The sequence below is a fragment of the Cupriavidus sp. GW821-FHT07C08 genome (assembly GCF_059419025.1).
The window spans coordinates 90,384-147,013 of sequence record NZ_JBWKQZ010000006.1; the positions used below are offsets into that span (position 1 = coordinate 90,384).

50 protein-coding genes (1 of these 50 only partly in view) are annotated in these 56,630 nt (G+C 68.5%); 12 read left to right on the forward strand and 38 right to left on the reverse strand.

The window, feature by feature from the left end; translation table 11 throughout:
- From AC07UK_RS10115 to AC07UK_RS10140, 6 genes are all read right to left on the reverse strand, one after another.
- Positions 1–1,670 (reverse strand): VCBS domain-containing protein (locus tag AC07UK_RS10115; protein WP_494693872.1); only part of this gene is annotated, 1,670 nt, incomplete at its 3' end.
- A 74-nt stretch (positions 1,671–1,744) separates the two neighbouring features.
- Positions 1,745–3,133, reverse strand: a complete 1,389-nt coding sequence (locus AC07UK_RS10120; RefSeq protein ID WP_436223938.1) for an HlyD family type I secretion periplasmic adaptor subunit — start codon at positions 3,131–3,133, stop codon at positions 1,745–1,747.
- On the reverse strand, positions 3,117–5,312 hold the full coding sequence (locus AC07UK_RS10125) for a type I secretion system permease/ATPase (protein ID WP_436223939.1): 2,196 nt from the start codon (positions 5,310–5,312) through the stop codon (positions 3,117–3,119). The genes AC07UK_RS10120 and AC07UK_RS10125 overlap by 17 nt, the downstream gene beginning before the upstream one ends.
- Positions 5,313–5,617: 305 nt before the next feature.
- Positions 5,618–5,824 carry a DUF6494 family protein gene (locus AC07UK_RS10130; RefSeq protein WP_010813946.1) on the reverse strand — a complete coding sequence of 69 codons (207 nt, stop codon included), beginning with the start codon at positions 5,822–5,824 and terminating at the stop codon, positions 5,618–5,620.
- 146 nt (positions 5,825–5,970) lie between these two features.
- On the reverse strand, positions 5,971–7,215 hold the full coding sequence (locus AC07UK_RS10135) for a CaiB/BaiF CoA transferase family protein (RefSeq protein WP_436223940.1): 1,245 nt from the start codon (positions 7,213–7,215) through the stop codon (positions 5,971–5,973).
- Complete coding sequence (locus tag AC07UK_RS10140; RefSeq protein WP_436223941.1) at positions 7,215–8,129, reverse strand: SDR family NAD(P)-dependent oxidoreductase; 915 nt, start codon at positions 8,127–8,129, stop codon at positions 7,215–7,217. The genes AC07UK_RS10135 and AC07UK_RS10140 overlap by 1 nt, the downstream gene beginning before the upstream one ends.
- 190 nt (positions 8,130–8,319) lie before the next feature.
- Between AC07UK_RS10140 and AC07UK_RS10145 the strand changes: the two genes are divergently transcribed.
- Positions 8,320–9,222 (forward strand): LysR family transcriptional regulator, encoded by a 903-nt coding sequence (locus AC07UK_RS10145; protein WP_010813949.1) that lies wholly within the window; start codon positions 8,320–8,322, stop codon positions 9,220–9,222.
- A gap of 21 nt (positions 9,223–9,243) precedes the next feature.
- Here AC07UK_RS10145 and AC07UK_RS10150 read toward each other — a convergent pair whose 3' ends face one another.
- Together AC07UK_RS10150 and AC07UK_RS10155 are read right to left on the reverse strand one after the other, a co-directional pair.
- On the reverse strand, positions 9,244–9,750 hold the full coding sequence (locus tag AC07UK_RS10150; RefSeq protein WP_436223942.1) for a DUF2628 domain-containing protein: 507 nt from the start codon (positions 9,748–9,750) through the stop codon (positions 9,244–9,246).
- A gap of 195 nt (positions 9,751–9,945) precedes the next feature.
- A complete protein-coding gene (locus tag AC07UK_RS10155) occupies positions 9,946–10,413 on the reverse strand; it encodes an MgtC/SapB family protein (protein ID WP_436223943.1) in 468 nt (155 codons plus the stop codon).
- Between the two features lie 499 nt (positions 10,414–10,912).
- Between AC07UK_RS10155 and AC07UK_RS10160 the strand changes: the two genes are divergently transcribed.
- The 5 genes from AC07UK_RS10160 to AC07UK_RS10180 all read left to right on the forward strand — a co-directional run bounded on the left by AC07UK_RS10160 (position 10,913) and on the right by AC07UK_RS10180 (position 16,487).
- Entirely contained in the window at positions 10,913–12,082 is a 1,170-nt protein-coding gene (locus AC07UK_RS10160; RefSeq protein ID WP_494685650.1) for an acyl-CoA dehydrogenase family protein, read from the forward strand.
- Between the two features lie 9 nt (positions 12,083–12,091).
- A complete protein-coding gene (locus tag AC07UK_RS10165) occupies positions 12,092–13,291 on the forward strand; it encodes a CaiB/BaiF CoA transferase family protein (RefSeq protein WP_436223945.1) in 1,200 nt (399 codons plus the stop codon).
- A gap of 75 nt (positions 13,292–13,366) precedes the next feature.
- Positions 13,367–14,749 carry an MmgE/PrpD family protein gene (locus AC07UK_RS10170; protein ID WP_436223946.1) on the forward strand — a complete coding sequence of 461 codons (1,383 nt, stop codon included), beginning with the start codon at positions 13,367–13,369 and terminating at the stop codon, positions 14,747–14,749.
- 10 nt (positions 14,750–14,759) lie between these two features.
- A complete protein-coding gene (locus AC07UK_RS10175) occupies positions 14,760–15,578 on the forward strand; it encodes an HpcH/HpaI aldolase/citrate lyase family protein (protein ID WP_436223947.1) in 819 nt (272 codons plus the stop codon).
- 42 nt (positions 15,579–15,620) lie between these two features.
- Complete coding sequence (locus AC07UK_RS10180; RefSeq protein WP_436223948.1) at positions 15,621–16,487, forward strand: HTD2 family dehydratase; 867 nt, start codon at positions 15,621–15,623, stop codon at positions 16,485–16,487.
- A gap of 1,493 nt (positions 16,488–17,980) precedes the next feature.
- Here AC07UK_RS10180 and AC07UK_RS10185 read toward each other — a convergent pair.
- Both AC07UK_RS10185 and AC07UK_RS10190 read right to left on the reverse strand, forming a co-directional pair.
- The gene (locus tag AC07UK_RS10185; protein WP_013952320.1) at positions 17,981–18,952 is read right to left on the reverse strand and encodes a Bug family tripartite tricarboxylate transporter substrate binding protein; all 972 of its coding nucleotides are present in this window, start codon (positions 18,950–18,952) and stop codon (positions 17,981–17,983) included.
- Positions 18,953–19,009: 57 nt separating this feature from the next.
- The gene (locus AC07UK_RS10190; protein ID WP_436223949.1) at positions 19,010–20,530 is read right to left on the reverse strand and encodes a class I adenylate-forming enzyme family protein; all 1,521 of its coding nucleotides are present in this window, start codon (positions 20,528–20,530) and stop codon (positions 19,010–19,012) included.
- 343 nt (positions 20,531–20,873) lie between these two features.
- Between AC07UK_RS10190 and AC07UK_RS10195 the strand changes: the two genes are divergently transcribed.
- The 3 genes from AC07UK_RS10195 to AC07UK_RS10205 all read left to right on the forward strand — a co-directional run bounded on the left by AC07UK_RS10195 (position 20,874) and on the right by AC07UK_RS10205 (position 24,886).
- Complete coding sequence (locus AC07UK_RS10195) at positions 20,874–22,067, forward strand: acyl-CoA dehydrogenase family protein (protein WP_114135390.1); 1,194 nt, start codon at positions 20,874–20,876, stop codon at positions 22,065–22,067.
- A 13-nt stretch (positions 22,068–22,080) separates the two neighbouring features.
- Positions 22,081–23,208, forward strand: a complete 1,128-nt coding sequence (locus AC07UK_RS10200; protein WP_436223950.1) for an acyl-CoA dehydrogenase family protein — start codon at positions 22,081–22,083, stop codon at positions 23,206–23,208.
- A 298-nt stretch (positions 23,209–23,506) separates the two neighbouring features.
- Entirely contained in the window at positions 23,507–24,886 is a 1,380-nt protein-coding gene (locus tag AC07UK_RS10205; protein ID WP_114135385.1) for a DUF1329 domain-containing protein, read from the forward strand.
- Between the two features lie 295 nt (positions 24,887–25,181).
- Here AC07UK_RS10205 and AC07UK_RS10210 read toward each other — a convergent pair whose 3' ends face one another.
- The 22 genes from AC07UK_RS10210 to AC07UK_RS10315 form a co-directional block, all read right to left on the reverse strand.
- The gene (locus AC07UK_RS10210; protein ID WP_436223951.1) at positions 25,182–25,973 is read right to left on the reverse strand and encodes an SDR family oxidoreductase; all 792 of its coding nucleotides are present in this window, start codon (positions 25,971–25,973) and stop codon (positions 25,182–25,184) included.
- A gap of 26 nt (positions 25,974–25,999) precedes the next feature.
- On the reverse strand, positions 26,000–27,100 hold the full coding sequence (locus tag AC07UK_RS10215; RefSeq protein WP_494685651.1) for a 3-ketosteroid-9-alpha-monooxygenase, oxygenase component: 1,101 nt from the start codon (positions 27,098–27,100) through the stop codon (positions 26,000–26,002).
- A 75-nt stretch (positions 27,101–27,175) separates the two neighbouring features.
- On the reverse strand, positions 27,176–28,369 hold the full coding sequence (locus AC07UK_RS10220) for an NADH:flavin oxidoreductase (RefSeq protein ID WP_436225327.1): 1,194 nt from the start codon (positions 28,367–28,369) through the stop codon (positions 27,176–27,178).
- A 71-nt stretch (positions 28,370–28,440) separates the two neighbouring features.
- A complete protein-coding gene (locus AC07UK_RS10225) occupies positions 28,441–30,882 on the reverse strand; it encodes an efflux RND transporter permease subunit (protein ID WP_494685652.1) in 2,442 nt (813 codons plus the stop codon).
- A gap of 38 nt (positions 30,883–30,920) precedes the next feature.
- The gene (locus tag AC07UK_RS10230; protein WP_436223954.1) at positions 30,921–31,886 is read right to left on the reverse strand and encodes a WD40/YVTN/BNR-like repeat-containing protein; all 966 of its coding nucleotides are present in this window, start codon (positions 31,884–31,886) and stop codon (positions 30,921–30,923) included.
- A 71-nt stretch (positions 31,887–31,957) separates the two neighbouring features.
- Positions 31,958–33,160, reverse strand: a complete 1,203-nt coding sequence (locus AC07UK_RS10235; RefSeq protein WP_436223955.1) for an acetyl-CoA C-acyltransferase — start codon at positions 33,158–33,160, stop codon at positions 31,958–31,960.
- Between the two features lie 13 nt (positions 33,161–33,173).
- On the reverse strand, positions 33,174–33,629 hold the full coding sequence (locus AC07UK_RS10240) for a MaoC family dehydratase (RefSeq protein WP_010813969.1): 456 nt from the start codon (positions 33,627–33,629) through the stop codon (positions 33,174–33,176).
- Positions 33,630–33,669: 40 nt separating this feature from the next.
- Positions 33,670–34,473, reverse strand: coding sequence for an SDR family oxidoreductase (locus AC07UK_RS10245; RefSeq protein WP_114135378.1), 804 nt, complete (start codon positions 34,471–34,473; stop codon positions 33,670–33,672).
- On the reverse strand, positions 34,470–35,672 hold the full coding sequence (locus AC07UK_RS10250; protein ID WP_436223956.1) for an acyl-CoA dehydrogenase family protein: 1,203 nt from the start codon (positions 35,670–35,672) through the stop codon (positions 34,470–34,472). The genes AC07UK_RS10245 and AC07UK_RS10250 overlap by 4 nt, the downstream gene beginning before the upstream one ends.
- Positions 35,669–36,832 (reverse strand): acyl-CoA dehydrogenase family protein, encoded by a 1,164-nt coding sequence (locus AC07UK_RS10255; protein ID WP_436223957.1) that lies wholly within the window; start codon positions 36,830–36,832, stop codon positions 35,669–35,671. Before AC07UK_RS10255 ends, AC07UK_RS10250 begins: the two co-directional genes overlap by 4 nt.
- 11 nt (positions 36,833–36,843) lie before the next feature.
- Positions 36,844–37,719: an SDR family oxidoreductase gene (locus AC07UK_RS10260; protein ID WP_436223958.1), complete on the reverse strand. Its 876-nt coding sequence runs from the start codon at positions 37,717–37,719 to the stop codon at positions 36,844–36,846.
- Positions 37,720–37,729: 10 nt separating this feature from the next.
- Complete coding sequence (locus AC07UK_RS10265) at positions 37,730–38,881, reverse strand: acetyl-CoA C-acetyltransferase (RefSeq protein WP_436223959.1); 1,152 nt, start codon at positions 38,879–38,881, stop codon at positions 37,730–37,732.
- Positions 38,882–38,901: 20 nt separating this feature from the next.
- Positions 38,902–39,969: an acyl-CoA dehydrogenase family protein gene (locus tag AC07UK_RS10270; RefSeq protein WP_436223960.1), complete on the reverse strand. Its 1,068-nt coding sequence runs from the start codon at positions 39,967–39,969 to the stop codon at positions 38,902–38,904.
- A 20-nt stretch (positions 39,970–39,989) separates the two neighbouring features.
- Entirely contained in the window at positions 39,990–41,156 is a 1,167-nt protein-coding gene (locus tag AC07UK_RS10275) for an acyl-CoA dehydrogenase family protein (RefSeq protein WP_035826634.1), read from the reverse strand.
- Positions 41,146–41,937 (reverse strand): enoyl-CoA hydratase family protein, encoded by a 792-nt coding sequence (locus AC07UK_RS10280; RefSeq protein ID WP_436223961.1) that lies wholly within the window; start codon positions 41,935–41,937, stop codon positions 41,146–41,148. The genes AC07UK_RS10275 and AC07UK_RS10280 overlap by 11 nt, the downstream gene beginning before the upstream one ends.
- Positions 41,938–41,956: 19 nt before the next feature.
- Entirely contained in the window at positions 41,957–43,039 is a 1,083-nt protein-coding gene (locus AC07UK_RS10285; protein WP_436223962.1) for an NAD(P)H-dependent flavin oxidoreductase, read from the reverse strand.
- Positions 43,036–43,926 (reverse strand): enoyl-CoA hydratase, encoded by an 891-nt coding sequence (locus AC07UK_RS10290; protein WP_436223963.1) that lies wholly within the window; start codon positions 43,924–43,926, stop codon positions 43,036–43,038. The genes AC07UK_RS10285 and AC07UK_RS10290 overlap by 4 nt, the downstream gene beginning before the upstream one ends.
- A gap of 7 nt (positions 43,927–43,933) precedes the next feature.
- Positions 43,934–44,734, reverse strand: a complete 801-nt coding sequence (locus tag AC07UK_RS10295) for a CoA-transferase subunit beta (RefSeq protein WP_436223964.1) — start codon at positions 44,732–44,734, stop codon at positions 43,934–43,936.
- Between the two features lie 22 nt (positions 44,735–44,756).
- A complete protein-coding gene (locus tag AC07UK_RS10300) occupies positions 44,757–45,647 on the reverse strand; it encodes a CoA transferase subunit A (protein ID WP_436223965.1) in 891 nt (296 codons plus the stop codon).
- 7 nt (positions 45,648–45,654) lie between these two features.
- Positions 45,655–46,551 (reverse strand): VOC family protein, encoded by an 897-nt coding sequence (locus tag AC07UK_RS10305; protein WP_494685653.1) that lies wholly within the window; start codon positions 46,549–46,551, stop codon positions 45,655–45,657.
- Between the two features lie 105 nt (positions 46,552–46,656).
- Complete coding sequence (locus AC07UK_RS10310) at positions 46,657–47,373, reverse strand: EthD domain-containing protein (RefSeq protein ID WP_436223967.1); 717 nt, start codon at positions 47,371–47,373, stop codon at positions 46,657–46,659.
- A 256-nt stretch (positions 47,374–47,629) separates the two neighbouring features.
- Entirely contained in the window at positions 47,630–48,817 is a 1,188-nt protein-coding gene (locus AC07UK_RS10315; protein WP_436223968.1) for a helix-turn-helix transcriptional regulator, read from the reverse strand.
- Between the two features lie 232 nt (positions 48,818–49,049).
- Between AC07UK_RS10315 and AC07UK_RS10320 the strand changes: the two genes are divergently transcribed.
- Together AC07UK_RS10320 and AC07UK_RS10325 are read left to right on the forward strand one after the other, a co-directional pair.
- Positions 49,050–49,880: an SDR family NAD(P)-dependent oxidoreductase gene (locus AC07UK_RS10320; RefSeq protein ID WP_436223969.1), complete on the forward strand. Its 831-nt coding sequence runs from the start codon at positions 49,050–49,052 to the stop codon at positions 49,878–49,880.
- A 43-nt stretch (positions 49,881–49,923) separates the two neighbouring features.
- The gene (locus AC07UK_RS10325; protein WP_436223970.1) at positions 49,924–50,823 is read left to right on the forward strand and encodes an NAD-dependent epimerase/dehydratase family protein; all 900 of its coding nucleotides are present in this window, start codon (positions 49,924–49,926) and stop codon (positions 50,821–50,823) included.
- A 54-nt stretch (positions 50,824–50,877) separates the two neighbouring features.
- On the opposite strand, the gene AC07UK_RS10330 is transcribed toward AC07UK_RS10325, so the two are convergent.
- The 3 genes from AC07UK_RS10330 to AC07UK_RS10340 are packed head-to-tail and all read right to left on the reverse strand — an operon-like array spanning position 50,878 to position 52,935.
- Positions 50,878–51,636, reverse strand: coding sequence for an SDR family oxidoreductase (locus tag AC07UK_RS10330; protein ID WP_436223971.1), 759 nt, complete (start codon positions 51,634–51,636; stop codon positions 50,878–50,880).
- A gap of 25 nt (positions 51,637–51,661) precedes the next feature.
- Positions 51,662–52,519 carry an SDR family NAD(P)-dependent oxidoreductase gene (locus AC07UK_RS10335; protein WP_436223972.1) on the reverse strand — a complete coding sequence of 286 codons (858 nt, stop codon included), beginning with the start codon at positions 52,517–52,519 and terminating at the stop codon, positions 51,662–51,664.
- On the reverse strand, positions 52,516–52,935 hold the full coding sequence (locus AC07UK_RS10340; RefSeq protein WP_058697823.1) for a nuclear transport factor 2 family protein: 420 nt from the start codon (positions 52,933–52,935) through the stop codon (positions 52,516–52,518). The genes AC07UK_RS10335 and AC07UK_RS10340 overlap by 4 nt, the downstream gene beginning before the upstream one ends.
- Before the next feature lie 208 nt (positions 52,936–53,143).
- Between AC07UK_RS10340 and AC07UK_RS10345 the strand changes: the two genes are divergently transcribed.
- On the forward strand, positions 53,144–54,010 hold the full coding sequence (locus tag AC07UK_RS10345) for an SDR family NAD(P)-dependent oxidoreductase (RefSeq protein ID WP_436223973.1): 867 nt from the start codon (positions 53,144–53,146) through the stop codon (positions 54,008–54,010).
- Between the two features lie 95 nt (positions 54,011–54,105).
- On the opposite strand, the gene AC07UK_RS10350 is transcribed toward AC07UK_RS10345, so the two are convergent.
- The 3 genes in view from AC07UK_RS10350 to AC07UK_RS10360 are tightly spaced (at most 1 nt apart) and all read right to left on the reverse strand, a layout consistent with a single transcriptional unit that may run on beyond the window.
- A complete protein-coding gene (locus AC07UK_RS10350; protein ID WP_436223974.1) occupies positions 54,106–54,570 on the reverse strand; it encodes a nuclear transport factor 2 family protein in 465 nt (154 codons plus the stop codon).
- Complete coding sequence (locus tag AC07UK_RS10355) at positions 54,570–56,210, reverse strand: FadD3 family acyl-CoA ligase (RefSeq protein ID WP_436223975.1); 1,641 nt, start codon at positions 56,208–56,210, stop codon at positions 54,570–54,572. Before AC07UK_RS10355 ends, AC07UK_RS10350 begins: the two co-directional genes overlap by 1 nt.
- Before the next feature lies 1 nt (position 56,211).
- Positions 56,212–56,630: the 3' portion of a 2Fe-2S iron-sulfur cluster-binding protein gene (locus AC07UK_RS10360; RefSeq protein ID WP_494685654.1), read on the reverse strand. 649 nt of this gene lie beyond the right edge of the window; only the last 419 of its 1,068 coding nucleotides appear in the window; the start codon falls outside the window, past its right edge — the gene reads right to left on this strand; the stop codon is at positions 56,212–56,214.

Consider the following 56,630-nt stretch of genomic DNA (forward strand, 5'->3'; position numbering starts at 1 on the left):
TCGACATCGGCAACCGTCAGCTTGCCGCCGGCGGATGCGTCGCCCGTTTCAGAATTGCCTGCGCCGCCGGCTTCGGTGACCGCCTTGTCCTCGTTGGCCGAGGACGTGATGGTGGCGTGATCGTTGGCACCGGTGATGTTGACCTTGATGATCTGCTGCGCGGTCTGGTCCGCCGAAGACACCGTCAGCGAATCGCTGACCTGCTGGCCAGCGAACAGGGCATCGGCCTTGGTGTTGTCGAGCGTATAGCTCCAGGCGCCGGTATTGCTGTCGAAGCTGAAGGTGCCGTACTGCCCGGCCAGGCTGTCCGGCGCCACCGCGGCGAAGTGCGCTTCCCCGGTATCGACATCGGCAACCGTCAGCTTGCCGCCGGCGGATGCGTCGCCCGTTTCAGAATTGCCTGCGCCGCCGGCTTCGGTCACCGCCTTGTCTTCGCTGTCCGAGGCCGTGATCGTGGCTCCATCGTTGGCACCGGTAATCCGGATGCTCAGCGATGATGCCGCGCCGGCCTGCCCGTCGGACACCTCATAGTTGAACGTGTCCTGGACTTGCTGGCCCTGCCGCAATGCCTGCACCTGGCCATTGCCGTTGTCCAACTCATAGCTGTAGCTGCCGTCGGCGTGGAGCGTCAGCGTGCCGTACTGGCCGGCATAGGTGCCGGGATTGGCCACGGCCAGCACGTTTCCCGCATCGACGTCGCTGTCGTTCGACAGCACATTGCCGGTGATCGGGTTCGGAGAGTTGTTCTCGCCGATCGCGTGGGTATCGGCCACTGCGGTTGGCGCATGGTTGTCGTAGCCAGCGAAGTCTGACTTGCTCAGTTCGTGCAGGCCGTTGAGCTTGATGACCATTTCCGCCGTGGCGGGATTGCCGTCGACATCCACGTAGACATAGGTATTGCCCCCCGATTGCTGGAACCAGGCTCCGTGGGCCGTGGGCTGGCGGCCACCCCATTCAAAGCCAGTGTCGCCCAGCACGGGCCGCAAGTCGAGGTGGTCCACGCCCCGCTGGAAGTCGGTGATCACGTCCATGCCGGCCGCGGTGGAGTCGGAGACAGCGTTATAGACAAAGACGTCAGCGCCGTAGCCGCCGCTGAGGGTGTCGCCGCCTCCCCCGCCGGCGATCTTGTCATTGCCGCCTTCACCGTAGATGGTGTCCTTGCCGTTGCCGCCGGCGATGATGTCGTCGCCGCCCAGGGCGGCATGGTTGCCGTTGTCCCCGTAGATCAGGTCGTCGCCGTTGCCGCCATAGATGCGGTCGTTACCCGGCCGGGCCGACTCATGGCCGGCACCGAGCAGGTAGTCGGCGTAGCTGTCGTAGCCGTCGCCATACAGCGTATCGCCGCCATTGTCGCCGGTGTAAAGCGCAGACGAGCCGTCGATGCTGCCGATCACGTCATCGCCGCTGCCGCCATAGACCGCGTCGGTGCCGTTGCCTCCCGACAAGTTGTCATTGCCGAGTCCGCCGAACACGCGGTCCTTGCCGTTGGCGCCCAGCAGCGTGTCGTCGCCGCTGCCGCCTTCGACGATATCGTCGCCGTTGCCGGCATCGACATAGTCGTTGCCATCGCCGGCGCTAACGTAGTCATTGCCATTGCCGCTCAGGATGGTGTCGGCGGACGTGGTGCCGCTGATGCTGTCGCTGCCGTTGCTACCTGTCAGGGTTGCCATGATTACTCTCCGTCCTGAATGCCGGCCTGCCGGCCATGCCTTGCTTGTTATCGTCGTGGGCAGTCCGCCCGTTCTTATCGTTCCCGGAACGCCAGTTCCCTGGTCTTGATGATGGGCTTGAGCAGGTAATGGAGCACCGTCTTCTGCCCGGTCAGCACATCGACCGTGGCCACCATGCCGGGCAGGATGGGTACCTGCACGGCACTGCCGCCTGGCCGGTTGTCGCGCGTGCGCACGCGCACCAGGTAGTAGCTTTCGGGGCGCTCGCCCGGGCGCTCCGGTGTCAGCGTATCGGCGCTGATATGCTCCACGGTGCCGGCAAAACCGCCATAGATCGAAAAGTCGTAGGCCGACAGCTTGACCACCGCCGGCTGGCCGGGCCGCAGGAAGGCAATGTCGGCAGGCCGCACGCGCGCCTCGACCAGCAGCGTGTCTTCCAGCGGGACGATCTCCAGCAGGTCCATGCCGGGCTGCACCACGCCGCCCACGGTATTGATCTTGATCTGCTTGATGACGCCGGCAAGCGGGGCGCGCACCAGGGTACGGTCGACGCGGTCCTGCAGCGCCGTGTTGGTGGCGCTCTGCGCGGCCTGTTCGGCCTTGGCCTGGTTGAGTTCCTTCATGGCCTCGGCGCGATAATGCGTGCCCAGTTCGTCGGCCTTCTGCTGGCTCTCGCGGTAGGCGGCCTCCAGGCGCGGCATGGCAAGCCGCGCGGCCTCGAGCTCGCCTTTCAGGTCATTGGCCTGGCGCTCCAGCCGCAGCAGGTCGACCTCGGACACCACGCCCTGCGCCATCATCGGGCGCATCATGGCCAGCTCTTGTGCCACCAGCCGATGGCTCTGCCGCAGTTGCTGCTCGCGCGAGCGCTTCTCGGTCAGCTCCTGCCGCCGCTGCTCGGACTGCTGGCGCAGCACGGCGAGATTGGCATCGAACGCGCGCTTGCGCGACTCGAACAGCGCGCGCTCCTCGGACACGAAGCGGCGGCCCTCGGCATCGGCCGGCGCGCTCGCCACGAACGCCGTGCCGTCGGCCTCGGCGCTCAGGCGCGCAATGCGTGCCACCAGCGCATCGTCCCTGGTGCGGCCTTCCTGGTAGGAAGCCGTGAAGCGGGTATCGTCGATGCGCATCAGCGGCTGGTCCTTGTTCACCACCTGCCCCGGTCGCACCATGATCTCGGCGATGATCCCGCCTTCGAGGTTCTGCACCACCTGCACCTGGCTCGACGGGATCACCTTGCCCTCGCCCACGGCCACCTCGTCCACCCGCGCCAGAGCGGCCCAGGCCAGCGCCACCAGCACGAAGACCAGGGCGGACCAGAGGATCCAGTGCGTGAAATAGCGCGGTTGCGCCAGCGCGGCCGCATCGCGCTCGCACATGAAGGCGGTGTCGTCGGCACGCGGCCTCAGCGCGGCGATCAGGCGCCGCACTGGCCCCATGCATTCCGGATCAGGCTGAAGCGACATGGAGCTTCCTCCCCGCGAGCGCGTTCAGGACTTCGGCCTTGGGGCCATCGGCGACGATACGGCCCTGGTCCATCACGATCAGGCGATCGACCAGGCTGAGCAGCGAGCCGCGATGCGTGACCAGGATCAGCGTGCGCCCGCCCAGCGCCGAGGCCAGGCGCGCCTTGAACTGCTCCTCGGTACGGTTGTCCATGGCGCTGCTGGGTTCGTCGAGCAGCAGCAGCGGCGGCTGCAGCAACTCGGCACGGGCAATGGCAATGGCCTGGCGCTGGCCGCCCGACAGGCCTTCGCCGCGCTCGCCCAGGCGCAGGTCATAGCCGTCCGGCAGGCGATCGACAAAGTCGCTCACGCCGCCCAGGCGCGCCGCGCGCAGCACCGCTTCGTCGTCGGCGTACGGGGCGCCCATCACGATGTTGTCGCGCAGCGTCCCGCTGAACAGCATCACGTCCTGCGGCACATAGCCGATGTCGCGCCGCAACGCGGCCGGGTCCAGCTGGCGCACCTCCGCGCCGTCGACCAGCACGGTGCCGGCATCCGGTGCGTACAGGCCAAGGATCAGCTTCTCGATGGTGGTCTTGCCTGAGCCGATGCGGCCGATCAGGCCAACCCGCTCGCCGCTGGCAATGCGGAACGAGACCCCATCCAGTGCCGCGATGTCGCGGCCCGGGTAGCGAAAGCTGACCTGCCGGAACTCGATCTCGCCGCGCAGCGGCGGGCGGTGCAGGAAATGCTTGCCGGGCGGGCGCTCGACGGGCAGCGCCATCATGCGGTCGATGCCGGCCAGCGCGGTGCGCGCCTGGTGATAGCGGGTGGTCAGCCCGGCCACTTGCGAGAGCGGCGCCAGCGCGCGGCCGGCAAGGATGGTGCAGGCAATCAGGCCGCCCGTGGTCAGCCGGTCGTCGGCGATCAGGTAGACGCCGATCACCACCACCACCAGCGTGGCGGCCTGCTGGGCAAACAGCGAAAGGTTGATCACGCAGGCGGAGAGCAGCCGCGCCCGCAGCCCCAGTTGCGCCATCTGCCCGACCACCTGCTCCCATTTGCGCTGGGCGGCACCTTCGGCACCGCTGGTCTTGATGGTCTCCAGCCCCACCAGGGTTTCGACCAGTGCGGCCTGGCGCTGGGCCGCGCAGGCGCTGCTGGCGCGTACCGCGCGCGACAGCGGCCCCTGCAGCAGCAGGCTGGTGCCGATCACCAGCGGCACCGCCAGCAGCGGCACCCAGGCCAGCGGGCCACCAACCCAGAACATGGCGGCAATGAAGACCGCGGCGAACGGAAGGTCGACCAGGGTCGTGATGGTGGCCGAGGTCAGGAACTCGCGCACCGACTCGAATTCATGCAGCTGGCTGCTCAGGCTGCCCACCGACGCCGGCCGCGCCTTCATCTCGATACCCAGCACCTTCTCGAACACCGTCGCTGAGACCGTGACATCGATGCGCCGGCCCGCCACGTCGACAAAATAGCCGCGCAGCGTGCGCATCACCAGCTCGAAGCCAAGCACCAGGCCCACACCGATGGCCAGCGCCCACAGCGTTTCCAGCGCATGATTCGGCACCACGCGGTCATAGACGTTCATGGTGAACAGCGGCATGACCAGCGCGAACAGGCTGAGCAGCAGCGAGGCAACCAGCACGTCGCCATAGAGCGGCCACGACTGGCGCATCACGCCCCAGAACCATCCGTGCGGCGACGCCGGCCCGGCATCGCCCGCCGCCTCGAAGCGGTGCGCGGGCCGGGCGAAGATGGCATGGCCGGTGTACCGGGCCAGCAGGTCTTCCTGGCGAACCGGCTGCTCGCCGTCGCCCCACTCCGGCTGCGAGACCAGCAGCATGCCCTCGTCGCCACGGCGCAGCAATACGCAGGCCTCGCCCTGGTCGAGCAGCAGGATGGCGGGCAGCACCAGGTCCGGGATGTCGTCCAGCGGGCGCTTGACCAGCCGGGCCGACATGCCCGCGCGTGCGGCCGCGCGTGGAAACAAGGCAGGGGTCAGGCGCTCCGCCTCCAGCGGCAGGCCCGCAATCAGGGCTTCGGCCGCGACTGGCCGCTGGAAGCGCCGGGCCAGCCAGAGCAGGCACGCCAGCAGCGGATCATCGGGGCGCGCGTGCCGACCTGCCGGATCCGGCAGGTTCCAGCCGGTGTCCTCGATGTTCCTTGCGGGCGTAGTGGCGGCGGCATGCATGGCAACGGCCCCCGCGCTTCAGAGCGGCCCGTGGCCCGCGCGGTGGCGTGCAACCCGCGCTTGCGCGTGTCGCGTTGCACGGCCTGCGCATACCGCGCCCCCTGCGCAATGCATGCGCTCGTTGCATCCAGCCATGGTATCCCCCCGGTCCCATTGGTTCGACGTTTCCGGGAAGAATATGTGAAGGGGCCCTGCGCGCCCATACTGCGGATGGATCAGATGGCGCAACAAAAGGACCGGGCGGGGTCATCCTTTTGGCGTTTCACGCAAGAAACAGAACCAAAACGAGCACCGCCATGACCGCCTTACTCAAGCTGGATTTCACCCTCGAAGCGCGCCTGGAGCTTGACACCCGCCAGTTCCAGCGTCACCGACACCGGCAAGTGCTCGTTGCCGGCGATGGTACCGTCGGCCATGGCCCTGGCTATCGCCTGTTCGATCTCGCGCTGTGAGCTGACGCCGACCACCTTCAGGAACTTGCGGATGCTGAGGTTGAAGGTCTCTTCGTTCATGGCTGTCTCCTGTGGGGAACCCGGGAATCACGGTTCGGGCCGCTACCCAGACAGCCTAGGCGATGGGGGGACTTTGTGCAGAGGCCTGGTGATCCGCCCGGAAGCAGGCGGTGCCCGGCAGTTGCCTGCCAGGCACCCGTCACCACTCAGACCACGCCTTGCTCGCGCAGCCTGGCGATGCGCTCGGCCGACAGGCCCAGCACCGATTCCAGCACCTGCCCGGTATGCTCGCCCAGCCGCGGCGGCGGGGCGTCGTATTGCACCGGGGTCGCGGACAGCCGCAGCGGGCTCTTGACGGTCGGGCACAGGCTGCCATCGTCGCGCACCAGGTCCACCTGCAGCTCGCGATGCCGCACCTGCGGGTCTTCCAGCACCTGGCCGTAGTCGTTGATCGGCCCGCACGGGATGCCCTGCGCTTCCAGCGCCTGCACCCAGTGCGCCGTCGGCCGCGTGCGCATATGCGCCTCAAGCAGCGGCACCAGCGTGTCGCGATGGATGATGCGGCCGGGGCCGGTGGCAAAGCGCTCGTCGGCAGCCAGGTCGGGACGCTCGACGCCGCGGCAGTACGCCTGCCACTGCCCGTCGTTGCCGGCCGCGACGATCATGTAGCCGTCGGCGGTGGCGAACACATGGTAGGGAACCATATTGGCGTGCGCGTTGCCGTAGCGCGGCATGGCCTTGCCGGTCACGCGCTGGGCGATGATCGGCGTGGCGCCGACCGCGACCACCGCATCGAGCAGCGCCATGTCGATATGCTGGCCCTCGCCGGTGCGTTCGGCATGGCGCAAGGCGGCCAGCACGGCCACGGTGGCATACATGCCGGTCAGCATGTCGACCACCGCCACGCCCACCTTCTGCGGCCCGCCGCCGGGCAGGTCGTCGCGCTCGCCGGTGACGCTCATCAGGCCGCCCAGGCCCTGGAAGATGAAGTCATAGCCGGGCTTGTGCGCGCTCGGCCCGGTCTGGCCGTAGCCCGTGATCGAGCAGTAGACGATGGACGGGTTGATCGCCTTGAGGCTGTCATAGTCCAGCCCGTAGCGCTTCAGGTCGCCGACCTTGTAGTTCTCCAGCACGATCTGCGACTTCGCCGCCAGTTGCCGCACGATCTCCTGCCCTTGCGGGCTGGCGATATCGAGCGTCACCGACTGCTTGCCGCGGTTGGCGCCGGCAAAGTAGGTGGCGTCGCGCGAAGGCTGCCCGTCCGCGCCGGGCAGCCAGGGCGGCCCCCACGAACGGGTATCGTCGCCCGCGCCGGGCCGCTCCACCTTGATGACTTCGGCGCCCAGGTCCGCCAGGTTCTGCGCGCACCAGGGACCGGCCAGGATGCGCGACAGGTCCAGCACCCGCACGCCGGCAAGCGCGCCGTGCGCCGGGGCCCGGCTGCCCGCCATCAGATCGGGTCCCAGCTGATCACGTCGGGCGAACGCTCCAGCTTGAAGAAGCTGTTGCGCATGGCCGGCATGGCGATCTCGCCCACGGTTTCAGGCGTCCAGCCATCGCTCATGTGCACCGAGCGCACCGGGCGCGGCTGGCTCATCAGGATGATCTCGTTGGCGCGCACCGCGAAGATCTGGCCGTTGACTTCGCTGGCGGCCGGGCTGGCAAGGTAGACCGCCACCGGCGCGATCTTGCCGGCTTCCATCTTCTGCAGCTTGGCCACGCGTGCCTTCTCTTCCGGCGTTTCGGCCGGGATCGAGCTGGTCATGCGGCTCCAGGCGAAGGGCGCGATGCAGTTCGAGCGCACGTTGAAGCGCTGCATGTCCAGCGCGATCGACTTGGACAGCGCGGCAATGCCCAGCTTGGCCGCCGAGTAGTTGGCCTGGCCCAGGTTGCCGATCAGGCCCGAGGTGGAGGTCATGTGCACGTAGGCGCCGCTCTCCTGGTCCTTGAAGTAGTTGGCCGCGGCGCGGCTGACGAAGAAGGTGCCGTGCAGGTGCACGTCGATCACCGAGCGCCATTCTTCTTCATTCATCTTGAAGAACATGCGGTCGCGCAGGTTGCCGGCGTTGTTGACCACGGCGTCGATACGGCCGAAGTTGTCCAGCGCGCATTGCACGATGGCATTGGCGCCGTTCCAGGTCGAGACGCTGTCGGTATTGGCCACGGCCTCGCCGCCGGCGGCGCGGATTTCCTCCACCACGCGCTGAGCGGGGCCAGCGTCGCCGCCCTCGCCGGTCATCGACACGCCGAGGTCATTGACCACCACCTTGGCGCCGGCGGCGGCCAGTGCCAGCGCGATGCCGCGCCCGATTCCACCACCTGCGCCCGTCACCAGGGCGACCTTGCCTGCCATCAAACCGCTCATTGCGCTGCTCCTCTGAATACTTTTTTGTGCGGTCACCGACCGCAAACCCGGCGAAACACCCCTGCGCCGCGGGCATCGCCCGCCGATGCGGTCAATCCGGATGTCCACGCCGCAGTGGATACGATAAATTGACGGCCGAGACTTTGGAATTCACGAATCACAAAACTGGCCTTTGGCCTGACGGAAGCCCATGCATTACGACCTGACCGACCTCCGCCTCTTCCTGAACGTCGGCGAGACGGAGAACCTGACCCGCGCGGCCGAACGCAGCTTCCTGTCGCTGCCCGCGGCCAGCACCCGGATCAAGCAGCTGGAAGAGGCGTTCCAGACACAATTGCTGATCCGCCAGGTCAAGGGCGTGCGCCTGACGCCGGCGGGCGATGCGCTGCTGCGCCACGCGCGCGAGGTCTTCCGCGAACTGGAATGCCTGCACGCCGACCTGCGGCCCTATGCCAAGGGCGTCAAGGGCCGCGTGCGGCTGCTGGCCAACACCACCGCCACCAACTCGTTCCTGGCCACCGGCGTATCGCGCTTCCTGAGCGAGAACCCGGACGTTGACATCGAACTGGAAGAGCACCTGTCGCAGGAAATCGTCTCGGCGATCAGCGCCGGCGCCGCCGACCTGGGCATCGTGGCCGGTGAAGTCGCCACCCAGGACCTGGACGCGATGCACCTGTGCAGCGATGAGCTGATCGTGATCGCACCGGTCAACCACCCGCTGCCCGCCTTCAAGCGGCTGCATTTCGCCGACCTGCTCGATACCTGCCGCTTTGTCGGCCTGAACCAGTTCAGCGCGATCCAGTCCTTCCTGGACCGCATCGCCGGCGGCATGGGCAAGCGCATCAGCCTGCGCATCCAGGTGGGCAGCTTCGATGCCGTATGCCGCATGGTCGAGGCCGGCGCGGGCATCGCCATCGTGCCCAACAGCTGCGCGCGCCGCTACGCCAGCCGCAAGGTGCTGCGCTTTATCCAGCTGGAAGACGAATGGGCCAAGCGCGAGCTGCGCCTGGTGCGCCGCCCGGGGCGCGAACTGCCCCAGTTTGCCGAAACGCTGATCCAGTACCTGGTCGACGCGGCGCGCGAGCCAGTGTAAGTCGGGTAAGTCGTCGGCCGTTCAGCCGGAGGCCAGCCCGCCGCCCTGCACCACCAGCCCCGCCAGCGGGCTCAGCGACACCGCCATCACCACCAGCAGCAGGGCCATGGCGAACACACCGGGCCAGCTGGTGCGGCCACTGCGCGCCAGCGAGTCGTACACCAGTTCCGGTGAAAAATGGTACTCGCGCAGGTGCCGGATGGTCGCCTCGGCATGCCAGCGGTAGATCTGGTTGCCATACATGCCCAGCAGCAGCGCCATGGCATACAGCATCGGCCGGACCGCCAGCGGCATCTTCAGCCCGAACAGCGCGTGCAGCACCGGCTCGGCGCAGACGATCAGCGCAAAGACCCCCACCTGCCAGTACATGCGCCGGTAGGCCATCCAGAACGGCCCCAACAGGCACGCCGCCCAGTTCCACGACATGCCGCCGCGCGTCTCGGCCAGGGACCAGCGCTGGCTGTAGTACGCATAGCGCGGCCCCACGAATGCGGCCAGCGCCGCGTCGTCACGAATCGATGATTTCATCGCTACCTCCCCCTGCTCTGCCACGGCTGCGCCTGTGGATCGCGGCGCAACCTGTGCCACAGCATAGGGCGCGCCGCGCGCGGGCTGCGTGCGCTTGCGCGCATTGAAGTGGGAAATGACGCAAATTGGCGGGCAAGCGTACAGACCGGCGCACGCCGGGCGGCACGGGTGCCGAATGCGCCGGGTGCAGGTGCACTATTTCCAGCGATGCAGGAGCTGCAGGATGACCAGCGTGAAGATGGTGGCGATCAGCGCAGTGGTATCGCGACCCAGGCCGGCAGCCACGCCGATGGCCGCGACCATCCAGATGCTGGCCGCGGTGGTCAGGCCCTCGATGTGGGCTTCGTCGCTGTGCTTCAGGATCGCGCCGGCGCCAAGGAAGCCGATGCCGGCAATCAGCCCCTGCAGCACGCGGCTGATGTCGCCCAGCGGCACCCCGGCCTGCAGCGGCACCAGCACGAACAGCGCCGAGCCCAGCGCCACCAGCATATGGGTGCGCAGCCCCGCTGCCTTGCCGGAGACCTCGCGCTGATAGCCGATCAGGCCGCCCAGCAGCATCGCCATGAACAGGCGCGTCAGGATGCGGGTGGCCTCGGCAGCGTCCGGCACATCGGCGAACTCGGCGCGCAAGACCCTGAAAATCTCAGACCAGACCCCGTCCATGGCTCGCCTCCGGGTGCTTTCGTGCAGACCTGAGCGTAGCACGGGATGGCCCGCCGGCAACCGGGCCGGCGGGCCGCAAGGCGCTGGCGCCACATCGCGCGGGCCGCCCGCCAGGTGCGCGCGGCTGCGTCCTACACCGCAAGCGGAAGCTCCCCGACAGTGCCGCCATGGCGGCGTTCGTATATTGGAATCACTGATTACCGTCATCAACAGGAGTTGCATCATGCCCTATCTACTCGCCTGGCTGCTTGGTGTCCCGGCCTTCATCCTCGTCCTGATCTGGCTGTTTATGCACTGATTCCCAGGCCCTGCCTGCCAGCCATCCCTTCGCAAGAGGCCGCTGCACCGGCCTCTTGCGCATCTGCAGGCGCCCGGCGGCGCATGCAGCTTCCGCCGCCCCCGCTTCCGGCCCACCTAAGCCGCTCTTTCGCAAATCCGAATTTCAGCGTGCCGGGGGCTCGGGAATAATGGCCCCATTCAATCTGAGCGGGGCTACCCCATGCGCGCACATCAGGATCCAGACCAGCTGTACCCCGAAATCCGCGAAGCGGTGCGCGACCTCTGCGCCGGTTTCGATTCGGCGTACTGGCAACGGGTGGAAGAGCAGAACGCCTTTCCTGAGACCTTTGTCCAGGCGCTGACCCAGGCAGGCTGGCTGTCGGCGCTGATCCCCGAAGCCTATGGCGGCTCGGGCCTGTCGTTGACCGCGGCCTCGGTCATCATGGAAGAAATCAACCGCAGCGGCGGCAATTCCGGCGCCTGCCACGGCCAGATGTACGTGATGGGCTGCCTGCTGCGCCACGGCTCCGAAGCGCAGAAACAGCGCTGGCTGCCGGGCATCGCCTCAGGCGAGCTGCGCATGCAGTCGATGGCCGTGACCGAACCCACCACCGGCACCGATACCACCAAGCTCAAGACCACCGCGGTGCGCCAGGGCGACAAGTACATCGTCAATGGCCAGAAGGTATGGATTTCGCGCGTGCAGCATTCGGACCTGATGCTGCTGCTGGCGCGCACCACGCCGCTGGACCAAATCAAGCGCAAGTCCGAAGGGCTGTCGGTGTTTGTGGTGGACCTGCGCGATGCCATCGGCAAAGGCCTGACGGTCAAGCCGATCCGCAACATGGTCAACCACGAGACCAACGAGCTGTTCTTCGACAACCTTGAAGTCCCCGCAGAAAACCTGATCGGCGAGGAAGGCAAGGGCCTGAAGTACATCCTTGACGGCCTCAACGCCGAGCGCATCCTGATCGCCGCCGAGTGCATCGGCGACGGCTACTGGTTTGTCGAGCGCGCCAGCAACTATGCGCGCGACCGCATCGTGTTCGACCGCCCGATCGGCCAGAACCAGGCCGTGCAGTTCCCGATCGCGCGCTCCTACATCAATGTCGAGGCCGCCAGCCTGATGCGCTACAAGGCCGCGCAATTGTTCGACGCCGGCAAGCCGTGCGGCAAGGAAGCCAATATCTCGAAGCTGCTGGCCGCCGATGCCTCGTGGGAAGCGGCCAACGTCTGCCTGCAGACGCACGGCGGCTTCGGCTTTGCCGCCGAGTACGACATCGAACGCAAGTTCCGCGAGACGCGCCTGTACCAGGTGGCGCCGATCTCGACCAACCTGATCCTGTCCTACGTGGCCGAGCATGTGCTCGAGCTGCCGCGTTCGTTCTAAGGGCCCTGCATGTCCCATTCCCCCAAAGGTATCCGCCCGCTCGACGGCATCCGCGTGGTCTCGCTCGAGCACGCCGTGGCCGCGCCCTTCGCCACGCGCCAGCTGGCCGACCTGGGCGCGCGCGTGATCAAGGTCGAGCGCCCCGGCGCGGGCGACTTTGCCCGCGGCTATGACGAGACCGTGCATGGCCAGGCCTCGCACTTCGTCTGGCTCAACCGCGGCAAGGAAAGCCTGACCCTGGACCTGAAGCAGGACGAGGCGCAGAAGGTCCTGCACCAGCTGCTGGCCGACGCCGACGTGCTGGTACAGAACCTGGCCCCCGGCGCCGCCGCGCGCATGGGCCTGGACTTCGACACCCTGCACGCCCGCTACGGCAAGCTGATCGTGTGCGATATCTCGGGCTATGGCGATGCCGGCCCCTATCGCGACAAGAAAGCCTATGACCTGCTGATCCAGGCCGCCGCCGGCCTGATCGGCATCACCGGCGGCCCCGACGAGCCCTCGCGCGCGGGCATCTCGATTGCCGACATCGCCGCCGGCATGTACGCCTATACCGGCATCCTGTCGGCGCTGCTGCAGCGCGGGCGCACCGGCGAGGGCGTGCGCGTGGAAGTCACCATGCTCGAAGCGCTGTCCGAATGGATGGGCTACGCGCTCTACTTCGGCCACTACGGCGGCACGCCGCCGGCGCGCTTCGGCGCCTCGCACCCGGCCATCGCCCCGTACGGCGTGCACCGCACCGGCGACGGCGGCAGCGTGATCTTCGGGCTGCAGAACGAGCGCGAATGGCGCGCCTTCTGCGAGAAGGTGCTGGAGCAGCCCGAGCTGCTGCAGGACGAGCGCTTCGCCACCAACTCCGGCCGCGTCAAGAACCGCCCCGCGATGACCGCAATCATCGAGCAACGCTTTGCCGCGATGACGGTATCGCAGGCGGAGGCACTGCTGGACGCCGCCCAGATCGCCAACGCACCGATGAACGATATCGAAGCCGTCTGGAACCACCCGCAACTGGCCGCCCGCAACCGCTGGCGCGAAGTCGCGGTGCCCGGCGGCACCATCGGCGCACTGCTGCCGCCGGCCAACCTGTCGGGCGTGGAGCCGGTGATGGGCGACGTGCCCGCGCTGGGCGCGCACAGCCGCCAGATCCTGGCCGAGCTAGGCTACGCCGACAGCGACATCGCCGCGCTGGCGGACCAGCAGACCATCTGAGCCAATGCCGGCGCCCGGGAAGACCGGGCGCCATTTTTCCTTTCCGCAAGCCCCTACTCAATCTCCGGAGCCGGCATGAGCCAACCCGCAGACACCACCTACCCGACCCGCCAGCTTTGCGACTTCCTGGCCGACCTCAAGCTGGCCGACGTGCCCGCGCCCGTGATCGAGCGCACCAAGGACCTGTTCCTGGACTGGATCGCCTCGGCCATCGCCGGCAAGGATGCCCCCGCCGTGCGCAAGCTGCAGGAGTTCGCCGCGGCCATGGGCCCGGCGCAAGGCGGCGCCGAAGTGCTGGTGGACCGCCGCCGCACCTCACCCTACTTTGCCGCGCTGATCAACGGCGCGTCCTCGCACGTGGTCGAGCAGGACGACGTGCACAACGGCTCGGTGCTGCACCCGGCCGCGGTGGTGTTCCCTGCCGTGGTGGCAGCCGCGCAGGCCGAGGGCAAGACCGGCGCCGAAGTGCTGCTGGCTTCGATCGCCGGCTATGAGGCCGGCATCCGCATCGGCGAATTCATGGGCCGTTCGCACTACCGCGTGTTCCACACCACCGGTACAGTGGGCACGCTGGCCGCCGCCGCGGCCGTGGCCAAGCTCTACGGCCTGGATGCCGAAGGCATCAACCAGGCACTGGGCTCGGCCGGCACGCAGGCCGCAGGCCTGTGGGAATTCCTGCGCGACGCCGCCGACTCCAAGCAGCTGCATACCGCCAAGGCCGCTGCCGATGGCCTGCAGTCGGCGTGGCTCGCGCGGGCCGGCTTCACCGGCGCGAAGCAGATCCTGGAAGGCGCGCAGGGCATGGCTGCCGGCATGTCGAGCGATGCCAACCCCGCCTGCCTGACCGACGGCCTGGGCACGCGCTGGGCCACCGCCGAGACCTCGTTCAAGTTCTTCGCCTCATGCCGCCACACGCACCCGGCCGCCGATGCGCTCAAGGCGCTGATGCAGCGCGAAGACATCAGCGCCGACCAGGTCGCCAGCGTCACCACGCACGTGCACCAGGGCGCAATCGACGTGCTCGGCCCGGTGGTCAACCCCACCACCATCCACCAGGCCAAGTTCTCGATGGGCACGGTGCTGGGGCTGGTGGCCGTGCACGGCCATGCGGGCCTGGGCGAGTTCGAGCAGCATGCGCTGCAGGATCCGAAGGTGACCGCCTTCCGCGGCAAGGTCGGCATGGAACTGGATGCCGAGATCAACGCCGCCTACCCGCGCCAGTGGATTGGCCGCGTCACCGTCAAGACCACCGACGGCCGCACGCTGGCAGCGCGCGTCGACGTGCCCAAGGGCGATCCCGACAACACCCTGTCGCGCCCGGAACTGGAAGCGAAAGCGCTGCAGCTGGGCGCGTTCCGCCACGGCGCGACCGAGGCCGAGATGCGTGCCATCATCCAGCGCGTTTGGACGCTGGAACAAGCCCCGAACGTCAACGACTGGCTGCCCGCCGCAGGCTGAGAACCAAGACATGTCCACTGCAGTCACCTACCTGTTCGTGCCGGGCGACCGGCCGGAGCGCTTCGACAAGGCCGCGGCCGCCGGCCCCGATGTGATGATCCTGGACCTCGAGGACGCGGTCCATCCGGACGCCAAGCCCGCCGCGCGCGAAGCCATCGCTGCCTGGCTGGCCGGCCAGCCGGCCGCCAACGCCTTTGTCCGCATCAACGACAGCGCCTCGCCATCGTTTGCCGCCGACCTGGCCTGGCTGCGCGCGCTGCCGCCGGGCACCGCGCTGGCCGGCCTGCTGGTGCCCAAGGCAGAAGATGCCGCCGCGCTGGCCACCATCGCGCAGGCCCTGCATGCGATCAACCCGCAGGGCGAGCTGGTCGCGATCATCGAAACCGCGCTGGGCCTGCATCAGATCGACGCCGTGGCCACCGGCGTCGCACGTCTTGCCTTCGGCTCGCTCGACTATGCGGTCGACCTGGGCTGCAGCCATACGCGCGACGCGCTCGCCTTTGCGCGCGCGCGCATCGTGCTGGCCTCACGCGTGGCCGGGCTGCCGCCGCCGGTAGACGGCGTGACCACCGCACTGAAAGATGAAGCCGTGCTGGCCAGCGACGTTGCCTATGCGCGCGAACTCGGCTTTGCGGGCAAGCTCTGCATCCACCCCGCCCAGCTGGGCGCGGTGCGCGCAGGCTTCTTGCCCAGCCCCGAGCAGCTCGACTGGGCCCGCCGCGTGCTGGAAGCTACCGCCAGCGGCAGCCATGCGGTGCAGGTCGATGGCAAGATGGTGGACCGGCCCGTGATCGAGCAGGCCCGCCGGCTGCTGGCACTGGCGCAATAACCCGCCGCCCGACAACCTTCACGCACTACAAGGCCTACTGTCATGACTGACGCCACTCCTGAACTCGAACGCCTGCGCGGCTGGATCGGCCGCAGCGAATCGCGCACCGAAACGCTGTCGCCGGAACCGGTGACCGGCCTCGCCGCCACCTTCGACCTCGACCCCGAGGCCGTTGCCGCCGGCCCGCTGCCGCCGCTGTGGCACTGGCTCTACTTCCTGCCGCGCGCGCCGCAGCGTGAACTCGGACGCGACGGCCATCCCACCCTGGGCGGCTTCATGCCGCCGGTACCGCTGCCGCGCCGCATGTGGGCCGGCAGCGAGCTGACCTTCAGCCATCCGCTGCATATCGGCGATACCGTCACGCGCACCTCCACCATCAAGGACGTGCAGTACAAGACCGGGCGCACCGGTGAACTGTGGTTTGTCGCCGTCGATCACGAGCTGACCGTCAACGGCAAGACCGCGGTCAACGAGCGCCACGATATCGTCTACCGCGCCATGCCCGACCCGTCCAAGCCGCAGCCGCCGCGCCCGCGGCTGGAGCAGACCGCGCAGTGGCAGCGCACGCTGCAGGCAGACCCGGTGATGCTGTTCCGCTACTCGGCACTGACTTTCAACGGCCACCGTATCCACTATGACCGCCAGTACACGCGCGAGGTCGAGGGCTATCCCGGCCTGGTGGTGCACGGGCCGATGCAGGCGATGCTGATGCTGGACCTGGTGGCACGCGAGCAACCGCAGGCGCGCGTGCGCCGCTTTGGCTTCCGCGGGCTGGCGCCGCTGTTCGACCAGGACACCATCATCGTCGGTGGCGCGGCCGATCCGGCGCAACCTGGGCGGCTGGTGCTGTGGACGGGGGATGATGCCGGCGGGCAGGCGATGCAGGGGTGGGCGGAAGTGGAAGGTTAAGAGCCTGAAGCCTTATCTGCTCCGCTGGTTTGCTCCCCTCTCCCGCTTGCGGGAGAGGGGGCACACAAACGGTCGGTCAAGTCCTGCGGTGCCCACAATTGACACCAGCGGGGCCTGCCATCTCAGTGAATCAGCGACCGACCGCGATTGGTTACCCGACCATCGCCTCCTCAATTCCCTCCGCGACCTCTTCTACCCTGTCGGCCAGCAATCCAAGAGAGGCCCGGCAGAGCCCTCGCAAGGCATCCAACGTAGCCGGCTGCAAGGCTACGCTCCCCTCTTCCTGTGCGTCACATTCGCTGTGCGTAACCAACGTCAGTACGCAGGCCGTGCCTCGCGCAACCGCATCGGCTTGATCCAAGAGATTCAATAGCAAGAGTTGCCGAGGAACAGGCAGCGCGTCCTCACGCGCTGCACGGCGGGTTTCGGGACTGAACCGCGGAAAGGGAATCATCGAGTCGGGGTGGGGTGAAGGCGTCGGGTTCGATGTTGGACTGGTGCATTGCTGACCTCCATAGTGTAGAAGACGAGGTAGCGTGGACCGGGCTCTCACTCCCGGCTCCTGCTGTATCAGGAGCCCATCCAGTCTAGAGAACCCTGCCGTTCACAATCAAGGCGCAGATTGTGAAGGATCGATACGCTAAGTTAAGCGTCAGTTGCCAATGTCCACAGAGCGGAGAACTCCACGCCTTGGCGAAGGCACGCATCACGGTTTACAGGCGATGCCTTGATGGCATTCAAGAAGGTACTTCGGCAGATTTGTGGTGGTGGCTCTTGGAGAGGCCCCGGTTTCGCCCCTAAAGGGGCGAGTCACTTTTGTCCGAGCGACAAAAGTAACCAAAAACGCGTCGCCTCGGCGGCTGGCCATCCATTCCACGGCGTGGGTGGTTCGGGCGGCGGTGATTTCCGTTCGATGTGGTTGCCCGTTCGACCCTGCTACGCACCCTGTCCGGTGCCTCCGTCCACGGACTATTGGACGAACCCGACTTTAGGCCATTGGCAGCCTGCTAACCACCGCGTCGGTGGGACGCCTTCGGCTGCGCTTCGCGCCGGCCCTAACGTGGTAGCGCCGACGACCGCGTTCTGGCTTGCGCTTTTGGTCCGGCATCATTGGCGACGGCGCGGTGCGAGCGCAGCGATGCACTCCGTGCCAGGGCACTTGACCTGCGATACTGAGTGCGCGCAGCGCAGCCGAAGGCGTCCCACCGATAACCTGATTAGCAGGTTGCCAATAGACTAAAGTCGGGTTCGTCCAATAGTCCGCGGACGCAGGCACCGGACAGGGAGCGTAGCTGGGTCGAACGGGCAACCACGCAAAACGGCAAGCACCACCGCTTGAACCACCAACGCCGTGCAATTTATGGCCAGCCGCCCAGGCGACGCGCTCTTTGGTTACTTTCTGTCGCTCGGACAGAAAGTAACCCGCCCAGCAGGGCGGAACAGGGCCGTCGACCTACGACAACATCGAACCAGCCCCCCAAGCCCCTCCCCCCTCAATCCGCCTGAATCTTCGCCGCCTTCACCACCCCACCCCACAACGCCAGCTCCCGCTGAATCCGATCCCCCAGCGCCTTCGGCGTGCTGATATTGACGTCATACCCCCCAGCCGTCATCCGTTGCCGGAAAGCAGCATCCTCCCCAACCGCCTTCTGCGCCTTGACCAGCTTGTCCACCACATCCGCCGGCAACTTCTGCGGCCCCACCAGCGCATACCAGCCAGTCAGGTCATAGTCCTTCTGCCCCGACTCGATCATGGTCGGCACGTTCGGCAGCGCCGGGTTGCGGGTCTTCGACGTAACCGCCAGCGCGCGCACCTTGCCGCCGTTGATATGCCCGATGGCCGTGCCAGTAATATCGAACATGAACGTGACCTTGCCGCTCATCACGTCAGCCATGGCCGGCGCATTGCCCTTGTACGGCACATGCAGCATCTTCACGTTGTTCATCTGAGCCAGCAGTTCCGCGGACAGATGGTTCGATGCCCCAATGCCGGCCGAGCCGAACGAAACCCCCTCAGGGTGCTTGCGCGCGTAGTCGACCAGCTCGCCCACGTTCTTCGCCGGGAAGTCCTTGTTCACCAGCAGCACGTTGGTGTAGTCGGTGATCAGGCCGATATAGGTAAAGTCCTTGACCGGATTGAAATTGACCGAGTGCTGGATCAGCGGCGTCATGGTCATGGTCGGGCTGGCGACGAAATAAAGCGTGTAGCCGTCCGGCGCCGCCTTGGCGGTCATGTCGGCGGCGATCGCGCCGCTGGCGCCCGCACGGTTGTCCACCACCACCGGCTGCTTGAGCGCGCGCCCGAGCTGCTCGGCGTAGATGCGCGCGGCGGTGTCGACCGGGCCGCCCGGCGCGTAGCCCACCAGCAGCTTGACCGGCCGCGACGGGTAGGCGTCGGCGGCCCACGCCGCGCCCTGCAGCAGCAGCGTGGCGGTCAGGGCTGCCAGTGTCGTCCATGTCTTCATTGTTGTCTCCTCCAGGTATGGCTGATATTGGCCGGGGCCAGCAGGCCCGGCGGGCGCTTAATCGAGCATGGCGCGCAGCGGCTGCTTGAGCAGCTTGCCGCTCGCCGTGGTCGGAATCACGTCGACGGTGCGGACCTCGGCGGGGCGCTTGTACGGGGCCAGGCTCTCGCGCAGGTAGGTGTCCAGAGCCTTGCGGTCAAGCTCGGCGCCGTCCTGCATTTCAATGAAGGCCACCACTTCCTCGTTGCCGTCGGCGGTGGTGCGTCCGACCACGGCCGACTGGCGCACGCCGGGGAAGGCATTGATCACCGACTCGACCTCGATCGGGTAGACGTTGAAGCCGGAGCGGATGATCAGGTCCTTGGAGCGGCCGGAGATAAACAGTGCGCCGTCGGCATCCAGGTAGCCCAGGTCGCCGGTGTTGAGCCAGCCGCCGGGCAGCAGCGCCTCGGCGGTCTGCTCGGGGTTGCGGTAGTAGCCCAGCATCACGCCCGGGCCGCGCACGCGGATCTGGCCGCGCTCGCCGGCGGGCAGCACCTTGCCTTCGGCATCGGTGATCTCGATCTCAACGCCTTCGACGATATAGCCGGCCGAGCAGTCGGCGCGCGGGGCTTCCATGCGCGTGATGAAGAGCGAGCCGGCGTATTCGGTGATGCCATAGCCATGGTGCAGCGCCTGGCCGAACAGGGTTTCGACCTCGCGCTTGAGCGTGGGGTCCAGCGGCGCGCCGCCGGTATAGAGGTAGCGCAGGCGCGGATAGGCGCCGGGCTTCGCGCCGACGGTGGGCGCCACCGCCATGATGCGCGTGAACATGGTCGGCACGCCCTGCAGGATGGTGACGCCGGGCGACGCCAGCGACTCGAACACTTCATTGGCGTCGAAGCGCGGGCGCAGGAACAGGCTGGCGCCGGCATACAGCGTGGCCATCAGCACCGTGGCAATGCCGAAGATATGCGACATCGGCAAGGCGCCGTAGGCCACGTCGGCCTGGCCCATGTCGCGCGAGGTGGCGGAGATGCGCGCAAACTGCGTCAGGCCCGCATGCGGCACCATCACGCCCTTGGGCGCGCCGGTGGTGCCGGAGGTATAGATCAGCGTGGCGACGCTGCGGGCCAGCCCGGCCGGCTCGCGCTGCGGCGGGGTTGCCGCGCGCACCACCCGCATGCCAGCGTCGAACACCGGGCAGCCGGTGGCCTGTGCGCCCAGCCGCTCGCCGTGCGCCGCGGCCACGTCGGAGACATGGCCGGTGAACAGCACCAGCTCCGGCTGCGCATGATCGCGGATATTGTCGATCTCGCGCGCGGACAGGCGCGCGTTGACCTGGATCGGCCAGGCGTGCAGCAGGCTGCTGGCGAACAGCGTGACCACCATCTCGTTGCAGTTCTCGCCGACCACCATCACGCGGTCGCCCTCGCCCACGCCCTGCGCCGCCAGCCAGTCGCGGGCGGCCTCGATGCGCCCCCACAGCTCGCCGTAGCTGATGACGGCGCCGTTCTCGTGCAGGCACGGCGCGTCGGGCGTCTGCGCGGCCCAGTAGCGGGGGATGTCGTGGATGTATTCGGGGCGGAAGGAAGACATGGTGCTGGTGGGTCTCTCGATGCAGGCTGAGTCGGATATGCGGCGGAATGCACCCAACCGCACATGAACAGACCGTGTCAGTTTGCGGCAAGCCCCGCGCACCCGCTATTTGGAATTGGCTAAGGCCGTGTTCGTCAACGCCACTGGCCAGCCGCGGTTCGCCCCCACCACCCGGCGCAGGTGGTTCCGCCTCCACGAAGGACGGCTTTATCATTGATGAAGCAAGGAATCGCGCCCGGCCCCTACAATCGGCCGGCACAGTGAGGGCCGCCGCTTTGACGCACCGCACAACCAGGCAGAGCAAGAAGCGCCGCGCGGCCCGCGTACCACAGGGGACATTCAGATGGATTTGCGTTTCACCGCCGAGGAACAGGCCTTCCGCGAGGAGGTCCGCGCATTCGCGCAGGCCAGCCTGCCGGAAGACATCCGCAACAAGGTACTCAACCACCAGCGCGTGGAAAAGGACGACTACATCCGCTGGCACCGCATCCTGCAGGCCCGCGGCTGGGGTGCGCCGACCTGGCCCAGGCAATGGGGCGGCACCGGCTGGACCGCGCTGCAGCGCCTGATCTTCGAGATCGAGACCTTCCGCGCCGGCGCGCCGCGCCTGCTGCCGTTCGGCCTGACCATGATCGGGCCGGTGCTGATGAAGTACGCCAGCCCCGAGATGCAGCAGCGCTTCCTGCCGCGCATCCCCAATATCGACGACTTCTGGTGCCAGGGCTACTCCGAGCCGGGCTCGGGCTCCGACCTGGCCTCGCTGAAGACGCGCGCGGTGCGCAAGGGCGACAAGTACATCGTCAACGGCCAGAAGACCTGGACCACCATGGCCCACTTCGCCGACTGGATCTTCTGCCTGGTGCGCACCGACCCGGAGGCCAAGGCCCAGGAAGGCATCTCGATGCTGCTGATCGACATGAAGTCGCCCGGCGTGACGGTGCGCCCGATCAAGACGCTCGACGGTGGCCATGACGTCAACGAGACATGGTTCGAAGACGTGGAAGTGCCGGTCGAGAACCTGGTCGGCGAAGAGAACCGCGCCTGGACCTATGCCAAGTACCTGCTCGGCCATGAGCGCACCGGCATTGCCGGCATCGGCCACTGCCACCGCGAGCTGCGCCTGCTCAAGCACTACGCCAGCCAGGCCACCGACGGCGCCGGCCGCCCGCTGATCGAAGACGTGCGCATGCGTGACAAGATCGCCCGCGTCGAGATGGACATCATGGCGCTGGAAATGCTGCTGCTGCGCGTCGCCACGCAGGCCGCCGGCACCCCCGGCCCCGAGGCCTCGATCGTCAAGATCCGCGGCTCCGAGGTGCAGCAGGACCTGGGCATGCTGATGATGGAAGTGGCCGGCCCGAACGCCTGGCCGTATTCGCCTGACTGGCTTGAGCCGGGCGCGACGCAGCCGGTGGCGGGCCCTGAGTGGGCCGCCCCTGCCGCCTCCACCTACTACGACATGCGCAAGACCTCGATCTACGGCGGCGCGACCGAAGTGCAGAAGAACATCATCTCCAAGATGATCCTGGGTTTCTGAAGGGATAGCTGACATGGACTTCACCTACAGCGAAGAGCAACAGATGCTGGCGGACAGCCTGCGTCGCTTCATCGATACCGAATACACCTTCGAGGCCCGCCGCAAGAGCGCGCGCGCAGGCGCAAGCCTGGATCGCGGGATGTGGAACAAGCTCGCTGAAATGGGCGTGCTGGGCCTGACCGTGCCGGCCGACTTCGGCGGCTTCGGCGAAGGGCCCGCCAGCCAACTGGTGGTGCAGCGCGAACTGGGCCGCGGCCTGGTGCTGGAGCCGGTCACGCCCAGCGGCGTGATGGCCGCGGCCATCCTGGCCGCCCACGGCAGCGCCGCGCAGAAGGAAGAATGGCTGCCCGCGATCGCCTCGGGCGAGCGCATCGTCACGCTGGCCTACCTGGAGCCGACCACCCGCTACCGCCCGGAATCGGCCCGCGCCAGCGCCGAGCGCAGCGGCGACGGCTACGTGCTCAACGGCATCAAGAGCGTGGTCTGGCACGGCGCCGCCGCCGACGCCTACCTGCTGACCGCGCGCGTGGCCGGCAGCAATGAGATTGCGTTGTTCCTGGTGCCGCGCGACAGCAAGGGCCTGGGCGTCACCGCCTATCCCACCATCGACGGCCTGCGCGCCGCCGACCTGTCGCTGCAGGACGTGACCGTGCCGGCCAGCGCGCTGGTGGGCGAGCCCGCCGACGGCCTGGCCGCGCTGGGCGTGGGCCTGGAGCACGGCGTTGCCGCGCTGTGCGCCGAGGGCGCCGGCGCCATGGAAAAGCTGATCGAGATCACCGCCGAATACCTGGGCACGCGCCAGCAGTTCGGCAAGCCGCTGGCCAGCTTCCAGGCACTGCAGCACCGCATGGCCGACATGCTGGTGCAGAAGGAACTGGCGCTGTCGATGGCCTACGTCGCAGTCCAGGCGCTGGACGAGGCCGATCCCGCCGCGCGCCGCCGCATGCTGTCCGCGGCCAAGGTGACGCTGGCCCGTGCCGGACGCTTCGTCGGCCAGCAGGCCGTGCAGCTGCATGGCGGCATGGGCATGACGGATGAGCTGTCCGTGGGCGACTACTTCAAGCGCCTGACCATGCTGGACCAGTTGCTGGGCGACAGCGACTACCACTTGCAGCGCTTCGGCGAAGTGATGGAAGCCTGACCCTGGCTGCGGCCGCTGGCCGCACGCTGGCGCGAGGCCGGGCACTTGCCCGGCCTCGCGCCGTTTCAGCTCCCGCTCCCCCTCCCCTTCCCATACCGCCCCGGTACGCTCCCGCAATCCTCGCGGGATGCTGGCACGCCACCCGGATTGTTTCCGCCCCCCTCCGCCACGCCGGAGGCTAGGGAAATCCACTAGTCCGTTCCAACGATTCCCCGCGGCCGCGCCATCACTACGCTGTCACCACAGGCACAGGCACAGCCAGCGCCGGCAATTCCTCTTTACAAGGAGCGAGACTTCAATGAAATCCAGCACAAGACAACTGATACGCGGTGGCCTGCTGCTCACCAGCATGGCCCTGGCGGCGGCATCGTGGGCGAAGGTCACCCCGGAGGAACTCAAGCAACTGGATGGCCCCCTCACGCCGATGGGCGCCGAGCGTGCCGCCAGCAAGGACGGCGAGGTCCCGGCGTGGTCCGGCAAGTGGCTGGGCACGCCGGCCCATGTCAAATACCAGCGCGGCGAACGCTACCCGGACCCGTATGCCGATGAGAAGCCGCTGTTCGTCATCACCGCGCAGAACATGGCGCAGTATGCCGAGCGGCTCAGCGACGGGCAGAAGGCGTTGTTCAAGAAGTACCCCGACAGCTTCAAGATGCCGGTCTACCCCAGCCATCGCGACTTCCGGTATGAGGACGCGGTCTACAAGGACATCCGCACCTACGCCGCCACCGTCAGCATGACGAGCGATGCCAACGGCCTGAAGGAAGCGGGACCCCAGGTTCCCTACCCGATTCCGAAAACCGCGATGGAGCTGTTGTGGAACCAGCGCTTCTCGTCGGCTATCGGCACCGAGAAAGCGCAGTTCGACCAGGCCGTGGTCTATCCGAACGGCTCGATTGCGTGGGGGCGCGTCTCATACAGCATCCTGTCGCCGCGCAACAACGGCAAGTTCGACCCGCACAACGCCATCAACGAGCGCTCCTTCTTCCGCACCGCCACTGACCTGCCGTTGCGTGACCGCGGCCAGGTGATCGTTGGCTACGCGGTCTGGGACCAGGAGGGTTCTGACACCAACCGCACGTGGATCTACAACCCGGGCACGCGGCGGGTGCGCCAGGCGCCGGAATTCGGCTTTGACCAGCCCCAGGGCCCCGGCGGCTTCCGCACCGTGGACGACGACCGGCTCTTCAACGGCTCGGGCGAGCGCTACAACTGGAAGATCGTCGGCAAGAAGGAGATCTTCGTCCCGTACCACAACTACAAGCTGCTGAGCACTTCCGTCAAGTACAAGGAGCTCCTCACGAATGGCCATGCCAATCCGGACGTCATGCGCTATGAACCGCATCGGGTATGGGTACTGGAAGCAACGCTCAAGTCCGGTTTCCGGCACCAGTATGCGAAGCGCGTGCTGTATCTCGACGAAGACAGCTGGCTCGCCCTGGCGGCCGACAACTACGATGGCCGCGGCCAGTTGTGGCGCACCAATCTCCAGGCCTCGGTGTACGCCTATGATGCACGCCGCTACTATCCGACCACGGTGTTCTACCATGACCTGATTTCGGGTGCCTACCTGGCCGACCGCCTGACCAACGAAGGCCCGATGGCAACGCTGAACAACAGTCCGGAATTCAACGAGGCGTTTTTCTCCCCGGACGCCGCGCGCGGATCGGGTACCTGATCCCATCGTGATATCCGGCCGGGCGCAGCCTTTGGCGCCCGGTCGCGCTCCCCGCCCTGAACTGACCCCCAAAAGTTGGAGACAACTTTTGGGGGTTTTTGCATGGCAAAGCCCAGCCGCTCCGATTGCAACCCGGGCTGCGCCGGTTGCTTCTACCTCGAGATGGAAGCCCTGATCCCGGCGAACGCGAGCGCCGGATGCAGGACGATGTCGTGGTCGCGTAAGTCCGGAACGCCATCGAATAAAAATGGGGCATCCGCCGCGAGCCGCGGTGGATGCCCCATTGACCAGGAGATCAGAAGTTCAGCGGACGCTGCGCGGCATCCAGGCCGCCGTCGATAAACACCACGTTGCCATGGATGTAGGCAGCCTGCGGCCCGCAAAGGAACGCGATCAGCGCGGCCACCTCTTCCGGCTGGGCGCGGCGCCCCAGCGGCGGCAGGAAATCGCGGATGGCATCGCCATAGCGCGGGTCCTTCAGGCCGGCCTGCAGCAGCGGCGTTTCCACCGCGCCCGGCGCGACCACGTTGAGGCGCACGCCGGCCTGGCCCCACGCGGCCGCACGTTGCCGCGCGGCCGCCGCCACCGCATGCTTGGAGCTGGCATAGGCGATATAGCCAGCCTGGTCCCGGGTGGCTTCCGCCGCCGCGGCGGCTGCCACCATCGCACGCACGCCGGGCTCGTCGCCGGCAAGGTAGGCATCCCGCAGCGGGCTGCCCTCCCAGGACTGGAGCGTGGCCGAACTGGACGACACCACCACGGCGCACGGATCCGAGCCCTGGCGCAGCGCCTCGAACAGGCCATCCAGCAGCGCCACCACGCCGAAGTAGTTGACCGATGCCACCAGCGTGGCGGGCTCGACATGCGGGCCCAGACCGGCGCAGCAGACCAGCTGGTCGATGCGGCCGCCCGACCGCGACAGTACGGCGTCAATCGCGGCAGCGCGGCCCTGCGGGCTGGACAGGTCGGCAAGGATGTCGGCATCGCGCCGGTCGATGCCGATGACCCGGCAGCCGTCCGCGAGCATGCGCTGGCGCACGGCCGCACCCATGCCGGATGCGGAACCGGTAATGACTACGGTTTTCATGGTGCGAGGTTCCGTGACGGTTGCCATCAGGCCTCGAACACATGCCGCAGCGCCGGCGGCTCGATGTTGCCCGGGTTCAGCTCGAACGTGCGCCGCGCCACGCTGGACGGCCGCACCTGTTCCACGTCCGTGTAGAACTGCTGGTACCAGTCACGCATCTGGTAGATCGGCCCGTCGCCTTCGCACAGCAGCGGGTTGTCGATGCGGATCTTGCTGTCCCAGATCGCCACGTCCTCGTAGAAGGCCTGTTTGGCCTGCTCCACATAGGCTTGCGCCATGGCACGGTTCTGTTCCTCGGACAGCCCCGGGATCTTCTTCACCAGCACGCCGTAGCGCAGCGCGAAGCTGTTGAGGTCGATCGGCACATGGCAGTTGAGCAGGATCGAGTGGATCTGCTGGTCGCCCATCTGTCCGATCATCTCGGTGATGTGGTACGCGGGCCCGAAGTACGTGGACAGCGCCGTCAGCTGCGCATCGCCCGAGAGCCGGGCACTGCGCCCAATCATCAGCTGCGTGGCCTTGTGGTCTTCGAACAAGTTGGCAAAATAGTCCACCGGCGCGCCATGAACCGTGCCGAAATGCGCCATGTCGGAGATATTGTCGACCAGCTCGCGGCAATTGGTGCGGATCAGCATCTCGTCGATGGCCCAGTCCGACCACTCCGCCGAGAAGCAGGCCTCGATGCGCGGAATCGCCACCTCGGGGGGTGCCGGGCGGCCTTCGGGATCGTGCCAGATGAAGAGCAGCCGGTTCTGCTCGCAGGTCTCCCACGCGCCGACGCGGGCCTTGGGCGGCACGCGCTTGCAGTAGGGGATGGACTTGCAGCCGCCGTCGCCGCCCCACTGCCAGCCGTGGAACGGGCAGACCAGATTGTCGCCCTGCACGGTGCCGGTGCTCAGGTCTGCGCCCATGTGCGGACAGTAACCGTCGATCACGCGAATCGCGCCGGTCGAGTCGGCAAACGCCGCCAGGCGCCGGCCGAAGATATTCAGCGTGTGCGGCACGCCGTCGCGGTAGCCATCGGCCAGGCCGAGGCAATGCCAGCCGCGCGCGTAGCGGGCCTCGGGCGGGCGTGATTCGATCTTGTAGCCGGTCTTGTAGCCAGTCTGGTTGCCGTCAGCGGTCATGGCGTCTGTCTCCTTGAATTCCCGTGGGACCTTCAAGATAAGAGCGTCTGGCCGGCGGCTCATCGTCCCATCGGACTACTGCAGCGCGGCAATTTTCGTCAGCGCCGGATCATTGCCCGGGCCGTGCACGCAACTGACGCCGGCCGGATCGTAGATCCGGGCCACGCAGCCATTGCAGCTGTCACAGGCCGAACGCGCCACCGCGCCGCTGCGCCAGTTGGCGACCAGCGCGGGATCGTGGATCAGCGCGCGCGCCAGCGCGACGCAGTCGAAGCCCTCTTCCATCAGCTGCGCGACATTGCCGATCGACTTGACGCCGCCGATATAGGCCAGCGGCATGCGCACCGCCCGCCGCACCACGCGCGACGCTTCCAGGAAGTACAGCTCGCGAAAGGCCAGCGCGCGCGGCGTGCGCTTTTCCAGCATGGTGATGCCGAAGCGCGCCACCGCGGTCGGTGCGGCGGCCTTCATCTGCGCCGTGGGCATGGGGCTGCCGAACAGCGCCCACGGGCTCTCGACGTTGCGCCCGCCGCTGAGGGTCAGCAGGTCGGCGCCTTCCGCCTCCAGCAGGCGCGCGGTCACGGCGGAATCCGCGGGTTCGTTGCCGCCCGGCACGTCATCGCTGACGCTCAGCTTGCAGCAGACCGCCAGCTCGGCGCCGACCGCGTCCTTCACCTGGCGCAGTACCGCGGCCGGAAAGCGGGTGCGGTTCTCCACGCTGCCGCCGAATGCATCGCGCCGCCGGTTGCTCAGCGGCGACAGGAACTGGTTGAGCAGGTAGCCGTGCCCCATGTGGATTTCCACCGCGTCGAAGCCGGCTTCGCGCGCCAGCCGCGCCGCCGCGGCAAACTGGCCGGCCACGCGTGTCATGTCCGCCTCGCGCATGGCACGCTGGAAATACACGCCGTGCAGCATGCCAAAGGCATTGAGTCCGGACGAAGCACTGCCCGGCGCGCGGCTGCCGCCGTGGCGCATGGTGGTGAACGAGCCCGCATGGGTGATCTGCAGGCAGGCCGCCGCGCCTTCTCGATGCACGGCATCGGTCAGCACGCGCAGCGGCGCAACCTGCTCCGGGCGCATGCTGAGCTGGTGCGAAAAAGTCAGGCCGTCGTCGGCCACCGCCGCATACGCCACCGTGGTCATGCCCACGCCGCCCGCGGCAAGCTCGCGGTGGTGCCTGACCAGGGCCTGGGTCGGCAGGCCATGCGGCGTCATGCCCTCGTTGGCGCCGGCCTTGATCAAGCGGTTGCGCAGTGTAAGCGGGCCGATGCGGACCGGCGTGAATGCCGCCGCCGCGTAAGCCTGGTGATCGTGCATGCTGTCTCTCCGGGTCATCGGCCTTACACCGCGTCGGATTTCAGGGCGTGCGCAGGCGGCACCGTCTCGCCGCGCGCGGCGCCACCGGCACCACCGGCGGCCACGCGCGCACGCTCCTCTTCCTCCACCCCCAGCCACGCAGCCAGCGCCGGCAGCAGTGACACCGCGCCGAACAGGTTCACCAGGAACATGAAGGCCAGCAGGATCCCCATGTCGGCCTGGAACTTGAGCGCGGCAAAGGCCCAGGTACCCACCCCGATGCACATCGTCAACGCCGTGAACAGCGCCGCCGAACCGCGCTGGCGCATGGCCTCGGCAAAGGCCTGCGGCAAGGCCTGTCCTTCCTCGCGGATCTGGTGCTGGATGCGCTCATACAGGTAGATGCCGTAGTCCACGCCAACGCCCACGCCCAGCGTGATGACCGGCAGCGTCGACACCTTCAGGCCGATGCCAAGCCGCGCCATCAGCGCATTGCACAGCACCGACACCAGCGTCAGCGGCACGATGATGCACAGCACCGCGCGCCACGAGCGGAACGTCAGCAGGCACAGCAGCGTGATCGCACCGAAGATCGACAGCAGCATGGTCACTTCGGCTTCTTCCACGGCCTCATTGGTGGCCGCCATCACGCCGATATTGCCCCCGCCCAGGCGGAACGCCACGTTGGGGGTCTTGTCGGCGGCGGTGAAGCGGCGGATCTCGCGGATGATGTGGGCGATGGTGGCGCCCTCATGGTTGGCGGTGTAGATCAGCACCTGGATGGCCTGGCAGTTCGAGGTGTTCATACCGTTGTCCGGGTCGAAGGCCTTGGCACCCTGGCTCAGGCCCTCGCTGCTGCGCGGCAGTGCCTCCCAGCGCGGGTTGCCCTCGTTGTAGGCGCCGATCACCACCTTGGCCAGCGATGACACGCTCACCACCGACTGCACGCCAGACACGCCGCGCATATGCATCTCGAAGCGTTCCACCGCACTCATCACCGGGTAGTGCAGGCAGCCGTCGTCGAAGCCGGTGGGTTCCACCACCACCGTCAGTGCATCCGAGCCGATGTTGTACTGGCTCACGATGCTGGCGCTATCGCGGTTGTAGCGCGAATCCGCGCGCAGTTCCGGAGCGCCGCTGCCGACATCGCCAATCTTGAGGCCGCGCGAATCGATGGCACCGGCCGCCAGCAGCGCCAGCGCAGCCACGAACACGCCCAGCGCCGGGCCCGGACGCGCCAGCGCGCCGAACTTCTGCCACAGCCCGCCGGTTCCGTGCGCGCGCCGGGCCTGCGCCGATGCCAGCGCCGACGGCTCCAGCCGCGTGTACGACAGCAGGATCGGCAGGAACACCTTGTTGGTCACGATCATCAGCAGCACGCCCAGGCAGGCGGTGATGCCAAGCTCGCGCACGATGTCGATCTCGATGCGCATGATGACCATGAACCCGAGCGCGTTGGTCAGCAGCGCGACCGTGCCGGGGATGAACAGCTTGCGGAAGGCCGCGCTGGCGCTGTCGAGCGCACCATGTCCCTGCACCACCTCCTGCTTCCAGGCATTGGTCATCTGCACCGCGTGCGAGACCCCGATCGAAAAGATCAGGAACGGCACCAGGATCGACATCGGATCGATGCCGTAGCCCAGCAGCGGCAGCAGGCCCAGCAGCCAGGCCACGGGCAGCAGCGCCACCACCAGCGACAGCAGCGTGATGCGCAGCGAGCGCGTGTACAGCCACAGCAGCAGCGCGGTCACGGCGAAGGCCAGCGCGAAGAAGCCCATCACGCCGGCGATGCCCTCTTCCACATCGCCTACCAGCTTGGCAAAGCCGACGATATTGACCTCGACGTCGGTGCCGCTGAATTCCCCGCGGATCTTCTCCAGCTGGCGCGCGACCGAACCGTAGTCGATGGTCTTGCCGGTGGCCGGATCGGTCTCGCGCAATTCCGCGCGGATCAGCGCGGACCTCAGGTCGTTGCTGACCAGGCGGCCGATCTGGCCGGAGCGCGCCACGTTGCGGCGCACCTTGTCGAGCTCGGCCGGCGTGCCGGAAAAGCGCCCCGGCACCACCACGTCGCCGCGGAAGCCCGCCTCCGTCACCTCGGTGTAGCGCACATTGGGCGTGAACAGCGAGAACACGCGCGAGCGGTCCACGCCGGGGATGAAGAACACGTCATCGGTAGCGCGGCGCAGCTTGTCCATGAAGGCCGCGTTGTAGATGTCGCCGTCGCCCTTCCAGCGCAGGCTCAGCAGCACCGTATTGGCACCGGAGAAGGTGCTCGCGTACTTGGTGAACACCTGCATGTACGGGTGCTGCAGCGGAATCATCTTGTTGAAGCCGGGATCGAGCCGCAGCCGCGTGGCCGAGACGCCCAGCGCCACGGTCACGGCCAGGCACAGCACCAGCAGCAGGCGGCGCCGGTGCATCAGCAGGCTGGCGCAGGCATCGACAAGGCGGCCCAGGCGGCCGGAGGAATGGGGGCGGGTCATGATCGTTCTCGCATTCGGTAAGCCAGGGTCAGGCGGGGTCAGCGGGGGTTGGCGGCGAGCGTGGCGCCGGCAAGGCCGCCATTGCCGCCCAGCGCCAGCTTGTCCTTGCCGGCAGGGGCCAGCGCGGCCAGGGTCTGCGGGCTGCCGGCGGGCAAGGCGGTGAAGTGGCGCCCGCCGTCGGCGGACATCACCAGCGTGCCACCCTGCCCGGCCAGCACGATGCGCCCATCGGGCAGCTCGACGCCGCCGAAGAACGAGGTCTTGAGGCCAGTGTCCGCGGCCTGCCAGGTGGCGCCGAAGTCCTCGCTGCGCAAGGCGTTGCCGCGCATGCCGAAGGCCAGCCAGGCGCCATCGCGCAGCGGCTGCACGCCGTACAGCGAACCCTCGTAGGGGGACTTCACCACCTCCCAGCGGCTGCCGCCGTCGGGCGAGCGCAGCACCAGGCCGGCTTCGCCGACCAGCATCAGGCGTCCCTGCGCATCGCCGGCAATGCCGTTGAGGTGGCGGTCTTGCATGGCCTTGTCTGCGGCCGCCTCCCAGTGCCTGCCCTGGTCACGCGAGACCAGGAAGCGGCCAAAGCTGCCGACCGCGAACCACGGGCCGCCCGCCTGCGCCCACGCGCCCAGCAGCGGATCGGACGAGCGCGCGTCGAAGGCCACCTGCTGCCAGTGGGCACCGCCGTCTTCGGTGCGCAGGATCCAGCCGCTGTGCCCGACCGCCATGCCGTGGCGGCTGTCGGCAAAGGCCACCTGGGTCAGCGCGGCGCCTTGCGGATGATCCACGACGGCCGTGCGCCAGTTGCGGCCCTGGTCGTCGCTGAACAGGATCTGGCCGCGCTCGCCCACTGCCACCAGGCGCTCGCCGGCGCGCGCGATGCCGTTGACCTGCAGGCCGTCCGGGCGCAGCGTCGTGGCCGCGAACGGCGGCAGCGGGCGCGGCGCGAAGGCCCATACCGCGGTGGCCAGCACGGCCAGCGACATGGCGACGCCGATCAGTCGTTTCATGATGTCTCCTCCTGTTGGAGTGATGGCAGTCGGCCTCGTTGCGGGCCGGTCCCTGCAGGGGCTGCTTGTGATTACAGAACGTCGAACAGCGCGGCGGCGCCCATGCCGCCACCGATGCACATGGTCACCACCGCCTGCTGCACGCCGCGGCGCCGGCCTTCAATCAGTGCATGCGCGGTCATGCGCGCACCCGACATGCCGAACGGATGGCCGATCGAAATCGCACCGCCGTTGACGTTCAGCCGCGCATCCGGGATGCCCAGCTTCTGCTGGCAGTACAGCACCTGGCAGGCAAAGGCCTCGTTCAGCTCCCACAGGCCCACGTCCGCCACCGTCATGCCATGGCGCGCGAGCAGCCTGGGCACCGCGAACACCGGGCCGATCCCCATCTCGTCCGGCGCGCAGCCCGCCACCGCCATGCCGCGGTAGCGGCCCAGCGGGCGCAGGCCGCGCCGGCGGGCCTCGTCGGCGCTCATCAGCAGCACCGCGGCGGCGCCGTCTGACAGTTGCGAAGCATTGCCGGCAGTGATGTGCTCGCCGGCGGCCACAGCCTGTCCGCCGCTCCAGACCGGCTTCAGCGCCTCCAGGCTGCTGGCCGTGGTATCGGGCCGGTTGCACTCGTCGTGCGCAAGCCGAACGGTCTCGTGGCCGGTCAGGGTGCCGGCCTTGTCGAACAGCGCGCGGCGCGTTTCCAGCGGCACGATCTCGTCGTCGAAGGCACCGCGCCGCTGTGCCTCGGCGGTGCGCTGCTGGCTGCGCCAGGCGTAGGCATCCTGCTCGGCGCGGCTGATGCCGTAGCGGCGTGCCACCACCTCGGCGGTCTCGATCATCGCCATATAGGCTGCCGGCTGCCGCGCCAGCACCGCTTCGGACTGGGCGCGGTAGCTGTTCTTGTGTTTGGTCTGCGTCAGCGAGATGGACTCCGCGCCGCCGGCGACGATGATGTCGGCCTCGCCGCACTGGATCGCACGGGCGCCCGCCGCGATCGTCATCAGCCCCGAGCCGCACATGCGGTCCATGGTCATGCCGGGCACGCTGTCCGGCAGCCCGGCCGCCACCGCGCACAGGCGGCCCAGGTTGTAGCCCTGGGTGCCCTGCTGCGCGGCCGCGCCGATCAGCACATCTTCCACCTCGGACGGATCCACGCCGGCGCGCTCCACCACCGCGCGCACCACGTGGCCGCCCAGCACCGGGGCCTCGGTGTCGTTGAAGGCACCGCGGAAGGCCTTGCCGATCGGTGTGCGCGCGACGGCGACAATGACTGCTTCTTTCATGCTGGATTCCTGTTCAGAAGTAATAGCGGCTGATGGTCTCGGCCACGCAGGCCGGCTTGTCCCCGCCTTCGATTTCCACGGTCATGCGCACCACCGACTGCACGCCGCCCTGCAGGGTCTCGGCCCGGACCAGTTCCCCCACCCCGCGCACGCGCGCGCCGACGCGCACCGGCGCCGGGAAGCGCACCTTGTCGCAGCCGTAGTTGACGCCCCACTTCATGCCTTCGACCGTGACCAGTTCCGGCAGGAACTGGTTGACCAGCGCCAGTGTCAGGTAGCCGTGCGCGATGCAGGCGCCGTAGGGGCCCTGCGCGGCGCGCTCAGGGTCCACGTGCAGCCACTGGTGGTCGCCGGTGGCATTGGCGAACTGGTTGACCTGTTCCTGGGTGATCTGGGTCCAGGCGCTCTCGCCGAGGCGCTGGCCGACGGCGGCGTGGATGTCTTCGGCAGAACGGAAGATTCTTGGCATGTCTGGTTCCTGCGTTGTTCCCGGTACCAACTGTTTCCCTTCAAGCCCGCTGGCTGCTCACGGGCAGCACCTCGCCCGTCATGTACGAGGCATAGTCGCTGGCCAGGAATACCATCACATTGGCCACCTCCCACACCTCGGCCGCGCGCCCGAAGGCTTCGCGCTCGCTGAGCTGGCGCAGCAGGTCGGCCGGCGCCGACTTCTTCAGGAAGTCGTGCAGCGCGATGCTGGGCGCCACCGCATTGATGCGCACGCCAAATTCGGCGGCCTCCATCGCGCTGCAGCGCGTCAGCGCCATCACCCCGGCCTTGGCCGCGGCGTAGTGCGACTGCTCCTTCTGCGCACGCCAGCCCAGCACCGAGGCGTTGTTGACGATGGCGCCGCGCCGGCGCGCCTGCATGTGCGGCAACATCGCGCGCGTCATGCGGAAGGTGCCCGTGAGGGAAATATCGATCACGCGCGACCACTCGGCATCGTCCATATCAACTAGGCGGCGCGAGCCGCCCAGGCCGGCGTTGTTGATCAGCACGTCGGTGCCGCCCAAAGCTTCTTCGGCGGCGGCCACAAGTGCGCGCACCTGCGCTTCATCCGACACATCGCAAAGCTGGCCATGAATCGCCTGCAGGCCGGTTTCCGCGCGCAGGCGCCCGACCGCTTCGTCCAGCCGCTTCTGGTGGACGTCGGAGATCATCAGCGCGCGGCAGCCCTCCTCCGCGCAGCGGCGCGCGGCGGCAAAGCCGATGCCGGCGCCCGCCGCGGCGGTGATGAGCACGCTCTTGCCGGCGAGCAGCTGATGGCCGGGCACATAGGCCGGGGCGCTGGGGATTTCGGTGTTCAGGGTCATGGCTGTCCTCGTGCTTCGCGCGGCATGCCGAGGCCGCGTTCGGCGATGATGTTGAGCTGGATTTCGTTGGTGCCGGCGTAGATGGTGTCGGCGCGCGAGAACAGCGCCATCTGCTGCAGCCGCGTGCGGCGCGTGTCGCCGGCGTCCAGTACATTGGCCAGCGGGCCCAGCACGTCCAGCGCCAGCTGGCCCAGGTCGCGGTGCCAGTTGGACCAGTAGTACTTGTAGATCAGCGCCTCGCGCTGCAGCGCGGTGCCGCCGTCCTGGCCTGCCTGCGCCGCGCCTGCCAGCATGCGCAGCGCATTGGCGCGCATCACGCGCAGGCCGGCCCAGGCGCGCGCAATGCGCTGGCGCACCAGCGCGTCGCGGCTGCTGCCGTTGTCGCGCGCGGCCTGCGCCACCCACTCCAGTTCATGCGTGAACTGCATCTGCTGGCCCAGCGTGGAGATGCCGCGCTCGAAGCCCAGCAGCGCCATGGCGATGCGCCAGCCATCGCCGGGCGTGCCCAGCACATCGGCGGCGGCGGCACGCGCGCCGTCGAAGAACACCTCGTTGAATTCGGCGCCGCCGCCCATCTGGCGGATCGGCCGGATCTCGATGCCGGGCTGGTCCAGCGGCAGCATCAGGAAGATCAGGCCCTTGCTGCCGCGCGAGCCGGGCTCGCAGCGCGCCAGCACGAAGATCCAGTCCGAATCGTGCGCGAGCGAGGTCCACACCTTCTGGCCGCTCACCAGCCAGTCGCCAGTGGCCGCATCGCGCTCCGCCCGCGTGCGCACATTGGCCAGGTCCGAGCCCGCGCCAGGCTCCGAATACCCCTGGCACCAGAACGTGGTGCCGTTCAGGATGCCGGGCAGCAGGCGCGCCTTCTGGTCGTCGGTGCCGAAGGCGACCAGGGTCGGGCCGATCAGCCCCTCGCCGATATGGCCCATGCGGCCCGGCCCCCCTGCCCGCGCGTATTCCTCATGGAAGATCACCTGCTGCATGACCGGCAGCTCGCGCCCGCCATGCGCGCGCGGCCAGCCCAGGCCGGTCCAGCCGCCTTCGGCCAGCCGGCGCTCCCATGCCTTGCGCAGTTCGGGATAGGCCTCTTCGTCGCCGGGGCCGCCGCGGTGCTTCAGGCAGGCGAACTCGCCGGCCAGGTTGGCGGCCATCCACTGCGCGACTTCGGCGCGGAATGCCGCCTCTTGATTCGCTGTCATGCTGTCCTCCAGGCGTGCGGGCCATTTGCTGCGAGATACGCCAGCGCCGCGCCGGCACCGCCCAGCCAGTGGCTGGCGGCCTGCGCGCGCTTGAAATAGAGCTGGGGGTCGTATTCCCAGGTGAAGCCGACACCGCCATGCAACTGGATGGCCTCCTGCGCGCAGAAGCGCAGGGCATCGTCGGCGGCCACGGACGCGGCGGCGATGTCGAGGCGGATGCCGGTGCCATCGGCCACCTCGCCCGTTTCCCACGCCTGCGCCGCGCCATACACCGCCGAGCGCGCCGCCTCGACCAGCACCATCATCTGCGCGCAGCGGTGCTTGACCGCCTGGAACGAGGCGATGGCGCGCCCGAACTGGATCCGTTCCGAGGCATAGGCCACGGTCAGGTCCAGGCATTGCTGGGCCGCGCCAAGCTGCTCCGCCGCCAGCATCAGCTTGCCGTGCCACCAGGCCTGGGCCAGGCCGAAGGCCGCCGCGTCCGCGCGCGCCAGGCAGGCACTGGCGGGCACGGGCAGCCCGTCCAGCCGCAGCGCGGCCAGCGGCCGCGTGCGGTCCAGCGTATCGAGCGGCGCCAGCATGAATCGCGCATCCTGTGCCAGTGCTGCTGGTTCCAGCAGGAACAGCGCAGGCACGCCGTCTTCGAGCCGGGCCGGCACCAGCAGCCAGTCGGCGCCGGCAGCATCGGCCACCTGGGCAGCGCTGCCGCGCAGCACGAAGCCATCCGCGCTTGCCTGCGCGCCGATGGCGACGCCGTCGTACTGCCAGCCGCCATCGTCCGGCAGCACCGCGGCGGCACGCAGCTCGCCACAGGCCAGCCGCTCCAGCCACTGCGCGCTGCCACGCGGGCCCAGGCTGGCCTGCAGCCAGGGCGCGGCCACGCACACGGCGGACCAGAACGGCGCGCAGGCCAGGCGCTGGCCCAGCTGTTCCTGCAGCAGCACCAGCCCGGGCGCGCCCAGGCCGGCGCCGCCCACGGCTTCGGGCAGTGCGATGCCGCACCAGCCGAGTTCGCCCGCGACCGCGTGCCACAGCGCTTCGTCATGCGCGGCACCCGCCTCGGTCACGCGCCGCACCGCCGCCGAATGGCTGTGCGCGGCGAGGTAGTCGCGCGCGCTGTCGCGGACCATCTGCTGTTCGACGCTCAGGGAGAAGTCCATGGCCGTCGCGCTCAGCTGCCGTAGACCGGCTGGGGCGGCTGCGCCTGCGCCAGCAGTTCCGCCACGGCTGCGCCCAGTTCGGCCGGCTGCCGGCGCGATCCCTTGTCGGTCCTGGGTCCGGTGCGCCAGCCGTCGGCCACCGAGACCATGCCGCCGGCCGCCTCGAACATGCGCCCGTTAACCTGCGCGGACGCGGCGCTGCCCAGCCACACCACCAGCGGCGCCACGTTGGCCGGGTCGTAGTAGTCGAAACCGTCTTCCGGCGCCCGCATCATGTCGGCGAACACGTCTTCGGTCATGCCGGTGCGCGCCGCCGGCGCCAGCGCATTGGCGGTGATGCCATAGCGGCCCAGCTCGGCGGCCTGCACCAGCGTGAGCGCGGCAATGCCGGCCTTGGCGGCGGCGTAGTTGGACTGCCCGACCGAACCCTGCAGGCCCGCGCCGGAGCTGGTGTTGATAATGCGCGCGTCGACGGCACGGCCGGCCTTGGCGGCATCGCGCCACCGCTTGGCCAGCAGGTTGGCCAGGCAAAAGTGGCCGCGCAGGTGCACGCGCATGACGTCGTCCCAGTCGGCCTCGGTCAGGCTGACAAACATGCGGTCGCGGCAGATGCCGGCGTTGTTGACCAGCACATGGACCTCGCCGAAGGCCTCGACCGCGGCATCGACGATGCGCTGCGCGGTGGCCAGCTGCGTGATGTCGTCGGCGCTGGCCAGCGCGCTGCCTCCGGCCGCGCGGATCTCCGCGCAGACGGCCTCGGCCGCCTCGCGCCGGATGTCGTTGACGACCACGTTGGCGCCCTCGGCGGCGAAGGCCAGCGCATAGGCGCGGCCCAGCCCGCCGCCGGCGCCGGTGATGATGACGGTGCGTGCGTCGCAGATTCCCATGGCGCTCTCCTTACAAGCGTTCGATGATGGTGACGTTGGCCAGGCCGCCGCCTTCACACATGGTCTGCAGGCCGTAGCGCCCGCCGGTTCGTTCCAGCTCGTGCAGCAGCGTGGTCATCAGGCGCGCGCCGGTGGCGCCCAGCGGGTGGCCCAGTGCGATGGCGCCGCCGTTGGGGTTGGTGCGCTCGGCCGCGTAGCCGGTCTCGGCCAGCCACGCCATCGCCACCGAGGCGAACGCTTCATTGATCTCGACCACGTCGATATCGGCAAGGCGCAGGCCGCTGCGCTCCAGTGCGCGTTTGGTCGCCGGGATCGGCGCGGTCAGCATCCACAGCGGGTCGTCTCCCAGCACGCTCATATGTGCGATGCGCGCACGCGGCTTGAGCTGGTAGCGCTTGAGCGCGTCTTCCGAGACGATCAGCAGCGCGGCGGCGGCATCGGCGGTCTGGCTGGACACGGCCGCAGTCAGCGAACTGCCGGGCATCAGCGGTTCCAGCGCGGCCATTCTGGCCAGCGTGGTATCGGGGCGCGGGGTCTCGTCATGCTTCACGCCTTCGCACGGCACGATCTCGCGCGCAAAGCGCCCGCCTTCGATGGCCGCAGCGGCGCGCTGATGGCTTGCCAACGCGTAGGCCTCCATCGCCTCGCGCGACAGCTTCCAGTGATCGGCTATGCGCTGCGCGGCATGGAACTGCGACACCGGCGCATCGCCAAAGCGTGCCTGCCAGCCCTTGCTGCCCGAGAACGGGTCGGCAAACCCCAGCGCCTGCCCGGCCAGCATGGCCGACGAGATCGGGATCTGCGTCATGGTCTGCACGCCGCCGGCAATCACCACGTCCTGCGTGCCGCTCATCACCGCCTGCGCGGCAAAGTGCACGGCCTGCTGCGAGGAGCCGCACTGGCGGTCCACGGTCACGCCCGGCACCGTCAGCGGCAGGCCGGCAGCCAGCCACGCGCTGCGGGCAATATTGCCGGCCAGCGGGCCGATGGTGTCGACGCAGCCGAACACCACGTCGTCATAGTCCTCGGCGGGAATGCCGTTGCGGCGCACCAGCTCGGCCAGCACGAAGCCGCCCAGGTCGGCGCCGTGCATGTGCGACAGTCCGCCCTTGCGGCGCCCGGTGGGCGTGCGCAGGGCATCAACGATATAGGCGTCTTTCATGGTCTTGGTTCTCTTTGGATTCAGGCGAAGGTGGCGCCGGCGCCGATGTCATGCGCGCCGTCAAGGATGTGCGCGCCCATGCGCGCCTTGTGGAAGGCACGGTCGCCCCAGCTTCCCGCCAGGGCCCAGGCCCGCTTGGTGAAGATCTGCAGGTCCAGCTCCCAGGTGTAGCCCATTGCGCCATGCACCTGGATGGCCTGGCGCGCCGCGCTCCACGCGCAGCGCGCGGCGGCCACGCGCGCGTGCGAGACATGCAGGCCCGCATCGGGAAGGCCGTGCGCCAGCGCGGCGGCGGCGCGCAGCAGCACCGGCCGGGCGAACTCGAGCTGGATCGCCACGTCGGCCAGCAGGTGCTTGACCGCCTGGTAGGCGCCGATGGCCTTGCCGAACTGCTTGCGCTGCGCGCTGTAGTCGATCGCCAGGTCCAGCATGCGCTGGGTCAGGCCCAGCTGCTGCGCGGCCACGCCAAGCGCGCCGCGGTTCAGCGCGCTGTCCCACAGTCCGCTGCCGGACGGGATCAGCCCGGTATCAGCGGCCGGCGTCCACGCCAGCTCGAACAAGCGGCGCGAAGGATCGAGCCCGGCGCGCGGCGTCAGCACGGCCTGGTCCGGCCGCAGCAGGTGCACGGCACCCTCGTGCGCGCACAGGATGGCGTCGGCCACATGGGCGTCAGCGACCAGCCGCTCTTGCGGATGCGCCACCGCCACGCGGGCATCGCCGGCGGCGATGCGCTCCAGCAGCGTGGCGCAGCGTTCGCGCGCCGAGGCGTTAGGCGCCGCCGCGAGCGCGTCACGCAGCAGCCCGGCCGCGACCAGCGCGGTGTCGAGCAAAGGCTCGGGCAGCGCAAAGTAGCCGCAGGCCTGCGCCAGCGGCGCCCATTCGACCTCGCCCAGCCCAAGTCCGCCCTGCTCCTGCGGCACCATCACCGCGGTCAGGCCCTGGTTGGCGAGCTGGCGCCACAGCGCGTCGGAGCGGCCGGACTCGGTGGCCCACAGCTCGCGCGTCAGTTCGGGCGTCATCTCGGTCATCAGGAAGCGCCGGATCGCCTCGGCAAACTGTTCCTGCTCTTCGGTCAATGCGAAATCCATGGTGTTTTCCCCGGGTGCCGTCATGCGCGCGGCATGCCGAGCAGGCGCTCGGCGACGATATTGCGCTGGATCTCGTTGGTGCCGGCATAGATCGGGCCGGCCTGCGAGAACAGGAAGCCGTCCAGCCAGTGGCCGAGCGAACCCGGCGGCTGGCCGTCCGGCGCGACCTCAGCGGACTGCCCCAGGATGGCGAGCGCGGTATCGTGCATATGGATGTCCAGCTCGGACCAGAACACCTTGTTCGTGCTCGACTCCGCGCCGATATGGCCGCCGCGCACCAGGCGGCTCGCGGTGGCGTAGGTGGACAGCGTGTAGGCCTCGGCGTCCATCCAGGCGCGCAGCACCGCCTCGCGCAGCGAGGGGTCGCGGTCCGCCGCTTCTCGGTTGGCCTGGTACAGCCTGACCAGCGCGCGCGCGGTTTCCTGGAAGCGCGCCGGCGAGCGCAGCATCAGGCCGCGCTCGAAGCCGGCGGTGGCCATGGCCACCTGCCAGCCGGCGCCTTCGGCGGCCAGGCGGTTTTCCACCGGCACGCGCACGTCGTCGAAGAAGATCTCGGCAAAGCCGGTCTGGCCGTTGAGCTGGCGGATCGGGCGCACGGTGATGCCGGGCGTGTCCAGCGGCATCAGGATGAAGGTCAGGCCATGGTGTCGGGTCGAGGCCGGGTCGGTGCGGAACAGGCCGAACAGCCAGTCCGCCCACACCGCCCGCGTCGACCAGATCTTCTGGCCGTTGATCACATAGTCATCGCCCTGCCGGATCGCGCTGCAGCGGATCGCGGCCATGTCCGAGCCTGCGTTCGGCTCGGACCAGCCCTGCGCCCAGACATGCTCGCCCGAGGCCATGCGCGGCAGGAAGCGCGCCTTCTGCGCCTCGGTGCCGAACTCCATCAGCGTGGGCCCGAGCAGGAAAATGCCGTTCTGGTTGACGCGCATCGGCGCGCCGGCGCGCCAGTACTCTTCCTCGAAGATCAGCCACTCGATCAGGTCGCAGCCGCGCCCCCCCAGTTCGGCCGGCCACGTGACCATGCTCCAGCGGCCCTGGTTGAGCGTGGCTTCCCAGGCGCGGTGCTGGGCGAAGCCCGCTTCGGTATCGAAGCTCGCCAGCGGCGTGCGCGGCACGTGCGCGGCCATCCAGTCGCGCACCTCGGCGCGGAAGGCGCGCTGGGCATCGGTGTACTCAAGCTGCATCGCGCTCCCCCGGTGCAAAGCGGGCCTCGCGGCCTTCGACGAAGGCGGCGCGCGCCTCGCCGGAATCGGCGCTCATATAGGCCTGCAGCGTGAAGCCCTGCTCCCAGCGGTACTTGTCCTCAAGGTTGCCGTCTTCCACGCCGTTGAGCGCTTCTTTGGCCAGCTGCAGCATGGCCGGGCTCTTGGCGGCGATCTGGCGGGCCAGCGTCATGGCGGCGTCGCGCAACTCGCTGCGCGGCACCACGCGCTCGACCGCGCCCAGCCGGTACGCCTCGGCAGCATCGATCATCTCGCCGGTGAAGTACATCGCCCTGACCTTCTGCACGCCGAACATGCGCTGCAGGTGGGCGCCGCCGCCCATGGCGCCGCGGTCGATCTCCGGCACGCCGAAGCGCGCGCAGTCGGCGGCCACGATGATGTCGGCCGCGCCGCAGATGCCGATGCCGCCGCCCAGCACGAAGCCGTGCACGGCCACGATCACCGGCTTGGGATTGCGGTGCACGGCGCGGAAGGTGGCGTAGTTGCCGGCGTTGACATCGACGATGCGCTGCGGGTGCGCGGCCAGTTCCTTGATGTCGACGCCCGCGCAGAAGCCGCGGCCTTCGCCGCGCAGCACGATCACGCGCACGGCAGGATCGGTGCCGAGTTGGTCGATCGCGGCGGCCAGCGCATGCCAGCCGGCGCTGTCGAGCGCATTGACGGGCGCATGGTCGATCACCAGTTCGGCGATGCCGTCGGCGGTGTCGATGCGGAACGGCCCGGTCTTTTTGTTCGTTTGCATGGTTTCCTCTGTCTGTGTGTCAGGCCGCTGCAGCCAGTCCGGCGCCAGCCAGCGCCGCAAGGCGCGCCTGCGCCTGCGCGGCCATGCCGGCCACGATCTGCTCGCAGGATTCGATGGCCCGGATCGCCGCGGCGGCCTGGCCGCTGGGCAGCACGCCTTCATCGGGGCATCCCTCCACCATGGCGCGCTGGATCAGCACCGGCGCGTTGGCGGCCATCAGGGTCTGGGCGGCGCTGTAGTCCTGCTCGCGCATCGCGCGCCAGGCGGTGGCCAGCATCTGCGCGCTGCGCATGCCGGTACGCGCCTGCCATTTGCGCGCGGCCGCCAGCGCCAGCCAGGTGCGCCGCAGCGGACCGGCCTTCTCCAGCGCCAGCAGCAGGTCGTTGTCGATCATTCGCTGCGGCAGGCCGTCAATGGCCAGCGATACGCGGATGCTGGCCGGGTCGCGCACCTTGACGTAGCGCTCCAGCGTTGGCGCCGGCACCGGCGATTCGGCCGACATCAGGAAGCGCGTGCCCATGGCCACGCCGGCCGCGCCGTAGGCCAGCGCCGCAGCCAGTCCGCGGCCGTCGAAGAAGCCGCCGGCGGCCACCACCGGCACGCTCACGCTGTCCAGCACCTGCGGCAGCAGCAGCGTCGTCGGCGTGCCGCCGGTATGGCCGCCGCCCTCGCCGCCCTGCACGGTGACCACGTCCGCGCCCAGTTCCACGGCCTTGGCCGCATGCTTGGCCGCGCCGACGGTCGGCATGCAGACCACGCCAGCCGCCTTGAGCTTGCCGATCATCTTCGCGTCGGGGCCGCGCCCGTAGCTGACGGCGCGCAGCCGGTGGCGGATCGCCATCTCGATCACTTCATCCGCGTTGGGCTGGAACATGTGGAAGTTGATGCCGAAGGGCCTGTCGCTGAGCGCCTTCACGCGCAGGATCTCGCGCTCGACCTCGCCGGGCGGAATGGTGGCGCCGGCCAGGAAGCCGAAGGCCCCGGCATTGCCGCTGGCCGCCACCAGCTTCGCATCCGCCACCCAGCCCATCGCTGTCTGCACGATGGGGTAGCGGCAGCCCAGCAGGTCGCACAGCACGGTGTGCAGGCTCGCGGTGCTCATGCCTTGTCCTCGCCGCCGGTGCGTTGCGAAGCGGCCATGGCGCGCGCGTCATAGCCGCCGAGCTTGTCGCCGCTGACCAGTTCGTTGTGCGCATGAGCGAAGTGGTGCCAGGCAAAGACGGCATCCATCGCGGTGCGCTTGCCCTGCAGGTCTTCCACATGGTTGACCGCCTGCTTGGTCAGCGTCAGGCCCAGCCGCGGCATCTGCGCGACCTTTGCGGCCATGCCGTAGACGGTATCTTCCAGCGCTTCGCGCGGCACCACGCGGTTGACCATGCCCATGCGCTCGGCGCGTTCGGCGCCCATGCGCTCGCCCAGGAACAGGAACTCCTTGGCGATGCGCGGATGCAGCTCGTAGGGATGCGCGAAATACTCGACGCCGGGAATGCCCATGCGCACCACCGGATCGGCAAAGAAGGCATCGTCCGACGCCACGATCAGGTCGCACACCCACGCCAGCATCAATCCGCCCGCAATGCAGGCGCCATGCACCATGGCGATGGTCGGCTTGGGCAGCTCGCGCCAGCGCCGGCACATGCCCAGGTAGACCTCCTGCTCGCGGGCATAGAGGAACTCGCCGCCCGGCTTGTTGACGTGGTCATACCAGAGCGAGGCACGCTCGAACGACTCGTTGATATCGCGTCCCGGCGTGCCGATGTCGTGCCCGGCCGAGAAATGCTTGCCGGCGCCGCGCAGCACGATCACCTTGACCGCATCGTCCGCGGCGGCGCGCCGGTAGGCCTCGTCCAGCGCGTAGGTCATCCTGGAGTTCTGCGCGTTGTGGAACTGCGGCCGGTTCATGGTCACGGTGGCAATGCCGTCCGCGACCTGGTAGAGCACCTCGGCATTGGGGCCAAGGCTGATGGCTTCGATAGCTGGCGTTGTCATGTCGGCCTCACACGCGTCCGGAAGGATTGCCGCGCACGATGGCCGCGCGCAGGTTGTGCGGATCAAGCTGGGCGATCAGTTGCAGCTCTTCCGGTGTCGGCGGCGCCGTCTCCGGCAGGGCCTCGCCGGGTGTATTCGCCAGCGCAAAGCCCGTGGCCGCCTGCACCTGGTCAAAGCTCGCGCCCGGGTGCAGCGAGCGCACGCGGATGGCATGGTCAGCCCCCCCGAAATCCATCGCGCACAGGTCGGTGACGATCACGCGCAGGTCAACGAAGCTGCGCATACCCTCCAGCTGGCGGGCCGGGTTGTAGCCGGCGCTGCAGACCATGTCGACTTCACCGGCGACGAACGCGCGCGTGCTGTGCGCCGGCACGAAGAAGGAATTGGCGTGGTGGATGCTGTTTCCGGGAAAGCCGCGCGCGCCCAGCAGCTGGGTCTTGGGCTGCGCATGGGTGCCGCCCAGGCAGGAGATATTGGCCTGGCCGAAGCGGTCGATCTGTGTCGGCATCACCAGCGCGTGGCGCCGCCCGCCCCACAGGCAGTCGAACACGCGCGAGTAGCCCATCCAGCCGCTGGCGCGCACCTTGTAGCCGGGCTCGCGCGGGCCCAGCGGCACCGGCGTTTCCACCAGGTAGGCCTCGCCGTCGGTCAGCAGCAGGCCCGGGTTGTGCGCAAGCCGCGCCAGGCCGGCGGCGATGCGCGGGCCGGTGCCGATGCCGGTGGCCAGCACCTCGCCGTCGTCGCGCCATTCGCGGGCGGCGGCGGCAATCATCAGCTCGGCGCGGGTGAATTCATAAGTGGCGCTCACGGTCGCTCCTTGGGTTGGCGGTTCAAAGTACCGGCAGCGGCAGGTCGTGCACGTGGCCAAGGCCGCCGATGCGCTCCAGGTAGGCCGCTTCGCTCGCGCCCACCACCTCGTCGCGGTAGGCACGGAAGCCGTCCTCGGCCTCGGCGCTGGCGCAGTACGCCTTCAGCGCGGGCAGGTCCCAGCCGTAGGCCGGCGCGCAAGAAGTGGGATGGGCGCCGCCGGGCACGTGCACCACGCCGCTTACCAGCGAGCGCTCGAAGGCGTTGTTGCGCGCGCGCGCCAGGTCTTCATCCTCCAGGCGCGGGTGCAACGTTTCGCAGCTCACATAGCAGCGGTGCGCGGCACGTGCGAACCATTCATCGAAGAACGGATCGGGCCCGTCGATGCGGGTGTTGCCGAGCACATCGCTGTCGTTCACGTGCAGCAGCGCGGCATCGAGCTCGATTGCCGGCATCGCCACCAGCACTTCGCCATCGGCATAGGGCGAACGCACCGTCTTCAGCTGGGGGTTCTGGTCCAGCACGTCGGTGCCCAGCGCGGCGCGCGTCGGCAGGAACGGCAGGCGCGCGGCCGCCGCGCGCAGGCCCAGTTGCAGCATGCCTTCGTCCAGCTCCGTCACTTCCAGCACGCCGCGCTCGCGCGCCTGGCGGAAGTAGGGCTCGAGCGGAATCACGTCGAGCGAGACGAAGCCGAACACCAGCCGGCGCACCTTGCCGGCCGCGCACAGCATGCCCACCTCGGGGCCGCCGTAGGCGACCACGGTCAGGTCCTTCAGCGGCGAGCGCAGGATCTCGCGCACCAGCGCCATCGGCTTGCGGCGCGGGCCCCAGCCGCCGATGCCGATGGTCATGCCATCGGCGAGCTGGCCGACCACGTCGGCCGCGCTCATGGTCTTGTCGATTGTCTTGGTCATGGTGTGTTTAGCGGTATCCGATGCTGAAGTCGTGTCCCCACAGGCTGACGCGCGTGGCCTCGTAGGCGGCGTGGTGGCTCCAGTCCACCTCCAGGCCGCCGTGGCCGAACTCGAGGTCGAAGCCGCCGGGGGTCTTCATGTAGAAGGAAGTCATGCGGTCATTGCAGTGCTGGCCCAGCGTGGCGGAGAGCTTCACGCCGTGCTGCTGCACGCGGTCCAGCGCGCGGCCCACCTCGGCCATGTCCGGGACCTCGGCCATCAAGTGGATGCAGCCGGCTTCCGACGGCATCTCGAAGATCGCCAGGCTGTGGTGGCGGGCGTTGCCGCAATGCAGGAAGTGGATGCGCTTTTCCGGTTCGGCCGGGTCGTTGGTAAAGCGCACGCGGAAGATGTCGGACAGGCCGAAACCCATCACCTCGCACAGGAAGGCATAGGTCTCGTCGAAGGCCGGCGCGGGCAGGACCGCATGGCCCGCCCCCATCGGGTCCGTGATGAAGCGCGGCACGCCCACCGGCGAGATAAAGCGCAGGAAGTCCGAGCGCATGCCCCAGGAGATCTCATGGCGGTTGCCCGAGGGATCGGCAAACCAGGCCATGGCCTGCACGCGGCGCTGTGCCAGTTCCGCGGCGCTGGCGTGCACGACCTCCACCTTGGCCTGGCGCAGCGTGTCGAGCGCATGGCGGTAGGCCGGCTCGTCGGCCAGCTCCCAGCCCGATGCCAGGTAGCAGTCGCGCGCGCCCGGCACCACCAGGTAGCGGTAGTCGCGCTCATCCATCTTTACGTACAGCGCACCGCCGGGGGCGCCGGAACAGGCCATGCCCAGCACCTGTTCGGCATAATGCCGCCATTGCCCCAGGTCGGTGGACTCGACCACGATGTAGCCAAGCGCACGGATATCCAACATGCCGGTCTCCTCAGGTTCGTTGCCACTGCTGGCTGATGGGACCATTCTTCCGTGCGCTGCAGCCCGGCACATCGTCCAGTGGGACTAGCCGGTCCGGCGCGGGCGTCAGGCCGCTGCCGGGCGCACGAGGTACTGGCTGGTGGGAATCACGTCGATCTTGTCGAAGTCGATGAAGCGCTGGCAGCTTTCCATCATGGCCTGCAGGTTGCGCTGGAACTTGTCTTCGTCGCCGGCCGCGTCGAAGAACGCCTGCGGGTCGGTCATCGCCGCATCGGGAAAGCCCTCTTCGACAATGGCGTCGTAGTGCGGCGCGGCGTAGGTGAGCGGCCGCACCACCAAGTTCTGCACGTAGAGGAAGTTGTCCTGGGTCTCGACCGCCACCGGCGTGTGGTGGCTGTGCCAGATGTCCAGCCAGGCCTGCGGCGTAAGCCGGGGCGGCCGGGTAAGGAAGGCAAGCTGCGCGAAGCCGGGCGTGCGTTCGCCCGGAGCGGCCGGGAAACGAGTATTGCGGATGGGCTGGGACTCCGTCACAAGGTAGCCGGCCATGCGGCCCACGGCGGGCTCGATCGCCTGGTCGAACGGCTGCCGCAGGCGGTCGATGGCGCTGTCCATCCAGACCGAGACCAGCCCATCCATCTGCGGGCGGGTATTCGCCTGGCGCAGGCCCGCGGCTGGCAACACCGCGTCATCCGCCACGTTCACCTGCAGTCCGCGAGCGCCCAGCGCCAATAGCTTGTCCGCAAGCGTCGTGCGCAGCCGGCGCGCGAACTCCCCCGGCTCGGTCTGAGAATCGCGCCAGACGATATAGATGACTTTTTCCATGCTCCACGCTCCCTGGTACAGGTGCCGGCCGGGGCCGGACAGGTTGATGCGTGCGCGGAACAGGACCGGGCGCGGACAGCACGCGTCGCTGCGTCCGTCTGAGGTGCCATCCGTGTGCCGCGCCCGCTTGTCGGATGCATGCTAGGGGCGCGGATGGCGGGTCTCATCCTCCATTCGGACTAGGAGGACCGATCATCGGGCCATAAGGGAGTTACGCGTGTGCTGGAACACGCGTGCGTGGATGACGCCCTGGCGCTCAGCCGAGCGTCACCACACTGCTCAGCAGCATGCGCACCAGCGTGGCCTGCCGCGTGACCCCGGTCTTGGAGAAGATCGCGCGCAGGTGGGCACGCGCCGTGTTCTTGCTGGTGCCCAGCGCCTCGGCGGCTTCGTCAAGCGTCATGCCGTCGGCAAGCACCAGCGCCAGCGCGGTTTCAGCGGGCGTGAGGTCGAACAGCTTGCGCACCACCTCGTGCGAGGCGCGCGACTTGCGCTCGGGATCGCGGATAAAGACCGCGCAGGCCGGGCGATGGCGGTGGTCTTCGGACCATTCGCTGAGCGGAATGGTGCGAATCAGCACGCCGAGCTTGCCGCGCCCCGAGGGGCGGGTGATCGACATGGCTTCGGCCAGCGCCGGCGCGCTGCCGTGGTGCCCCATCTGGGCGCGGCGCAGCAGGTACTGGAACTTGCGGCTTTCCTGTGCGTAGGCGATCTCGAAGTTGCCGCCATTGAGGCGGATGCCGTCGTTCTCCGCCAGGATCTCGTCGGCTTCCGCATTCTTCTTCAGGATTGCGCCGGCTGCGTCGAGGATGACCATGCCCACCAGCATCCGGTCGATCGCGCCCGCATAGAGGCTGCGCTCCGATTCGACCACATCCAGCCTGGAATGCAGCCGGACCGCGCGCCTCAGGTGCGGCAGGATGGTGGCGCACGCCGCCTTGTCCACCTCGGAGAAGTCCTGCGCGTCGTGCTGGCGGCAGACGCGCAGCCGGCACTCGACCCCGTCTTCGGTGCGGATGTCAGCGCCCAGCAGGTAACGCACGCCAAGCGGCTGCAGGAACTGCCGGTAGATCTCGCTGCGGCACCAGTTGCCGGCGCCCATTGCTTCGTCGACCGTCACGGCCCGGTCGGTGGGCAGGTTGATAAAGGGATCGATGGCGTAGTAGTAGGTGTTGTACGACGCCTCGGCCTCCAGCGAAGTGCCGTCCTGCGACGCATGCACCGCGATGCCACTGCGGTCGCTCGCGGGCGAGCGCAGGATAAAGCTCACATAGCTGGCACCAAGTTGCTTGCGCAGCATTTCCAGCGCGCGGCCCCAGGGCACGGGTTCCATCGGCCCTTCGTAGACCGCCGCCAGCAGCGCGCTAAATTGCGGCAGGCTCAGTCCGGACTGCGCAAACCAGGGCGACGCTACCCCTTGCGCCTCAACGGTCGCCATCAACATTGTCTGTCTCCTGTTTCCACACCCCATGCGTGGACTGACCGGTGCTCTGCGGCACCTGGGCAGCGCAGATTATAGGGAGGCTGCCTGCCGATGTCCGGCGCGCGGCGCTCGTGTTCGCACTGGTTTGCGCCATCTCAGTGTTTTCCCTGACCTGCAATCGGACGATGCCGGTCCCGCCTGCCGCCGATCAAATGGCCGCACACCACAGTGCAACCGAAGGAGAACGACTCAGATGGATTTCACCGACAAGACCGTGCTGGTCACCGGCGGCGGCGCCGGCATCGGGCTCGCCACCGCGCAAGCCTTCCTGGAACAGGGTGCGCGCGTGGCGCTGATCGAGATCGACGCACAGCGCGCCGGGCAAGCCCGGGAGTTGCTGAACAAGCCCGGCACGGAAGTGCTGGTGGTACAGGGCGATGCCACCGATGCCGGCACCGTGCGCGAACTGGCTGCGCATGTCGAACAGCGCTTCGGCGTGCTGGACGTACTGGTCAACAACGTCGGCGATTTCCTGCGCATCGCCAAGCCGTTCGAGCACTATGCCGACGACGAGATCACCAGCCTCTACGCCGCCAACCTGGGCCACGTCTTCACCGTCACGCGCGCCATGCTGCCGCTGCTGCGGCGCAGTGCCGCCGGCAGCATCGTCACGGTGTCGTCGATCGAGGGCTTCCGCGGCATTCCGTACTGCAGCGTCTACGGCGCCTTCAAGGCCGCCATCACCGGCTTCACGCAGAGCCTGGCGCTGGAGCTGGCCCCGGCGGGCATCCGCGTCAACCTGATCGCCCCCGAGACCACCGAAACGCCGCAGGTTCCGGTATCGCAGATGGTCGCGGCGGAACACCAGCACCATATCCCGCGCTGGATTCCGCTGGGCCGCTTCGGTACGCCGCGCGACATTGCCGACGGCATCCTGTTCCTGGCCAGCCCGCGCGCGGCCTGGATCACCGGCACGGCGCTGCATGTCAATGGCGGCGCCCTGGCCGCGGCCGGCTGGTATCGCGACCCCAAGGGCGCGTGGACCAACATGCCGGTCATCGGCGGCAACGGCATGAACCTCTGATGGCCGCGCACCGCGGCCACACCACCCCACCAAGGAGACAAGCATGAAGATACTGATCGTCGGCGGCACCGGCATGATCGGGGGCCACGCGGCCCTGCACCTGCGCAGCCGCGGGCACGAGGTCACCATCGCGGGGCGCAACCGCCCCGCGCCTGGCACGGCGCTGGGCGGGCTGGACTTCCTGCGCTGCGACTACATCGCCAACGACGTGCCGGCCGCGCAGCTCGGCGCCTTCGACGCGCTGGTCTTCGCTGCCGGCAACGATGTGCGTCACGTGCCGCCCGGCGGCGACGAAGCCGCGCACTGGGAGCGCGCCAACATCGAGGGCGTGCCGCGTTTCCTGCGCGCGGCGCGCGATGCCGGGATCCGGGTCGCCGTCCACGTCGGCAGCTTCTACCCGCAGGCGCAGCCGCAGCTGGCCGAGGACAACGCCTATATCCGCTCGCGCAAGCTGGCCGACGAAGCCGTGCGCGCGCTGGCCACCGATGCCTTCCGCGTGAGCAGCGTGAACGCGCCGTTCGTCGTGGGCACGGTGCCGGGCCTGATGGTCCCGATGTTCAAGGCCTATACCGACTACGCCCGCGGCAACTTTGCGCCGATGCCGGATTTCGCGCCGCCCGGCGGCGTCAATTTCATCTCGGCCACTTCGCTCTCGGAAGCGATCGAAGGCGCCCTGTTGCGCGGTGAAAACGGCAAGGCTTACCTGGTAGGGGACGAGAACCTGTCGTTCCAGGACTATTTCGGTGCCTTCTTCCGCGACGCGGGCCGCCCGGTGCCGCCTGTCATCGACCAGGAGCATCCGTTGCTGCCGGACTCGGCCATCTGCTTCGGCCGGGGCAACACCCTCTACTATGAGCCGGACGCGGCCGAGGCCGCCCTGCTCGGCTATCGCCGCCGCGACATCCTGCGCACGGTCGGCGAGATCGTGACGCAGTACAGCTAGCCGTACGCTGCGGCGGCCCGCGCAAGCAGGCCGCCGCAGCCGGCCTTACAGGCTTTATAGCCCCGAGATCAACTGCGCGTTATCGATGCGCAATTCGGCGCCATTGATAAAGCGCGACGCGTCCGAAGCCAGGAACAGGACCAGGTTGGCCACATCCTCCGGCTGGCACATGCGTGCCATCGGGTCCGTGCCGATACCGAGCGTGGCCGGATCCAGGTCCGGCACCAGCGCCTGCGTCATCGGCGTCCAGACGCCATCGGGATGGATCGAGTTGCAGCGGATCCGGTAGCCGCTTTGCTTGCAGTGCACGGCCACGCTGCGCGTCAGCGCGGTAACGGCGCCCTTGGCGCCGCTGTACGCGCACATCATCGGCAGCCCGCCCAGCGCCGCCACCGACGACATCACCACGATGGAGCCCCCGGCGGGGTTGCCCTTCATTGCCTGCACACCGAACCTGCAGCCCAGGAAATAGCCGTCGGCATTGACGCGCATGACCTGCCGCCAGCTGTCGAGCGAGGTTTCCTCGATTGACCCGAGCGGACAGATGGCCGCATTATTGACCAGCACGTCGAGCCGGCCGAAGCGGTCCTGTGTGGCGGCCATGGCTTTGCGCCAGTCCTCCTCGCTGGCAATATCGTGGCGCACGAACATGGCCGCATCCCCGATCTCGCGGGCCAGTGCCTGCCCGGCCTCCTGGTTGACATCGCTGATGACCACGCGCGCGCCTTCGGCCGCCAGCAGCAGCGCGTCGGCGCGTCCGACCCCGCTGGCCGCGCCGGTCACCAGCGCAACCTTGTCCCTGACTTGATGCATTGCTTCTCTCCTTGGGTTGCCGGCTTCAGCCGGCTTCGGGAATCCTGCCGGCCAGCACGGCCTGCAGCGCGGCTTCGCCATACACCGCAGCCACGGTTTCATCGAGGATGGGATTGCCGCGCAGCTCGCTGCCGCCGTCCACGGCGATGCTCTGTCCGGTCACCCAGCCCGATTCCGGTCCCGCCAGGTAGCGCACCGCGCTGGCAATGTCGTCCGGTTCGCCGGCGCGGCCCAGCGGCATCTGCGCGACGAACTTGTCGAGCATGGCCGGGTTGTCGAACATCGGCCCGGTCGCGCCGGAGCGGGTGAGCCCCGGCCGCACCGCATTGACGCGGATGCCGCATCCCGCCAGCTCCTCGGCCGCGGCGCGCACGAACGCTTCCAGCCCCGCCTTGGCGGCGCAGTATGCCGACAGCCAGCGGCAGGTCATACGCGCCGCGTTCGACGAGATACAGACGATCGCGCCGCCACGCGGTGCCATCAGCGGCGACGCGTGGCGCACCGCCAGGAATGCGCTGGCGATGTTCAGCTCCAGTTCCGCCATCAGCGAGGCGGCGTCATGCATCAGCAGCGGACGGAAACCGCCGCCGCCAACGGTCGCGACCACGATATCGAGGCGGCGCTCCAGCGCCCAGGCCTGCTGCAGCGCGGCCTGCACGTCATCCTCGCGGCAAGCGTCGCCGACGCTGATTGCCACCGTGGCGCCGGCCACCTGCGCGCACAGGCTGCGCCGTGCCGCTTCCAGCGCTTCGCGCCGCCGCCCCATGAGGACCACCGCCGCGCCGTCGCGCAGCAGCGCCAGCGCGCTGGCCGCGCCGATGCCGCCGGCGCCGCCGGTGACGAGGGCCGTCTTGCCTTCCAGTACACGAGTCGTCGTCATCATGCCCCCCGCAGCGGCAGGTCCTGCGTCCAGTCCACCACCAGCTCGCGCGCGGCAATGCGCCACTGGCCGTCGCGCCGCACGAAGCGGTCCTGGTAGCGGATGCCCCAGTCCAGCTTGCGCGGCACGCCGTCCTGCTCGTACAGGTGGTTGGCCACGCAATAGGTCTCGCCGGTCGCGGTATCGCCATCGACTTCGACCAGTTGCTGGTGCACGTGATGCTGCGTGGCGCTGTACTGGCCGAGCGATGCCATGCCGTCAGCAATCGCCTGCGCTCCGTCCATGCGGAAGCCCGGCCCGCTCAGCCATGCATCCGCCGTGAACAGCGCTGCCAGTTTCGGAAAATCGCGCCGGTCCACCGCCTGCGCATAGCGGCAGGTCAAGGCATGGATGGCTTCCTTGCACTCCAGTTCAGACATGGCCAGTCTCACTCCTTGTTGTGACCGCCAGCGCCGCGATATGCAGCGCAGGCAGTCGTTGGGATGGGGACTATCGTCGGCCTTGCCGCGCCGGGGGCCATCGTCCGCATGGAGTATCCGGACCGGGTACCGCGTAGTCCGAACGAAGGATGTAACGACGCCGCGCCCGCCCCAAGCTTCGATGACATCACTGACACAGGAGACACACATGAAGCAGGCGGAACAGGCCATCGTCGCCGTCGTCACGGGCGGCTCGCGCGGTGCCGGCAAGGGCATCGCGCTGGCGCTCGGCGCGGCAGGCGCTACGGTGTACGTGACCGGACGCACGGAGCAGGAAGGCAGCGCGCCGCTGCCCGGCACCATCCACGCCACGGCGCGCGAGATCGATGCGCTGGGCGGGCGCGGCATCGCGCTCGCGTGCGACCACCGCGACGATGCGCAGGTGGCACGCCTGTTCGGGCGTGTGCGCGAGGAATCCGGTCGGATCGACATCCTGGTCAACAATGCGACCTTCCTGCACGACGAGCTCATCATGCCGGGGCCGTTCTGGCAGAAGCCGCTGGAGATGGCCGGCATCCTCGACGTGGGCCTGCGCTCCGGTTACGTGGCCAGCTGGCATGCCGCGCCCATCATGGCCGCGCAGGGCCGCGGGCTGATCGTGTTCACCTCGTCATTTGGCGCCAACTGCTATATGCACGGTCCGGCCTATGGCGCGCAGAAGGCGGGCATCGACAAGTTCGCGCACGACATGGCGGTCGACCTGCGGCCCTACGGCGTCGCGGCGGTGTCGCTGTGGATGGGGCCGCTGCGCACTGCCCGCACGCTGCGGGTATGGGAGAAGCATCCGGACAAGTACGCGGGCTTCGCGCCGGTGGCGGAGACGCCGGAGTTCACCGGGCGGATTATCGATGCGCTGTACCGCGACCCCGCGTTGATGGATAAGTCCGGCCGGGTGCTGATCGGCGCCGAGGCGGCGCTGGCCTATGGCATCGTCGATGCGGAGAGGGTGCAGCCGCCGTCGTACCGGCAGGCACTGGGCGGGCCCCCGCCGGTGCATCCGGCGATTGTGGAATAGGGTTGGATCTGCGAGAGCGTTGGAACTTGCTACCACCGCTCGCATACGCTCCCCTCTCCCGCAAGCGGGAGAGGGGAGCAAACAAGCGCGGCCTCCTACCCTCCCTGCGACAACAAGCCCGTCGTGAACACCGTCGAACGGATCAGCCACGCACCATCGATCCGCAAATACTCATCCGCATAACGTCCCGTTAGAAAGGTACGCGAACCACTGGCATCATCCAGCGCCAGGTAAGCCAGGTCCCAGCTACCGTGCGCCGTGTTGTCATCCAGCACACGGATATCCCCCTGCCCCGCAAAATGCATCTCCCGCAGCGTTGGCCGGCACGCCAGCTCCGCAAAGCACTGCACCAGCGCCTCGCGCCCGGCAAAGCTGCCGATCCGGTCATAGTGGATATGCGCGTTGTCCCGCACGAAGCAGGCGCGCATCGCGTCGGGATCCTTGTCATCGCAAGCGCGCAGGTAGCGCAGCTTGAGCGCGCGGATCGCCTCCGCGGCTTCCAGCCGCGCGACGCGGTCGGCAATGGCGGCGATGTCGGTCATGATCGGTTCCCTTTTCATCAGGCTTCGCGCAACTGGTACTTCAGCACCTTGCCTGCCGCGCTGACCGGCAGCGACGTCACGAACAGCACTTCGCGCGGCACCTTGTAGTTGGCCATGTGCCGGCGCGCCCAGGCGATCAGGGTTTCGGCGTCCACGCGCGCGCCGTGGCGCAGCACCACGTAGGCACGCCCCACTTCGCCCAGCCGCTCGTGCGGCATGCCCACCACCGCCACCTGGCCCACGGCCGGATGCGCCACCAGCAGCTTCTCCACCTCCGCCGGGTAGCAATTGAAACCGCCCACGATAAACATGTCCTTGATGCGGTCGGTGATGCGCAGGTAGCCGCGCGCATCGAGCGTGCCGACATCGCCGGTATGCAGCCAGCCCTCGCTGTCGATGGCTTCGGCGGTGGCTTCGGGCAGGCCGAAGTAGCCCTGCATCACGTTGTAGCCCCGCACCAGCACCTCGCCCGGCTCGCCGGTGGCGACGGGCTGCCCCTGCCCGTCGATGCAGCGGATCTCGATGCCCGGCATGGCGCGGCCGGAGGTGGCGGCGACGGTTTCGGCGTCGTCGCCGGCGCGGGTCAGCGTGGCAAAGCCGCACGACTCGGTCAGGCCGTAGCCGGTGATGATGGTGTCGAAGCCCAGTTCGTCGCGCATGCGCTGGATCAGCGCGGGCGCGATCGCCGAGGCGCCGGTCACCGCGACGCGCAGCGACGACAGGTCGAACTCACGCAGGCGCGGCGCGTTGAGCAGGGTCTGGTAGAGCGTCGGCGGCCCGGGCAGCACCGTGATGCGTTCGTTCTCCACGCGCGTCATCACGGCCTCGGCGTCGAACACCAGGTGGGGCAGCACCGTGGCCCCGCGCGACAGCGCGGCGAGCCATCCGGCCTTGTAGCCGAAGGTATGGAAGAACGGATTGACGATCAGGTAGCGGTCGCCCGGCCGCACCCCGGTGATGGCGGCCCAGCCGTCGACGGCGCGCAGGTTCTGCGCGTGGGCGGTCATCACGCCCTTGGGGCGCCCGGTGGTGCCCGAGGTGAACATGATGTCCATCAGCGTGTCGCCGCGAACGCCTTCCTCGCGCTTGGCGAACGCCGCCATGTCCGCCTGTGGCGCCAGCGCGAGGAAGGCTTCCCATGCCAGCTCGTCGGGGCCGGGCGTCCGGCCCTGCCCGGGGCGCAGGATCACCAGCCGCTCCAGCGTGGCGGGGCGGTGCGGCGCCAGCATCTGCGGATAGCTTTCGCCGAGGAAACCGTCGACGCAGAACAGCAGGCGCGCGCCGCTGTCGGCCAGCACGGCACCGGCCTCGGCCCCCTTCATGCGCGTGTTGAGCGGCACCAGCGCCGCGCCTATGCTGTGCGTGGCCAGCGCCGCGATGATCCATTCGGAGAAGTTCGGCGCCCAGACGGCAACGCGGTCGCCGGGCTCCACGCCCAGCGCCATCAGCGCCCGGGCCGCCTGTATCCGGCTCGCGTCCAGCGCGGCGTAGGTGAGGCGCAGCCCGTCTTCCTGGATGGCAATGCGCTCGCCGTGGCGCCTGGCCGCGCGCCGCACCAGCTCGGGAATGGTCGCGGCAATGTCGTCGTTGGCGGCGGCGAGGTCGAGGTCGAGGCCGGCTGGTGCCGCAATGGCGTCGATGATGTCAGATGGGGTCATGTCAATCCGGGAACTTCAGGTGGATTTCGGCGCTGGACGGGCGGGCCTGGCAAGCCAGGGTCCAGCCCGCCTCCAGGTCGGCGCGGTCGAGCACATGGTTCTCGCCGAGCGTCACGTCGCCCTGCGTCACCTGGCACATGCAGGCGCCGCACAGCCCGGCGCGGCAGGAATTGGGCGCGGCCACGCCGGCGCGTTGCAGGGCGTCGAGCACGGTTTCGTCCGGCGCCACGCTGACGTGGTGGGTCTCGCCGTCGAGCTGTACGGTCAGTGCGGCGCCGCGCATCGCGGGCGCGTGCGATGCCGGGGTGGTGTCTCCCGCGCTGGCGGCCCCGCTTGCCGGTGCCTTGGCCGCCGGCACATCGGGCAAGGACACGAAGCGCTCCACATGCAGTTGCCCGCGCGGCACCCCCAGTGCCTGCA

Bases quoted from the DNA above. Each gene is read 5' to 3' on its own strand.
- AC07UK_RS10120 (WP_436223938.1), bottom strand. From the start codon at position 3,133: ATGTCGCTTCAGCCTGATCCGGAATGCATGGGGCCAGTGCGGCGCCTG.
- AC07UK_RS10125 (WP_436223939.1), bottom strand. From the start codon at position 5,312: ATGCATGCCGCCGCCACTACGCCCGCAAGGAACATCGAGGACACCGGC.
- AC07UK_RS10130 (WP_010813946.1), bottom strand. From the start codon at position 5,824: ATGAACGAAGAGACCTTCAACCTCAGCATCCGCAAGTTCCTGAAGGTG.
- AC07UK_RS10135 (WP_436223940.1), bottom strand. From the start codon at position 7,215: ATGGCGGGCAGCCGGGCCCCGGCGCACGGCGCGCTTGCCGGCGTGCGG.
- AC07UK_RS10140 (WP_436223941.1), bottom strand. From the start codon at position 8,129: ATGAGCGGTTTGATGGCAGGCAAGGTCGCCCTGGTGACGGGCGCAGGT.
- AC07UK_RS10145 (WP_010813949.1), top strand. From the start codon at position 8,320: ATGCATTACGACCTGACCGACCTCCGCCTCTTCCTGAACGTCGGCGAG.
- AC07UK_RS10150 (WP_436223942.1), bottom strand. From the start codon at position 9,750: ATGAAATCATCGATTCGTGACGACGCGGCGCTGGCCGCATTCGTGGGG.
- AC07UK_RS10155 (WP_436223943.1), bottom strand. From the start codon at position 10,413: ATGGACGGGGTCTGGTCTGAGATTTTCAGGGTCTTGCGCGCCGAGTTC.
- AC07UK_RS10160 (WP_494685650.1), top strand. From the start codon at position 10,913: ATGCGCGCACATCAGGATCCAGACCAGCTGTACCCCGAAATCCGCGAA.
- AC07UK_RS10165 (WP_436223945.1), top strand. From the start codon at position 12,092: ATGTCCCATTCCCCCAAAGGTATCCGCCCGCTCGACGGCATCCGCGTG.
- AC07UK_RS10170 (WP_436223946.1), top strand. From the start codon at position 13,367: ATGAGCCAACCCGCAGACACCACCTACCCGACCCGCCAGCTTTGCGAC.
- AC07UK_RS10175 (WP_436223947.1), top strand. From the start codon at position 14,760: ATGTCCACTGCAGTCACCTACCTGTTCGTGCCGGGCGACCGGCCGGAG.
- AC07UK_RS10180 (WP_436223948.1), top strand. From the start codon at position 15,621: ATGACTGACGCCACTCCTGAACTCGAACGCCTGCGCGGCTGGATCGGC.
- AC07UK_RS10185 (WP_013952320.1), bottom strand. From the start codon at position 18,952: ATGAAGACATGGACGACACTGGCAGCCCTGACCGCCACGCTGCTGCTG.
- AC07UK_RS10190 (WP_436223949.1), bottom strand. From the start codon at position 20,530: ATGTCTTCCTTCCGCCCCGAATACATCCACGACATCCCCCGCTACTGG.
- AC07UK_RS10195 (WP_114135390.1), top strand. From the start codon at position 20,874: ATGGATTTGCGTTTCACCGCCGAGGAACAGGCCTTCCGCGAGGAGGTC.
- AC07UK_RS10200 (WP_436223950.1), top strand. From the start codon at position 22,081: ATGGACTTCACCTACAGCGAAGAGCAACAGATGCTGGCGGACAGCCTG.
- AC07UK_RS10205 (WP_114135385.1), top strand. From the start codon at position 23,507: ATGAAATCCAGCACAAGACAACTGATACGCGGTGGCCTGCTGCTCACC.
- AC07UK_RS10210 (WP_436223951.1), bottom strand. From the start codon at position 25,973: ATGAAAACCGTAGTCATTACCGGTTCCGCATCCGGCATGGGTGCGGCC.
- AC07UK_RS10215 (WP_494685651.1), bottom strand. From the start codon at position 27,100: ATGACCGCTGACGGCAACCAGACTGGCTACAAGACCGGCTACAAGATC.
- AC07UK_RS10225 (WP_494685652.1), bottom strand. From the start codon at position 30,882: ATGACCCGCCCCCATTCCTCCGGCCGCCTGGGCCGCCTTGTCGATGCC.
- AC07UK_RS10230 (WP_436223954.1), bottom strand. From the start codon at position 31,886: ATGAAACGACTGATCGGCGTCGCCATGTCGCTGGCCGTGCTGGCCACC.
- AC07UK_RS10235 (WP_436223955.1), bottom strand. From the start codon at position 33,160: ATGAAAGAAGCAGTCATTGTCGCCGTCGCGCGCACACCGATCGGCAAG.
- AC07UK_RS10240 (WP_010813969.1), bottom strand. From the start codon at position 33,629: ATGCCAAGAATCTTCCGTTCTGCCGAAGACATCCACGCCGCCGTCGGC.
- AC07UK_RS10245 (WP_114135378.1), bottom strand. From the start codon at position 34,473: ATGACCCTGAACACCGAAATCCCCAGCGCCCCGGCCTATGTGCCCGGC.
- AC07UK_RS10250 (WP_436223956.1), bottom strand. From the start codon at position 35,672: ATGACAGCGAATCAAGAGGCGGCATTCCGCGCCGAAGTCGCGCAGTGG.
- AC07UK_RS10255 (WP_436223957.1), bottom strand. From the start codon at position 36,832: ATGGACTTCTCCCTGAGCGTCGAACAGCAGATGGTCCGCGACAGCGCG.
- AC07UK_RS10260 (WP_436223958.1), bottom strand. From the start codon at position 37,719: ATGGGAATCTGCGACGCACGCACCGTCATCATCACCGGCGCCGGCGGC.
- AC07UK_RS10265 (WP_436223959.1), bottom strand. From the start codon at position 38,881: ATGAAAGACGCCTATATCGTTGATGCCCTGCGCACGCCCACCGGGCGC.
- AC07UK_RS10270 (WP_436223960.1), bottom strand. From the start codon at position 39,969: ATGGATTTCGCATTGACCGAAGAGCAGGAACAGTTTGCCGAGGCGATC.
- AC07UK_RS10275 (WP_035826634.1), bottom strand. From the start codon at position 41,156: ATGCAGCTTGAGTACACCGATGCCCAGCGCGCCTTCCGCGCCGAGGTG.
- AC07UK_RS10280 (WP_436223961.1), bottom strand. From the start codon at position 41,937: ATGCAAACGAACAAAAAGACCGGGCCGTTCCGCATCGACACCGCCGAC.
- AC07UK_RS10285 (WP_436223962.1), bottom strand. From the start codon at position 43,039: ATGAGCACCGCGAGCCTGCACACCGTGCTGTGCGACCTGCTGGGCTGC.
- AC07UK_RS10290 (WP_436223963.1), bottom strand. From the start codon at position 43,926: ATGACAACGCCAGCTATCGAAGCCATCAGCCTTGGCCCCAATGCCGAG.
- AC07UK_RS10300 (WP_436223965.1), bottom strand. From the start codon at position 45,647: ATGACCAAGACAATCGACAAGACCATGAGCGCGGCCGACGTGGTCGGC.
- AC07UK_RS10305 (WP_494685653.1), bottom strand. From the start codon at position 46,551: ATGTTGGATATCCGTGCGCTTGGCTACATCGTGGTCGAGTCCACCGAC.
- AC07UK_RS10310 (WP_436223967.1), bottom strand. From the start codon at position 47,373: ATGGAAAAAGTCATCTATATCGTCTGGCGCGATTCTCAGACCGAGCCG.
- AC07UK_RS10315 (WP_436223968.1), bottom strand. From the start codon at position 48,817: ATGTTGATGGCGACCGTTGAGGCGCAAGGGGTAGCGTCGCCCTGGTTT.
- AC07UK_RS10320 (WP_436223969.1), top strand. From the start codon at position 49,050: ATGGATTTCACCGACAAGACCGTGCTGGTCACCGGCGGCGGCGCCGGC.
- AC07UK_RS10325 (WP_436223970.1), top strand. From the start codon at position 49,924: ATGAAGATACTGATCGTCGGCGGCACCGGCATGATCGGGGGCCACGCG.
- AC07UK_RS10330 (WP_436223971.1), bottom strand. From the start codon at position 51,636: ATGCATCAAGTCAGGGACAAGGTTGCGCTGGTGACCGGCGCGGCCAGC.
- AC07UK_RS10335 (WP_436223972.1), bottom strand. From the start codon at position 52,519: ATGATGACGACGACTCGTGTACTGGAAGGCAAGACGGCCCTCGTCACC.
- AC07UK_RS10340 (WP_058697823.1), bottom strand. From the start codon at position 52,935: ATGTCTGAACTGGAGTGCAAGGAAGCCATCCATGCCTTGACCTGCCGC.
- AC07UK_RS10345 (WP_436223973.1), top strand. From the start codon at position 53,144: ATGAAGCAGGCGGAACAGGCCATCGTCGCCGTCGTCACGGGCGGCTCG.
- AC07UK_RS10350 (WP_436223974.1), bottom strand. From the start codon at position 54,570: ATGAAAAGGGAACCGATCATGACCGACATCGCCGCCATTGCCGACCGC.
- AC07UK_RS10355 (WP_436223975.1), bottom strand. From the start codon at position 56,210: ATGACCCCATCTGACATCATCGACGCCATTGCGGCACCAGCCGGCCTC.